We start from the raw sequence: 55,615 nt of genomic DNA, 5'->3' as shown, positions 1-55,615 counted from the left end.
GGTAGCTGGTAATGCACCTCACTACCCGTTGATAATCGGCACTGAATTCATTGTTGCCGAGAGTTTCCCATGCTGTTTTTGCTGACGGGGTGCCTGTCATGAGCACCACCCGCCGCGCGACCGACGCGTTTGCCCTGCAAATCATGCTGGGGTTGTGCCTGATCTGGGGCATGCAGCAGGTCATGATCAAATGGGCAGCGGCCGACATCGTGCCGGTGATGCAGGCCGCCGGTCGCTCCGGTATTGCAGCGGTGCTGGTTGGGTTGCTGATCTGCTGGCGTGGTGGCTGGGAGCATGTCAGCAGTACCTGGCGCGGCGGTCTGTTGGCCGGTGCACTGTTTGGCCTGGAATTTCTGTTTATTGCCGAAGGCCTGCAACTGACTTCGGCAGCGCATATGTCGGTGTTTCTCTATACCGCGCCGGTGTTTACCGCGCTGGGCTTGCATTGGCTTCTGCCCAGCGAGCGCCTGCGGCCATTGCAATGGCTGGGTATTGCGCTGGCCTTTGGCGGTATTGCGGTGGCATTTGCCGGTGGCGTATCGCTGGAGCATCTGGACGGGCGCATGCTGCTCGGGGATGCTTTTGGTGTGCTGGCCGGCATGGCGTGGGGCGCAACGACCGTTGTGGTGCGCGGTTCGCGGTTGTCCGATGCCCCGGCGACACTGACGCTGTTCTACCAGTTGTTGGTGGGGTTTGTCGGGCTGCTGATGATCGCCGCGGTCAGTGGCCAGATCGGCCAGGTTACATTTACCCCGATATCGGTTGGCAGCCTGTTGTTCCAGGGCCTGGTGGTGTCGTTCTTCAGTTACTTGACCTGGTTCTGGTTGTTGCGCCGTTACCTGGCATCGAACCTGGCAGTGTTTTCCTTCATCACCCCGTTGTTCGGGGTGACGTTTGGGGTACTGCTGCTTGGCGAGCCGCTCAGTCTGAACTTCATTCTTGGGGCCGTCTGCGTGCTGCTCGGGGTCACGATGGTCAGCGCAGAGCAGTGGGTACGTCGACGTTTGCGCAGCCTGCTCGGCCAGTAACGGGGGCCAGCAACAGGGTGCCCGCCAGCAACAGGCCGGCGCCTGCGACTATCAACGCGGGCTCAAGGCTGGCGGCAAACTGGGTGCTCAGGGCGGCCAGCAAAGGGCCGCTCAGTTGACCAAGGGCAAAACAGGCGGTCAGCAGCCCCGCATTGCGTTGGGTGGCGTGTGGTGCCAGTTCCCGAGAGCGCTGCATCACCAACTGCATACAGGCCAGGAACGGCGTACCGCAGAGCACCACGCCCAGCGCCAGGCCGGGGCCGTTCCCCAGCAGGCAAGCAAATACCCCGGCGGCCTGCAGCCATAGCGTTACCATCAACCAGCGTGACGTGCTGCCTTGTCCGGGGCGACGCCGACTGACCATCACCACACCCAGCGTTGCCGCCAGGCCAAAGCCGGGCCAGAACAGGTCGGCCAGCCACTGGCCGTGGAAGTGTGTATTGGCCATTTGCGACATGAAGGTCGCCGGAATGATGTAGCCGGTGCCGTACAGCGCATAGATAACGCTCAGACGGGCAATTCCTGGTGTGCTGCCGCCCAGGCTGATCGCTGCGTTTGTAGCGGTTGCGGGTTGCGGCAGCAGCGGCAGAATGGCCAGTAGCATCAGCAGGGCGGTGGCGGCATAGATCAACCACAGCGGTGCGGAACCGAGCCCCTGTAGGTTGGAATACAGGGCGAGCAAACCGGTCAGGCAGATGCCCATGCCTGGGCCTGCAAAGACCAAGGCGCCCAACTGCGTGCGGTTGCTTTGCGCGGCCAACTGCTGGCTTAAGCTGGTGATCATCACCAGCACCCAGGCACTGGCCACACCGGTACCAAAGCGCAGCAGCATATGCGCCCAGAAGCCGTTCGCCCAGAACGACGCCAGGGTCAGCAGTACACACAGCCACAGTCCGGCCAGCAAGCGCAGCCGGACCTGCCCGGGCCGGCGCGCAAACATGCCGTCCAGCGCGCCCACGAAGTAACCCAGGTAGTTGGCTGCCGCCACCACCCCGGCAGCACTGAGGCCCAACTGACCTTCGCTGATCAGGTGTGGCAGTTGTGGGGTCAGGGCAAAACGGCCAATGCCCATCGCCATCATCAAGGCGACGAAGCTGGCGAGCAGGCGCAGAGTCGGGGACATGACGGGTCTCCAATGCAAGGTTCGATGACCGTCAGGCTAGTGCGCATTGACTTTCAATAAAATTGAATAATTATGATGAACCTGTTCTTTTTTAGAGAATGACCATGGAGCTTAGTCAGCTGAGAATCTTTCAGGCGGTTGCCGAGACGGGTTCGGTTACCCGGGCTGCCGAGCAGTTGCATCGGGTGCCGTCCAACCTGTCGACGCGCCTGCGCCAACTTGAGGAGCAATTGGGCGTAGAGCTGTTTCGTCGCGAACGACAGCGTCTGCAGTTGTCACCGGCAGGAAAGGTGTTGCTGGATTACGCCGGACGCCTGCTGGCCTTGCACGATGAGGCCTTTGCCGCAGTGCAGGGCGGCCAACCGGCAGGGAATTTTGTGCTCGGCACCATGTACAGCACGGCTGCCATCCATTTACCTGCCTTGCTGGCGCGTTATCATCGGGCCTACCCAGCGGTCAATTTGCAGGTGCAGGCGGCGCCCAGTGGTGAACTGCTTGAGGGCTTGCTCAGTGGGCGCCTGGATGCTGCACTGGTCGATGGTCCGTTGAGCCTGGCGGGCCTGGATGGTGTGCCGCTGTGCGATGAAACCCTGGTGTTGATCACCGAGGCCGATCATCCCCCGGTGCGCAGTGCCCGTGATGTGGCAGGGCGTGCGGTATTCACCTTTCGTCAGGGCTGTTCGTACCGGATGCGTCTTGAAGCCTGGTATGCCCACGACCATGCGGCCATGGGCCGGGTGATGGAAATTGAGTCCTACCCCAGCATGTTGGCTTGCGTTATTGGCGGCGCCGGTGTCGCACTGATGTCGCAATCCATGCTGGAGAGCCTGCCGGGGCGTGAAAGCGTGGCGGTTCACCGTTTGCAGTCACCGTTCGACGAGGCCACCACCTGGTTGATGTGGCGCAAGGGCATGCTGGGGGCGAACCTCAGTGCCTGGGTGGCGTTGCAGCAGGAAGACCGGCTTGAGCCCGTGCAATGCCGTATGGTCAGCGCTTGATCGAGGTCAAGCCGTGTTTTCTTTGTCAGATTCAGCGGTGCGCAGAGAAGGACATCGGGCTATGATCTCTATGAAGCGCCGCAGGACTTCTTTGCCGCACCAGATAGCCCGTAAGGGGGATGTCATGAAAAATGCGCTGTATAACTGGCTACATGACCTGGCTGTTGCGCTTGGCCTGATTCCGCCACCGCTGCAACCGGTTCCGATTCCCAGTGATGAGGAGCAACGCAAACGCCAGCCGCGCAAGTAAACTGGCGCAGTATCGGCCTGAAAACCGTCGCATCATGGCGAATGCGACGGTATGTTCAGGTCAGATTCAGCTCAGGCCAGTTCTGCTGCTTTTACGGGTTGGCGTGACATCAGGCTGACCGCGATGAAGCTGATCAGGCCAATTGCCAGGCTGTAGTAGATGGGCGTATTGGCTTCCAGGCCATCCTTGAACATGAATACCAGTGCGGTGCCGAAACCCAGCACCATGCTGGTGATTGCGCCTGCAGTGGTCGCGCGCTTCCAGTAGATCGCGCCGATCAGCGGAATCAGCATGCCACCGACCAGCAGGTTGTAAGCCAGGGTCAGCGCGCTGATCACGTCGTTCACCACCAGTGCAATGCCCAGCACCACGATACCGGTCAGGCAGGTAAACAGACGGTTCACTCCCAGGCTCGACTGCTTGCCGCCGCGCAGCCGTGGCAGCAGGTCTTCGGTCAGCGTGGTGGAGGCTGCCAGCAGGCCAGCACTGGCGGTGGACATCATGGCAGCCAGGGCAGCAGCCATCAGCAACCCGCGGATACCATCGGGCAGGGTGCCCTTGATTACGGCGGCGAAGGCGTTGTTGGGGTTGCTCAGGTCAGGCATCAGCACATGTGCTGCCATACCGATCAGAGCGCAGGCCAGACCATAGATCACACAGTAGACGCCAGCGGTCGTACCGGCATATTGAGCCACCTTTTCGTCGCGCGCGGTGAACACCCGTTGCCAGATGTCCTGACCGATCAGGATGCCGAAGAAGTAGATCAGGAAGTAGGTGATGATGGTGTCCCAGCCGATGGTTGTGAAGCTGAAACTGGCTTCTGGCAGTTTGTTCACCAACTCATCCCAACCCCCGACCTTGTACAGGCACACCGGTAGCAGGATGAACATCAGGCCGACGGTCTTGATCACGAACTGGACGATGTCTGTCAGGGTCAGTGACCACATGCCACCGATGGTTGAGTAGGTCACGACCACGCCACCGCCGAGCACAATGGCCAGCCAGAACGGCAGGTCGAGCAGCACTTCCAGAACGGTGCCGATGGCCAGGACAGAGGTCACCCCAATCATCAGTGCATAAGCCAGCATGATCGCGGCACTGGCTTGACGTGCCATGGGGTTATAGCGGCGCTCAAGTACCTGGGTGACCGTGAAGATACGCAGGCGCAACAGCGGTTTGGCCAGGAACAGGTTCAGGGCGATGATGCCCATGCCCAAGGCGGCGCAAAGCCAGAAACCCGAGATACCATGGACATAGCCAAGGCGTACAGAGCCAACGGTAGACGCGCCGCCCAATACGGTCGTGGCCATGGTGCCCATGTACAGGGTCGGGCCGAGGTTGCGGCCAGCGACAAGGTAGTCTTCGTGAGTCTTGGCTCGGCGCATTCCATACCAGCCGAGCGTGAGCATGCCGGCGGCATAAATCAGTACAACGAAAATATCCAGGGCCATGGGGTGTCTCCGATTGTCTTTATTATGGCGAGATCGACCTCGCGGGCGGCCATGGCCGCCCGGGGCATTCTTCAGTACAGCGGGCCGGTCAGCGGCCGCACTGTCATGGCTTCCTGCCGTGGCGGTTGTCCTGGAGGTGTTGCTTTAACGGCGTGCCACGCCCGGCAATACGCACAGCATTTCGTAGAGCAGGTTGGCGCCGAGCAACGAGGTATTGCCGGTCGTGTCATAAGGCGGGGACACTTCCACCAGGTCGCAGCCGATCAGGTCCAGGCCCTGGCAGCCACGAATGATCTCCATGGCCTGTATGGTGGTCAGGCCACCGATTTCTGGCGTGCCGGTACCAGGCGCCCAGGCCGGGTCGATACCGTCGATGTCAAAGCTAAGGTAGACCGGGCCGCCACCGACTTTCTCGCGCACTTCAGCCATCAGTGGCTCTAGCGACTTGTGCCAGCACTCCTCGGCTTGAACCACCCTGAAGCCCTGCTTGCGGCTCCAGTTGAAGTCCTCTGCGGTGTAGCCTTGGGCGCGCAAACCAATCTGTACCACCCGGTCGCAGTCCAGCAGGCCTTCCTCGACTGCGCGGCGGAAGGTGGTGCCGTGGGCGATTTTTTCGCCGAACATGTGGTCATTGACGTCGGCGTGGGCATCGATATGCACCAGTCCGACCTTGCCGTGCTTTTTATGGAGGGCACGCAGGATCGGCAGGGTCACGGTGTGGTCGCCGCCCATGGTCAGTGGAATCACATCGTGTGCCAGGATCTGATCGTAGGCCTCTTCAATGATCCGCACCGCGTCGAGCAGATTGAACGTGTTGATTGCCACATCACCGATGTCGGCCACCGACAGTGAGTCGAAGGGGGCGGCACCGGTTGCCATGTTGTAAGGGCGGATCATCACCGACTCGGCGCGTATCTCCCGCGGGCCGAAGCGAGTACCTGAGCGTAGCGAGGTGCCGATGTCCAGCGGAATACCGACAAACGCGGCATCCAGGCCGGCTGCGCTTTGCAGGTGGGGGAGACGGAGCATGGTGGCGATACCGCCGAAGCGCGGCATTTCGTTGCCGCCCAGCGGTTGATGAAGAATCTTGTCCACGGTCTGGCCTCATCGATTCGATAGTTTTAGTGGTTGAAACCTGTCGGGCTGAAGCGGGAAAGCAACTGAAACACCGCGCACAGGCCGGGTTGTGGCGGAGTCTGCAAAACGTAGTGGTTGAAAAGAATCGCTACAGCTAAATACTTACTTCAGATTTTTATGAACTATGCGCCCGGTGCTGGTTAGACTTTGCAGACCATCCCCCACGGATCAACCGAACATGGCCAACGCATTGCCTGACCTGAAACTGCTGCGCATCTTCGTCAGCGTCGTGCGTCATCAAGGGTTCGCCAATGCCCAGCAAGAGTTGAACCTGTCGACCTCGGCCATCAGCACCTACATGAGCCAGTTGGAATCTGCGTTAGGGATCGTGCTGTGCCATCGGGGGCGCGGTGGCTTCAGCCTGACCAGCAAGGGCGAACTGTTTCATCAGGAAACGTTGCGCTTGCTGGCGGAAATGGAAGGTTTCGAGCAGTACGCTGCAGCGCTCAAAGGCGAGTTGCGTGGCACGCTTAATCTGGGCGTGATCGATTCAACGGTTGGTGACCGGGCCTTGCCGCTGGCCGAGGCCATTGGTGCATACAGTCAGGAGCACCCGGCGGTGCATTTGCACTTGTCGGTGTCCAGCCCTTACGAGTTGCAGTTGGGCGTGCAGGACAACCGCCTGGACCTGGCGATTGGCGCGTTTTCCACACGCATGAGTGGCTTGCTGTATCAGCCGCTGTACCGCGAGCAACATTGGTTGTACTGCAGCAATCGCCATCCGCTCTACCTGCAACGGCGTATTCCCGAGCAAGTGATTACCCAGCAGCGCATGGTCGGGCGCGGTTACTGGAGCCAGGCGGAACTTGCTCGGCATGGTTTCAAGCACAGCGCGGCAACGGTGGAGAGCATGGAGGCACAGCTGATCCTGGTGTTGTCCGGTGCCTACATTGGTTATTTGCCCGAGCACTATGCACAGGCTTGGGTGGACAAGGGCGATTTGCGGGTGCTGTCCCCGGCGACTTTCGGTTACCAAGCGCCATTTTCCATGATCATCCGCCGCGGGCGCAGCCGCGAACCGTTGATCCAGACCTTTCGTGATTTGCTCAAGGCACAGCTCATGCCGGCCTGAACGGTATGTCTGGAAAATATTTTTCGAAAATCGGGAAATTTCTGGGTTTTTTCGCCATCACGCCCGTAAAGGCTCTGCTAAACCTTCCTTTGCTTGATGATTTTCTATCATCTTCCTCCAAGCAGGGAACGCCCAGATGCGCATGAATTTGCCCGTAACTGAGCATGAAAGAACCTTTCCCAATGAACAGCGGCTTATCTCCACCACCGACCTGAATAGCCGCATTACCTACTGCAACGATGCCTTTATCTCGATCAGTGGTTTTACCAATGAGGAACTGGTAGGCCAGACGCACAACCTGGTACGTCATCCCGATATGCCGCCTGCGGTGTTTGCCCATATGTGGGAGACCATCAAGCAGGGAAAGCCCTGGATGGGCGTGGTCAAGAACAGGGCCAAGAACGGCGATTTTTACTGGGTAAGTGCCTACGTTACGGCGATTTATGAAAATGGCCGGATCAGCGGTTATGAGTCGGTACGTTCAGTGCCGAGCCGTGAGCAGATTCGCCGGGCTTCTGCATTGTATGCGCGCTTGCGCCAAGGGCGTTCGGCGCTACCGGTCGCTGCACGGCTGGGCACTCAGCTGGCTCATGGCTGGCCATTGCTGGTTGCAGGAGGCGTGTCGGCCGCAGGGTACCTGTGGTTGCCGCAATACGCGGCGCTGGGGGTGTTGGCGGCGAGCCTGCTTGCTGCCTGGTACCTGACCGAATCGCGACAGAACCGCGCCATCAAGCGCACTTTGGCGGAGCACCCCAAAGCCTTCACCAGCCCGCTGGTTGCACTGACCTACAGTGACAATGCGGGGTTGCTGGGGCAGTTGGAGCTGGCCATTATCAGTGAGGAGGCCCGGCTGCAGACCGCACTGACCCGGTTGGTTGACGCGGGCGTCGGGGTCAAGGCGCGGGCGGCGCAATCTTCCGATTTGTCGGGCTCCCAGGCGCAGATGCTCGATCGTCAACGCAATGAGACCGACCAGTCCGCCACGGCCATCGCGCAAATGGCCGCGACGATTCAGGAGGTGACCCACAATGTGCAGAACACGGCCATTGCCGCTTCCGATGCTGACAAGCTGACTCAGCAGGGCAGTGATCTGGCTCAGCAGAGTTTGCAAGCGATGAGCAGTATGAGCGAAGCGGTCAACAACATTGGCGTGGCAGTGCATGCCTTGGCTGACCAGACCCAGTCGATTGGCAGTGTCGTGGATGTGATCACCTCGATTGCCGAGCAGACCAACCTGCTGGCGCTGAACGCGGCCATTGAGGCCGCCAGGGCGGGGGAGCAGGGGCGGGGCTTTGCGGTCGTGGCCGATGAGGTTCGCTCGCTGGCCCAGCGTACCCGTACGTCCACCGAGGAAATCCACCAGATCATTGCCTCGCTGCGTTCCGGTGCCGAGCGCGCCGTGAGCACCGCGACCAAGGGCGAGCAGATTTCCCGTGACAGTGTGCAGCGCGTTGAGGCCGTGCAATCAGCATTGGTCGGTATTAGCCAGGCCGTGAGCCGCATTACGGGCATGAGCCAACAAATGGCCACGGCTTCCGAGCAACAAAGCCATGTGGCCGAGGACATCAATCAGCAGATTACCCGTATCGCCCAGCTCTGCGACCACAGCGCCGATCAGGCCAAGCAAGGCGCAGAGATCAGTCGGGACCTCGAACACATGGCTGATTACCTGTACAGCCTGGCAGAACGCTTCAACCGCTAGCCCCGGCTACCCACAGGGATGTGGGTAAGCTTTTCGAGCCTGTTGTGGCACACTTGTGCACTCAGGAGAAATCGATGTCCAGAATCAACTGCGAGCGCTGCCTGCGACCGCAAAACCACTGCCTTTGCCCCTTGATCCCCAGCCTTGAGAGCCGTACACGCGTCGTGCTTTTGCAGCACCCAAGTGAAGTCCGCCATGCGCTGAACACTGCTCGCCTGGCTGGCTTGGGCCTGCGCAATGCCGAGTTGCGGGTGGGCGAAGTGTTTGATGACCTGCCCGATCTGATCGCGACCCCCGGTTACCGGGTTGCCGTGCTGTTTCCTGGAGATGAAGCGCAAGCGCTTGGTCCCTACAGTAACGACCAGGACTCGCGTCCCTGGCTGCTGGTGGTGCCTGACGGAACCTGGCGCAAGGCACGCAAGTTGTTGCACCTGAACCCGTTGCTGGAGGGCTTGCCGAGGGTCAGCCTGGCAACCGTTCAGCCGTCGCGTTACCGGTTGCGCAAGGCGCCGGAACCAGGCGCTTTATCGACGCTGGAGGCGGTGGTGCAGGCATTGAACGTGCTCGAGGCGCCGGACGTGTTTGACGGGTTGCTAAAGCCATTCGACGCACTGATCGAAGGGCAGATTGCGGCGATGGGCAGTGAGACCTACGCGCGTAACCATGTGCGCTGAGTGTTTGTGCAAAGCGCGGCGGCTCCCGCCAACGGCATAGGCTGTCAACGTTTAACCAGGGTTTTCTGACGCAAGATGTAGACGCTGACCAACACCGCACTGGTCAGCATGAAACCACGCGCCCACGGCAAGGGTACTAAGTAGCAGGACAGGCTGATGCTTGCCCACATCAGGCCGATGGCGTAGACCTTGCCTTTGAGGGGAATGCCTTTGCCGTTGAGGTAGTCACGAATCCACGGGCCCAGTTGGGCGTGGTTGATCAGCCAGTCGTGAAAACGGGGCGAGCTGCGCGCAAAGCAGGCTGCTGCCAGCAGCAGAAACGGGGTGGTCGGCAGTACCGGCAGGAAGATGCCGATCACCCCCAGCGCAACGCTGAGCCAGCCGATGGCCAGCAGCAGGTAACGCATCGGTAAAAACTCAGTGGTGGCGGGGTTTGAGCAGCGCTGGCTTCTCGTCTGGCGCATGGCAGAGCAGATACAGCGCAGTCAGCGCCTCGGGGATCTGCACGATCATGTCGTCCATCAGGTTGGCATCGCTGGCGATGTCGGCAAATTCAGGCTGCTCGTCGAACAGGCCGGAACCGACCATGATCGGCAGCAGCATTTCGCTGACTTCTTCTTCCGCGGTCTCGAACCAGGCTTCTTCACGCAGGAATACGCCTTCCATGAAACCGATGCACCAGCCGCGCAACTCGGAGTCGTCCGGCTCGTCGCCAAGGTCCAGGTCGCATGGCAGCTCGAACTCCTCGTCGCTGGCCAGTTGGCGCGCGATGTGTTCCTTGAGCTTGATCAGCGTCGTTTCGATCTCGGTGCGCTGTGCGTCGTCCTTGTAATGCGGCTCTTCGGAGAACAGGGCGTCGATCCATTCACGCTCGGGCACGGCTTCGGCGCAGATCGACAGCGCGGTCAGGTAGCCATGAGCGGCAACGTAGTCCAGCGCTTCCTCATGCAACTCGTCGGCGTCGAGGAAGGCTTGCAGGCGGTTCAATTGCTCAGCGAAGGACATTACAGGGCTACCTTGGGAATAAACGATAATGAATTCTAGCACCTTGCGGTGCAAACGATGCAAAGGAAGACGCTCTATCGTAGAGGCACCTGCGCGGGCAGGTGCTCGGGTATAATGCCCGGCTTTTGTGTCGGGAGCCCTGCGTGGCGGTCCCGGGGTAAAAGCCGCTTACGCATTTTCGGATGAGGCGGATCGGTTTTTCATCCAGCCTGTGGCGAGGATGGTTCTGCGATTTTTGGAGTTTCTATGCTCGAACAGGCTCAGCGCGTCCTCAAGGATATCTTCGGCTACGACAGTTTCCGTGGTCGCCAGGGTGCGATCATCGAATGTGTGGCCAAGGGCGGGGACGCCTTGGTGCTGATGCCTACCGGTGGTGGCAAGTCGCTCTGCTATCAGGTGCCGGGGTTGTTGCGCAATGGTCTGGCGGTGATTGTCTCGCCCCTGATTGCCCTGATGGAAGACCAGGTTGCAACCCTCGATGAGCTGGGGGTGGCGGCTGCCTCGCTGAACTCGACCCTGAGTGCCGAGCAGCAGCGCGAGCTGGCCGGGAAGATCCGGCGCGGCGAAATCAAGATGCTCTACCTGGCGCCTGAGCGTCTGGTTCAGCCGCGTATGCTGGATTTCCTGCGCGACCTGGAGATTGCGCTGTTCGCGATTGACGAGGCGCACTGCGTATCGCAATGGGGCCACGATTTCCGTCCGGAGTACCTGCAACTGGGGCAGTTGGCCGAACTGTTTCCGCACGTGCCGCGTATTGCCCTGACGGCCACGGCCGACATGCGTACCCGCGAGGAAATCGTTACCCGTCTGCATTTGCAGAATGCCGAGCGCTTTCTGTCGAGTTTCGATCGGCCGAACATTTTCTATCGCATAGTGCCCAAGGAGCAGCCACGCAAGCAGTTGATGGCGTTCCTTGGCGAGCGCCGTGGCAACGCCGGTATTGTCTACTGCCTGTCGCGAAAGAAAGTCGACGATGTTGCAGCCTTCCTCTGTGATCAGGGCTTCCCGGCCTTGCCCTACCATGCCGGTCTTCCCGCTGAAACCCGTGCCAGCAACCAGCGGCGCTTCCTCAACGAGGAGGGCCTGATCATGGTCGCGACCATTGCGTTCGGCATGGGTATCGACAAGCCCAACGTGCGTTTTGTCGCTCACCTCGACTTGCCCAAGTCACTGGAGGCCTACTATCAGGAAACCGGTCGCGCCGGCCGTGACGGGCTGCCCGCCGATGCCTGGATGGCCTACGGCCTGCAGGACATGGTGATGCTCAAGCAGATGCTGCAAAACTCCGAGGGTGATGAGCGCCACAAGCGCATCGAGCAGCACAAGCTCGACGCCATGCTGGCCTTGTGCGAGGAAACCCGCTGTCGGCGTCAGATATTGCTGAACTACTTCGACGAAGAACTTCAGCAGCCGTGTGGTCATTGTGACAACTGCGTTGACAGCGTACAGACCTGGGACGCGACCGAGCCGGCACGCCAGGCCCTTTCGGCCATCTACCGTACGGGGCAGCGCTATGGTGTTGGCCATTTGATCGACGTATTGCTCGGTCGTGATAACGAAAAAGTGCGTAGTTTTGGCCATCAACAGTTGTCGGTGTTTGGCGTCGGCAAGGCGCGCCAGGAAGGGGAGTGGCGCTCGCTGTTCCGTCAACTGGTTGCCCGAGGCCTGGCTGATATCGACCTTGAAGGGTATGGCGGCCTGCGCCTTTCCGACAGTTGCCGCCCGTTACTGCGTGGCGAGGTCAACCTGGAGCTGCGTCGAGATCTCAAACCGCAGACCAGCAAAGGCACTGGCAGCTCCGGCAGCCCGGCGAGCCAGTTGGTGCGTGGTGAAGAGCGCGAGCAATGGGAGGCCCTTCGTGCGCTGCGGCGCAAGTTGGCCGAGGAGCATGGCGTGCCGCCTTACGTGATCTTCCCCGACTCGACGTTGCTCGAAATGCTGCGCAGCCAACCGAGCAGCCTGAGCGAAATGGCCCGGGTCAGTGGTGTCGGTGCGCGTAAGCTGGAGCGCTATGGTCAGGCCTTCCTTGAGGTGCTCGGTGGCGAGGCTGAAACGCCCAAGGTTGTGGTCGATCTGCGTCACGAGTTGGTGACCCTGGCCCGTGCCGGCATGACACCGATCCAGATCGCCGGCCAACTGCAATGCAGCGAAAAAAACGTCTACAGCCTGCTGGCCGAAGCCATTGGTCGTCAGGAGTTGTCATTGGAGCAGGCGCTGGATTTGCCGGAAGACCTGTTGCTCGAGCTTCAGGACGCGTTCCTTGATGGCGAGGGTGAGTTGCCGCCAGTTTCGGCGATTGCCGGGCAGTTCGGGGCACGAGTACCAGAAGGGGTGTTGTACTGCGTTCGGGCTGCCCTGGCCGCTGAATTTGAGATGTAAAACACCGCTAATGTCATCATTTATAACGATTGTTGGACAAAATGCCTGGTGTCAGAGCCTTGCCTAAGGGGCTCGGTCATGGTTAGCTGACTAATAATTGTTTTTGATGATGAGTGTGTTATGCCGTTGACCGATCACCACCGCTTTGGGATGCAACTGGCGCAGATGTCCCGTGGCTGGCGCGCCGAACTGGATCGCCGCCTGGCCGGATTGAACCTTTCGCAAGCGCGTTGGCTGGTGCTGCTGCACCTGGCCCGTTTCGAAGAGGCACCAACTCAACGCGAACTTGCGCAGAGTGTTGGCGTCGAGGGACCGACCCTGGCCCGTTTGCTCGATAGCCTGGAGGCCCAGGGCCTGGTGCGTCGTCAGGCAGTCCTGGAGGATCGCCGGGCGAAGAAAATTTTGCTCTGCCCTCCCGCCAAACCTCTGATCGAACAGATCGAAACCATCGCCAATGCCTTGCGTGCCGAGCTGTTCACGGGGGTCGATGAAGAGGAGTTGAGCATCTGCATGCGTGTGCATGCACGCATTCTGGCAAACCTGGAGAAGTCCTAGTCACCGGTCAGGAGACAGTACCCGCATGACCCTGCACAAGCCTGAAATCGTCATCACCTATTGCACTCAGTGCCAGTGGCTGCTTCGTGCTGCCTGGCTGGCTCAGGAACTGCTCAGTACCTTTAGCGATGACCTGTCGCGGGTGGCGCTTGAGCCGGCCACGGGAGGCGCCTTTCGTATTACCTGCGACGGTGTGCAGATCTGGGAGCGCAAGGCCGATGGCGGTTTCCCTGAGGCCAAAGTGCTCAAGCAGCGTGTACGCGACCAGATCGATCCGCTGCGCGACCTGGGGCACAACGACCGGCCTTGATCAGGCGAGCTCGGCGGCCTTGAGCTTCTTGCCTTGGCGGCCTGTGGCCATGCGACTGGATACGACAATAGCGAGAATGATCAGCACACCGCCCATGAGCATGCGCGGTGTGGGCGTCTCTGCGAAAATCATCCAGGCCATGGCAATGCCGTAGACCGGCTCCATGGCAAAGACCACCGCCGCAGTGCGAGCCTTGATGACCGCGAGGCTGGCGACGAATAGGCTGTGGGCAACGCCTGTGCAGAACACCCCGAGCAGACCAATCCACAACCAGTCCAGTGCAGGTACCGCGCTGATCTCCGGCGCCGCCAGGGGCAGCAGGCACAGGGCGACCACGGCGTTTTGGCAGAGGGCAGCCTGGACTGCAGGGACGCGTCCGGAGTTGGCGCGGTTGATCAGCGACAGCAATGAAAACAGCAGCCCGGAAAGTAACGCCCACAGCAGGCCGCCGGTGGCTTCGCTGGCAAGGTTGAAGTCGGGGGTGACCAGAATCAGGCCAAGGCTGACCAGCGCTACCAAAAGTACCTCGTTGCCACGGATGCGTTCGCGAAACAGCAGGCCTTCAAGGATGATGGTGAAGGCCGGAAAGCTGGCAAAGCCCAGGGTGGCGATCGCGACGCCGGCGACCTTTACGGCAATGAAGAAGCTGACCCAGTGCCCCGCCAGCAGTACTCCGCCGAGTGTGAGCCGTTGCCAGTCCTGATACCGCAGGCGTATCCAGCCTTGCCCGGCGAGGGCTGCGAACGCAGCCAGTGCCGCTACCGCGAACACCGCTCGGCCAAAGACGATGATCGACGGTGCGGCGCTGGCAAGCTTGCCAAACACGCCAGTCAGGCCGAAAAACAGCGCGCCAATATGCAAGGCGCCCAGGGCGGTGCGGTGATTCATGGAGCTCCTTGTTGTTTGAGTGAGGCAGCCTGCTCAGTGTAAAAGTCGGTTGTGCTGCCTGTCTGTCGCGATCCTCGCGTCCTTCGGCTTTGAAGTCCAGGCGGCCGCGCAGATCGAACACCCGTTGTGGGTGCTCATGGCTGTGGGTAATCAGGTCATGATTGTAGTGACGCGGCGTAAATATCGAGTCTGCCGTGAACACCGGGCTAGAAGGTGATCTTGCCACGCAGCATGTCGCGGTACATCGCGAAATCGCCAATCAAGCTGTAGAGCGGGTGGCTGAACGTGGCTGGACGGTTTTTTTCAAAAAAGAAATGCCCGACCCAGGCGAATCCGTAGCCTGCAACAGGTAGCGTCAGCAGCAGCGCCCAGTTGCCAGTGGCCACCGTGTAGGCAGCCAGCGCGATGACCAGGCTGGTGCCGACAAAGTGCAGGCGGCGACAGACGGTGTTGCTATGCTCCCCCAGATAGTAGGGGTAGAACTCGGCAAAACTGCTGAAATGCTGAGGGCTGTTCACGATAACGCTTCCTTGGTTTATCGGATATGGCCACGATACACGACGTGGAGCCTGAATTGAGTCTAGAGTCATTAGCTACATCAGCCAGTGACAATGGGCGCCGTTTTAGTATCCTTCTGGTTCACCGCATCGCGGTATGTGAACTTAAAAGAAGCCAGCCATGAGCGTAAGAACCACTTCAGCAAGCTGGGCAACGGGAATCGTCAAGGCACTTGAGTTGGAAGGGCTCGATTGTCGTGCCATGTTTGCCCAGCTCGGGCTGGATTTTGCGGCATTGGATGACCCCGATGCACGCTTTCCACAGGACTCCATGACCCGCCTTTGGCAGTTGGCAGTGGAGCTGTCCGGCAATCAGGCGATTGGCCTGAACCTGGCCCGTGTGGTGCGCCCGGCTTCCTTTCACGTCGTCGGCTATGCGTTGATGTCCAGTCGAACCCTGGCGGAAGGATTCGAGCGTCTGGTGCGTTATCAACGAATCATTGCTGAAAGCTCCGATCTGGCGTTTCGCCTGGAGCCTGAGGGTTATGCATTGGTGCTGACGGTGCATGGCGATCACCTGCCGCCGACCCGGCATAGCGCCGAAGCCTCGTTGGCGTGTGCCTTGTCGCTGTCCAGTTGGCTCAGCGGTCGTCCTATCCAGTTGCGGCGGGTGTTGATCCATGGGCCGGAGCCTGTCGATCAGGAGCCCTATCGCCAGGCCTTCCAAGCCCCGCTGGTGTTTGGTGCCGAGCACAATGCGTTGATTTTCGAGCGCAAAGACATGGAAGCGCCATTGCCCACCGCCAACGAGGCCATGGCTGCCTTGCATGATCGTTTCGCGGGTGAGTACCTGGCGCGGTTTTCCGAGAGCCGCGTAACGCATCGGGCCCGTCAGGTGCTATGCCGGATGTTGCCTCAGGGCGAGCCGAAACGGGAGATGGTTGCCCAGGCGCTTCACCTGTCTCAGCGCACCTTGCAGCGACGATTGCAGGAAGAAGGCACCAGCTTCCAGGCCTTGCTCGATGACACCCGCCGTGAGTTGGCTGAGCAGTACCTCGCCCAGCCGGGCATGACGTTGCTAGAGGCGGCCTATCTGCTGGGGTTTGCTGACCCGAGCAACTTTTTTCGGGCTTTCCGCCGCTGGTTTGATGAGACGCCCGGAGAATACCGGGCCCGCCTGAGTGGGTGTGTGCCGAGCGCTTAGCGGGTCAATGACGCCAGAACGCTGGCATGCACAGCACCAGCACCGTGATGATTTCCAGACGGCCGAGCAGCATGCCGCCCGCCAGAATCCATTTCGCAGCATCCGGAAGGCTGGAGAAGTTGCCGGAAGGGCCGATGGTCTCGCCCAGTCCCGGCCCAACGCCTGAAACGGTGGCTGCTGCACCGGTCAGAGCGGTCATCCACTCTACGCCCAGCAACGACAAGGCCAAGGCAATGACACAGATCGTGGTGGCGAAGAAGAACGAAAAGGTCAGAATCGAGCGCACGATCTCTTCGTCGAGACGATGCCCGTTGTACTTCTGTTTGATCACCGCGCGGGGGTGGATCAGTTGATTCAGGTTGGCCTTGAGCAGGGTATAGGCGACCTGAAAGCGGAAGATCTTGATCCCGCCAGCGGTCGAACCTGAGCAGCCGCCGATAAAGCCGAGGTAGAAAAACAGCATTAGCGAGAAGTTGCCCCAGAGGCTGTAGTCGCCCAAGGCAAAACCGGTGGTGGTCACCACGGATGTCACGTTCAGCGCTACATGGCGCAGGGCTTCGAGCCAGTGGAGACTGGTCGTGGCCCAGTACCAGGTGCCCAGTACCGCCCAGGTGACCAGCAACAAGCCGAGCAACCCGCGAACCTGATGATCTCTGAACAGTGCCTTGCGGTTACCGCGCAGCGTTGCGACATACAGGGTGAAGGGCAGGCTGCCGAGTATCATCACCACCACGGCAACCCAATGCACGGCGGGCATGTCCCACTTGGCAAGAGACTGGTCGGAGGTGGAGAAACCCCCGGTGGAAATGGCCGACATGGCGTGGTTGATGGCGTCGAACGGGTTCATGCCAGCGAGCCAGAACGCCAGAGCGCCGAGGGTGGTGAAACCGACGTAAACCATGACAATCGACTTGGCGACCATGTGTGAGCGCGGCATGACCTTTTCCGAGCGGTCCGAAGACTCGGTCTGGAACAGGCGCATACCACCGATACGCAGCAACGGGAGAATCGCCACAGCCATTGCGATGAAGCCGATACCGCCAAGCCAGTGCAACAGCGAGCGCCAGATCAAAATGCCTGGCGACATGGTGTCCAGGCCGCTGAGTACGGTGGCTCCGGTGGCAGTGATACCCGACATGCTTTCGAAAAATGCGTCGGTGTAGCTGATGTGCTGGGTCAGCAGAAAGGGCAATGCAGCAAAGATACACACCACCAGCCAACTGCTGACGGTGAGCAGGTACATGTCCCGTGGGCGCAGGTGCACGTGCTCCGGGCGTCCGGGAACGACCAGTGCCAGGCCGGCCAGAAAGGTGATCAGGCTGGACCAGAGGAATGAGGTCAGGTCGCCAGTGCGGTCGAAAACCACCAGGGTGGCCATGGGCACGACCATGCTGATTGCCAGGGTAATCAGGAAGATGCCGATAATGAAACCAATGATCCTTAAGGTCGGCAACGCCATGTGATCTGCTCTGACTCGATGCGGAAAGGCGCCATTCTACCTATGGACCTTTTTATGTAAACGCTAGAATAGCCTCACATTTAATTACAGGGGGTAGCCGATGGAGGCTCTCGACGCATTGCTCAACCGTGTTTCCGTTCCACGCCTGGTGGAGCCGGCACCGAATGCTGCACAGCGTGAGGCGCTGTTTCAGGCAGCCTTGCGGGCACCTGATCACGGTCAGCTGCGGCCATGGCGATTTCTCACCGTTGAAGGCGCAGCACGCGAACAACTGGGGCAGTTGCTGGTCGAGGCGACCGAGCTCAAGGGGGATGCGACCCAGGCGACGCTGGACAAAGCCCGTGCCATGCCGTTGCGGGCGCCACTGTTGATCGTGGTCATTGCCCGTTTGCAGGACCACTTCAAGGTGCCCAAGTCGGAGCAACGCCTGGCCGCAGGATGCGCGGCGCACGGTATTCTGTTGGCGGCTTATGCCCAGGGGATCGGCGCGGTGTGGCGTACCGGTGATCTGTCCTACAGCGCCCATGTGGCCAAGGGGCTGGGTTTGGCCGAGGGCGAGGAGGTTATTGGCTTTCTGTACCTGGGCACGCCTCAGAACGAACCTCGTACAGCGCCGATACTGGCCACCGAGGACTTTGTCAGCGCCTGGTCGATGCCGAGCTAAGTCGTTCTGTGCTGCCAGTAACCCGATGAGGTTACTGTGCAGCACCTTGCGACGGTAACGTCAGGGTTGCTACAAAGCCGCCTTGCGGATGATTGCCCAGTGTGAGGCTGCCGCCATGACGTTCCACTGCTCGCCGTGCAATGGCCAGCCCCAGGCCGTGACCTGCTGCGCTTTGCCCGGGGGCTCGGAAGAATGGTTTACCCAGTCGCTCGAGATGTTCGCCGGCTACACCAGGGCCATGGTCACGCACGCTGATGACGATCCGTTCACTGTCACCAGTGGCCTTGAGCTCAATAGGCTGCCCTGGCGGGTTGAAGCGTTGGGCATTGCGCAACAGATTGTCCAGCGCACGCTCCAGCAGTGTCGGCCAGCCTTGAAGGGCCATCCCGGGCTCACTGTCCAAGTGTATGTCCTGCTCTGGTGCATTGAGCAGTGCATCCTTCTGTACGTTCAGCAGCAGCGCCGAGAGGTCAATCGGCTCGGCTTTGGCCTGTTCGGCATCGACACGGGCCAATGCCAGGATTTCACTGATCAGGGCTTCCAGTCGGTCGCATTCACGGGTCAGTCGCGGCCATAGCGCTTCGCGTTGTTCCGGCCCGGCGCGCTCTGCAAGGGCCAGAGCGATGCGCAGGCGTGCCAGTGGCGAGCGCAGCTCGTGCGACACATCACGCAGCAGTTGGCGCTGGCTGCCTATCAGGCTTTGCAGGCGTGCGCCCATGCGGTTGAAGTCGTTGGCCAGTACGCCAAACTCGTCACGTCGGCTGGCCAGCCGAGCCAGGCTGTTCTGTTGGTAGGTGGTTTGCCCCAGGTCATGCACTGCGCCGCGCAGCCTGCCCAGTGGGCGAGTGATCGACAGGGTCACCAACAGGCTGAACAGGGTCAGCACGACCAGTGCGATGCCCAATGCGCTCAATGGCCAGAGCAGGCTTTCGCGGTGCCAGGCGTCGAGTTCCGGGTGTGGGATGCGATAGATCAGCAGGTAGGTGTCGCCCGTGTCGGGGCTGGTGTACTCCTCTGTGAGGCGACGCCAGGGGAGTTGCCGTTCATCATTGTGGCGGCGAGCCTCAAAGGCGGCGGCGCGGCGCGGGAAGGTCCCGGGGACGACAGCATCTCCACCGTCGTTCAGCACCTGGACGTCGATGTGATATTGCCGTTTTCGCTGTTCCAGCAGGTCCTGAGCGACTTCCGGGCCGTCCCGCTCATAGCGTTCGGTCCAGTTTTTGGCCAGTGTGTTCAGCCCAGGATGACGGCTGAGAATCCAGGCGTCCTGGTTCAGCATGTGGCCCAACAGGATCGACAGGCCGGCAACCAGCGTGATGGCTAGCCAAAAACTGGCAAGGATGCGCCAGAACAATGAACGCAAAGGAGGCACCTCTAACGGAAAATGCCCGGTGTGCGGTGGCAGACCGGGCAGTTGTGGCTCAGCTTACTGGGCCTTGGTGGCTTTTTCAGCTTTCCAGGCTTTGAACTCGTTCCACTCGGCGCGGCGCTCAGCCTCTTTCTTCTTCATTTCGTCGAACTGCTTTTGCTGGTCGGGTTTGAGCAGTGCACGAATGTCGGCCTGGGTTTTGTCTTCCTTGGCCTTCAACTCGTCTTTCATGGCTTTCTGATCGGCTGCCGGGAGTTTCTCCAGGTAGCGCTGGGTGATTTCGTGACGCTCTTTCATTTGTTCGCCCATCAGCTTGCGGACCTGTTGGCGTTGCTCGTGGGTCAGGTCCAGTTGGGCAAAGGGCGCGCCGCCGCGGTGGTGTTCGCCTTGGTGCGGGCCGCCCTCGGGCATGGCCATGGCGACCGTTGGCAGGGTCGCAGCGAGCATCAGGGCGATCAGGGTCTTGCGCATGGTGAGTCTCCTTGTCTGAAGCCGGTAGTGGCCGGATGTGCTCAGTGTAGGGAGATCAAGGTCAGCGGCGGTCAGGCAAGCGTAAAGCTTGGGTAAAGAGTCGTTGGCGTCGGCCTGACATTAGAGGCTGTAGTAATAGCCACGGCTACGCAGCGCGACAATTCGCGGGCGGCCATCCGGGTGTGGGCCCAGCTTTTTGCGCAGGTTGCTGACGTGCATGTCCAGGCTGCGGTCGTAGAGCGTAAGTTTTCGTCCGAGGGCGATCTGTGCAAGCTCCTGTTTTTCCAGCGGCTCGCCGGGCTGACGCAGCAGGGCTTCGAGAATGCGGCTTTCGGAGAGGGTCAGGGTTTGCTCATGTTCGTCGATGCTGATGACACCACGGGCCGGGCTGAAGCTCAGGTCACCGATTTCCAGCTGGCTGGGTGGCGCTGCCGGGTGGCTGCGTCGCAGCACGGCGCGCAGGCGCGCAGTCAGTTCTCGAGGGTCACAGGGTTTGGCGAGGTAGTCGTCGGCGCCCAGCTCCAGGCCGAGAATGCGGTCGAGTGGCTCGCCGCGAGCTGACAGCATCACCACAGGCAGCTCGGCATGTTCGCTGCGCAGTTGCTTGAGCACTTCAAGGCCACTGCCGTCGGGCAGCATCACGTCCAGTACCACTGCGGCTGGCGCGTACTCGGCCAAGGCCTTGCGCGCACTCTGGCCATCGTGGCAGGCACGCACCTGAAAGCCTTCCTGGGTCAGCCAACTGCTCAGCAGTTCGCAGAGTTCCTCGTCATCATCGATCAGTAACAGCTCGCTCATGTCTCACTCAATTCAACCATTGCCGGCGCCGTCTGTAGCTGCCGCTGGCAAAGATACCGCAGAGTGCTGCCAAGAGGGCAACTCCACCACCAATCACGAACCATTGCTGTTGATCGGTCAACAGTTTTATCGGGCTGTTGGTTTGCAGCGCCTTGACCTGAGCCTTCAAACGCTGGTTTTCCTGGCGAAGTTCACTCAGCTGTGAGCTTTCGCGTGTGTTGTCGAGCGTTTGCAGTTGTTGGGTCAGCGCCTGGCGCTGTGCTTCGCTTTCCTTCAAACGCTGTTGCAGCTCGGTGATCTGGCTGCCGGCACTGAGTGACAGCGGGGTGCTGGCAGCGGCCTCTTCGGCCTGAGCAAGCGGGCTCAACAGCAACAGGGACAGCAGCAGGGACAACGGACCTTGACGCATCGGAACTCCTGATTCCACTTGAGTGTTCCAGAGGTTGTCGGCCGTTTAACGAGAATGATGAGCGATTGGCGCTAGAAAGGCATGCTGGCAGGCGGTGCGCTGTTGTGCGCACCGCCTCAGGCATTACGGCAGGACTTGCTTGAACGGCTTGACCACAACCTTGTCATAAACCCCGGCGGCAACGTACGGGTCGGCGTCAGCCCAGGCCTGGGCGGCGCTCAGTGACTCGAACTCAGCGACGATCAGGCTGCCGCTGAAGCCCGCTGCACCGGGATCGTTGCTGTCGATGGCCGGGTGCGGGCCGGCCAGTACGACGCGGCCTTCAGCCTTGAGTTGCTGCAGGCGCTCCAGGTGAGCAGGGCGCGCAGCCAGGCGGATTTCCAGCGAGTTGGCAACGTCACTGGCGATGATGGCGTAGAGCATGTCAGTCCTCGGTTTTCGATGTGGTGGTGTCACTGTCGTGCAGGTGGCGGGACAGGTACACGCCCTGGCCGACCAGGAAGAGTACGGTCATGCCCAGGCTGCCAAACACCTTGAAGTCGACCCAGAAGCTCTGGAACGTGAATGCGACGAAGAGGTTGGCGGCGCCACAGAACAGGAAGAAGAAGATCCAGGCGACGTTCAGGCGGTTCCAGATCGGGGGCGGCAGCGTCAGGGCGTGCCCCATGATACGTTTGATCAGCACGCGATCGCCGACGAAGTGGCTACCGGCAAAGGCCAGCGCAAACAGCCAGTTCACCACTGGCGCTTTCCATTTCAGGAAGGTCTCGCTATGGAAGGCCAGTGTCAGGCCGCCAAATACCAGGCAGGCGACCAGGGTCAGCCATTGGCCTTTTTCCAGCTTGCGCTGACGGATGAGCAACGCGCCATAGACCACCAGTGAGCTGATGATCAGCATCGCTGTAGCACTATAGATACCGCCCAGCTCGAAGGCGTGGCCGGCAATTTCGACGGCACGGGGTTCAAGTTTGTAGACGATGAAGAACAGGATCAGCGGGATGAAATCGATGAATTGTTTCACAGTGGCAGCCAGAAGCAGGATGTGGCGGCATAATAACAAACATCAATGACAGCGAAAGCGCCACCTATGAATGTTGATCTGCACTGCCACAGTACGGCCTCCGATGGCGCCTTGTCGCCCACTGCTCTGGTCGCCCGGGCTCATGAACACGGCGTGCGGACATTGGCCCTGACCGACCACGACACCCTTGAAGGGCAAATTGAGGCGCGTACCGCCACGCGTGCGCTGGGCATGCAGTGGGTCAGTGGTGTAGAGCTGTCCTGTACCTGGGGCGGTGCCACCATTCATGTGCTGGGCTATGGGTTTCCACTCGATGCCGCACCGCTGAATGCAGCGGTTGATGCGTTGCATCAGGGGCGCTGGTTGCGTGCCGAGGAAATCGACCGACGGTTGGCGGCGAAAGGCATGACCGGGGCGCTGGACGGTGCACGGGACATTCAGAAGGAGCTCGGCGACAGCGGCAATGCCCCGGCCCGACCGCATTTTGCCGAATTTCTGGTGCGTGCCGGCTACGTCAAGGATCGTGGAGAGGCGTTTCGCAAATGGCTCGGGGCTGGCAAGCTGGGCGACGTCAAGCAGCACTGGCCGAGCCTGGAGGACACCGTTGAAACCTTGCGTCAGTCGGACGCCTGGGTGAGTTTGGCGCACCCGCTGCACTATGAATTTACGCGCAGCAAGCGCCGTCGGCTGATTGCCGACTATATTCAAGCAGGCGGGCAAGCGCTGGAAGTGGTGAATGGGATGATGCCAGCTGAACAGGTCGGCACTATGTCCATCCTGGCCCGTGAATTCGGTCTGCTGGCCAGTGCCGGCAGTGATTTCCATGGTCCGGGCGCCTGGTCGGAGATCGGTGTCTACCGGCCATTGCCCGAGGATCTGCCGCCTCTATGGCGCCGATTCAAGCATGAGCAGCCTAACGACGCGGTCTGAACAGGTAGAAAACGTGAGTCAATTTTTCCAGATTCATCCGGAGAATCCGCAGCCGCGCCTGATCAAGCAGGCGGTGGAGATTATCCGAAAGGGAGGGGTGGTGATCTACCCCACCGATTCGGCCTATGCAATGGGTTGCCAGATCGGCGACAAAAATGCCATTGAACGGGTTCGGCATTTGCGCAAGCTGGACAAAAACCACAACTTCACACTGCTGTGTTGTGACATGTCGCAGTTGGGGCTGTATGCCAAGATCGATACCGGTACCTTTCGCTTGCTCAAGGCCCATGTGCCGGGGCCATACACTTTTATTCTCAATGCTACCCGTGAAGTGCCACGGTTATTGATGCATGAAAAGCGCCGTACCATCGGCCTCAGGGTGCCGGATCATCCGATCATGCTGGCGCTGCTTGAAGAGTTGGGTGAGCCCTTGATGAGCGTGAGTCTGATCTTGCCGGGTGATGACGAACCCATGACTGACCCGTATGAAATGCGCCAGCGCCTGGAGCACCATGTCGACCTGATCATCGACGGTGGTTTTGGCGGCCTCAAGGCGTCCACAGTCATCAATCTGGCTGAAGGCGAGCCGGAAGTGGTGCGCGTGGGCTGCGGTGACCCTGCCCCCTTTCTGGTCGAAGCGTGAGCCAGGCCGTCATCACCGAGTCGCTGGTCGATCCACAGGCAGGGGCGCAGCAAGAGTTGCCGCTGGTGCTGGTCTATGGCCAGGCCCTGACCGAAATGCCGGTGGACCTGTACATCCCGCCGGATGCGCTTGAGGTCTTTCTTGAGGCCTTTGAAGGGCCTCTGGACCTGTTGCTCTATCTGATTCGCAAGCAGAACATCGACATTCTCGACATCCCTGTGGCCGAAATTACACGCCAGTACATGGGTTACGTCGAGTTGATGAAGAGTGTGCGCCTGGAGTTGGCTGCCGAGTACCTGGTCATGGCGGCGATGCTGGCCGAGATCAAGTCGCGCATGCTGCTACCGCGCTCGGCGGAGATCGAGGCCGAGGAAGACGACCCGCGCGCCGAGTTGATTCGCCGCTTGCAGGAGTACGAGCGCTTCAAGGCCGCCGCCGAAGGCATTGACGCGCTCAGTCGCGTGGGGCGTGATGTGATCGTGCCAAGGCTTGAGGCGCCTCAAGCCAAGGTGCGCAAGTTGCTGCCTGATGTCAGCCTTGAAGAGCTGCTGGTCTCCATGGCCGAGGTCCTGCGCCGTGGCGATCTGTTCGAGAGCCACCAGGTCAGTCGCGAGGCGCTGTCCACCCGTGAACGCATGAGCGAGGTGCTTGAACGTCTCAAGGGCGGCGGTTTCGTGCCATTTGTCGAGCTGTTTACGGCAGAAGAAGGCAAGCTGGGCGTTGTAGTGACCTTTATGGCGATCCTTGAGCTGGTCAAGGAATCCTTGATCGAACTGGTGCAAAATGAGCCCTTTGCCGCGATCCATGTCCGGGCGCGTGCCGAGTAACCCCTACAAGCAACGAGCATGGCAATGAACCTGAACGACCCGCGGGACCTGGCGCCCCTGCTTGAGGCCTTTCTGTTGGCGTCGGGCAAGCCGCAATCGCTGGAGCGGCTCTTTGAGCTGTTCGAGGAAGCCGAGCGCCCGGAGCCTGCGGTCTTCAAAAAGGCTTTGGAAGTGCTGCGCAAGTCCTGCAATGGCCGTGCGTTCGAACTCAAGGAGGTGGCCTCCGGCTACCGTCTGCAGATTCGCGAAGACTATGCCCCCTGGGTCGGGCGGCTTTGGGAAGAGCGTCCGCAGCGCTATTCACGTGCGCTGCTGGAGACCATGGCCCTGATCGCCTATCGCCAGCCCATCACCCGTGGCGAGATCGAAGACGTGCGCGGTGTGGCGGTCAACAGCAACATCACCAAGACCCTGTTGGAGCGCGAGTGGATTCGTGTCGTTGGCTACCGGGAAGTGCCGGGTAGGCCCGCAATGTTCGCTACCACCAAGGCCTTTCTCGATCATTTCAACCTCAAGAGCCTCGACCAGCTTCCGCCACTGGCCGAACTGAGGGAAATGGAACCCGAGCCGCTGCTTGATCCGGACGATGCTCCCGTGCCTGCTCATTTGCAGGCGCTGGCGGATGCCAGTGCCGAGCCCGAAGCCGAGCGCGAGGAAACCAGTTTTCACAGCCTGCTGGTTGAGCTCGACTCGATGGAGGAGGGGCTCAAGACCGACTTCGAGGACCTGCTCGATGAACCCTCGCCGCCAGCTGAAGAAGCGGAATCTGTCGAAGATTTGCCTCGCGACTGAGCTCACCTTCGAGCGGAAAATGCCCGTTGGCCGGCGATTTTCAATGCGTCTGTGATGCGCCGCGTCTGCGTTCGGCGTATCATTCGCGCCCGTTTGGGCATCAGTGTGCCCACACCATGATTTTCAGTACACCGGGAGGTGCCCAGATGAGTGAACAAGACCTGCAAGAACCCCAACCCCGTCCAGCCGGCGAGAAACTGCAAAAAGTGCTCGCACGTATTGGCGTGGGCTCGCGTCGTGATGTGGAAGCCTGGATCGGTGAAGGTCGCATCAAGGTCAATGGCGTTGCAGCCACCCTTGGCCAGCGCGTCGACCTGCACGACGCCATCTCGGTCGATGGCCGCCTGATCAAGCGAGAAGAGGCGTCCGAAACCGTGCGCCGCGTGATCATGTACAACAAGCCTGATGGTGAGATCTGCACCCGTGACGACCCGGAAGGCCGTCCGACCGTGTTTGACCGCCTGCCTCGCCCGAAAGAAGGCCGCTGGATCAACATCGGTCGTCTCGACATCAACACCACGGGTCTGTTGATGTTCACCACTGACGGTGAACTGGCCAACCGCCTGATGCACCCGTCGTACGAAATGGACCGCGAGTACGCGGTGCGTGTGCGTGGTGAGGTCGACGAAGACATGCTGACCCGCCTGAAAAACGGCGTCATGCTTGAAGACGGCCCGGCACGTTTCACCGACATCCAGGAAGCACCTGGCGGTGAGGGCTTCAACCATTGGTACCACTGCGTGGTGATGGAAGGGCGCAACCGTGAGGTTCGTCGCCTGTGGGAATCCCAGGGGCTGGTGGTCAGCCGCCTGAAGCGCGTGCGTTTCGGCCCGGTGTTCCTCAACTCCGATCTGCCGATGGGCCGCTGGCGCGAAATGAGCCAGGGCGAAGTGGATATCCTGGCTGCCGAAGTGGGCCTGACCCCAGTCGCCATGCCGGCCATGAAAGCCAAGGTCAAGGACAAGCTTGAGCGGATGCAGCGTAAATCGTCCAAGCCAGTTGGCCGTGGTGAACGTGTGCGTACGCTGCGTCCAGCCAAAGACGGTGCGACCGAGCGTCCAGCACGTCAGCCACGCGAGGAGGCGCCACGCAAGGGGCGTTCTACTGTCGCAGAGCGTCCTAGCGAGATGAACAAGCGCAAGCCTGCGCCGAAGCGTCCAGGCAGCAGCCGTGGCAAGCCGCCACGCGCTGAGTAAGCGTTGCTGACAAACCCCCGCTTTTTAGCGGGGGTTTGTTTTTTAAGGCAAAGGCCTCGCGCACAGGCTTTCACCTCGCTGACTCTGTCGCTGTAGGAGCGGGTCTTGCCCGCGATGCAGGCCCCGCGCACTGGCTGACACCCCGCTGACCAAATCGCAGGCAAGCCTGCCCTCCACAGTGCGGAAAGTTTTTGAACCGTCTTGTAAAAAAATATTTACAAGAATGCCGTTTTTTCCCCGTCAAATCGGCCATCGCCTGCAGCTGTAACAAAACCTTGCCGAAAATCCCCTCTCGTTGCGCTTTCCGTGAGCGTCAATGGCTTGCTCGCGTCTGCCGGGCGCGGTGATATGTGCGCCATTGCCGTGTGCAAAGCCGGGCCGAAGAGCCTGGGCTGCTAATAAGAACAATCGGAGGCGCCATGCACGCCAGACACACTTCCAGGCTTCACCTCTCCCACAGGACCGGTGCGTTTTGTCAGCAGACATTAACGCAACGTGTTGACCCCTGCCCGACTGCAGGGGTATACAATGCGCCGCGTTTTAACTGTGACCCCAATGCGTACCGCGCAATCTTGCTGACACCAGGCTAATTCGTCCGGGCTGCCGCCCGTATGACCGACCCCGTCCAAGAACCCTCAAGGTCTACCACCTTGTTAATTCCGCTGCGCCACGAGTGCGGTGGGTCCGATTCCGTCACAGATAAAAACAAACAGGTGACTCCGTTCATGAGTGGACAAAACTCGCATTCAGGTGAGCTCAAGCGCGGCCTGAAAAATCGCCACATCCAGTTGATCGCCCTGGGCGGTGCAATTGGCACCGGGCTGTTTCTCGGCTCGGCAGGCGTGCTGAAGTCGGCGGGCCCGTCGATGATTCTTGGTTACGCGATCTGTGGCTTCATCGCGTTCATGATCATGCGTCAACTCGGCGAGATGATCGTCGAGGAACCGGTTGCCGGTTCGTTCAGCCATTTCGCCCACAAATACTGGGGCGGTTTCGCCGGTTTCCTCTCTGGCTGGAACTGCTGGGTACTGTACATCCTGGTGGGCATGTCGGAGCTGACGGCAGTCGGCAAGTATGTCCACTACTGGTGGCCGGAGATCCCGACCTGGGTTTCGGCAGCTGTGTTCTTCGTGATGATCAACGCGATCAACCTGGCCAACGTCAAAGTCTTTGGTGAGGCTGAATTCTGGTTCGCGATCATCAAGGTGCTGGCGATCGTTGGCATGATCGCCCTGGGCAGCTACATGCTGGTCAGTGGCAGTGGTGGTCCGCAAGCTTCGGTCAGCAACCTGTGGGATCACGGTGGTTTCTTCCCGAATGGTGTCAGTGGCCTGGTCATGGCGCTGGCGATCATCATGTTCTCCTTTGGCGGCCTGGAAATGCTCGGCTTCACTGCGGCCGAAGCCGACAAGCCGAAAACCGTGATTCCCAAGGCGATCAACCAGGTCATCTACCGTATCCTGATTTTCTACATCGGCGCCTTGGTCGTACTGTTGTCGCTGACTCCATGGGATAGCTTGCTGACCAGTCTGAACAGCTCTGGTGACGCGTACAGTGGCAGCCCATTCGTGCAGGTGTTCTCCCTGCTCGGTAGCAACACCGCCGCGCATATTCTCAACTTCGTGGTACTGACGGCGGCACTGTCGGTCTACAACAGCGGCACCTACTGCAATGCCCGTATGCTCTACGGTATGGCTGAGCAGGGCGATGCTCCTGCAGGCCTGGCGAAAATCGACAAGCGTGGCGTGCCGGTGCGCTCGATTCTGGCCTCGGCCGGTGTGACCTTGGTTGCTGTGCTGCTCAACTATTTCATCCCGCAGCATGCGCTGGAGTTGCTGATGTCGCTGGTGGTTGCAGCCCTGGTGATCAACTGGGCGATGATCAGCTACTCGCACCTCAAGTTCCGCCAGCACATGGATCGTACCGGTCAGACGTCGCTGTTCAAGGCGCTGTGGTACCCCTATGGCAACTATATCTGCCTGGCTTTCGTGCTCTTCATCCTCGGCATCATGCTGCTGATCCCGGGCATCCAGGTATCGGTTTATGCCATCCCTGTGTGGGTGGTGGTGATGTGGGGTTGCTACGTGCTGAAGAACAAGCGTAGCGCCCAGGCATCCCTTGCCGCTGTGAGCGCCACAGCCAAGTAACACGTTGCGACGCTGTTCGAAAGCCCGGCCTTGTGCCGGGCTTTTGGTTTTTATGGGGTATGCTGAAGGCTGTTCTCTTCAAGCCAGACCCATGCTGATCATATCCAATGCTGTTCATATCCCTGATGACGAAATCGAACTGAGCGCGATCCGTGCCCAAGGTGCTGGTGGGCAAAACGTCAACAAGGTGTCCAGTGCCGTGCACCTGCGTTTCGATACGCAGGCCTCGTCATTGCCGGCGTTCTACAAGGAGCGTTTGCTGGCGCTGCGTGATCACCGTATCACCCGCGAGGGCGTGATCATCATCAAGGCTCAGCAGTACCGTACGCAGGAGCAGAACCGCGCCGACGCCTTGGAGCGCCTGCTCGAGTTGATCAAGGCAGCGGTCAAGGTTGAGAAGGTGCGCAGGCCGACGCGCCCAACGCTGGGCTCCAAGACCCGCAGGCTGGAGAGCAAGAGCAAGCGTGGAACGGTAAAGGCTGGGCGAGGCAAGGTGGATTACTGAGGGGGCTTGGTGGTGTGAAAACCGCGGGCTGGGTTGCCCCGATACTGGTTTTCACACCCTCTGTGCGCGGTTATTCCTGGTCGGCGCTCGGGAGTTCTTCGCCGTTGGTGTCAGCAGCATTGGCTGATTCGGCGCTATGAAGAGCAGGTTCCTGCTCGGCGGGGTTCAGGCTTGGGAAGGGAAGATTCGGGATTTCATGCATCTCGTCGTTCCTCGCAAGTGTGAGTGGAAAGGCTGCGCAATACACGCATGGCTTTGCAAAAAGCCTCGGCAGGATACAGGAGTCTGCGTGACAGTATGAGTTTTACTGCCAATCGGCAGCTCATACTTTGGGCGTGGTCGGCGTGGTCGGCGTGGCTGGTGGGTGCTAGTGCGCGGGGTGTTTCGTCAGCGAGGCCGTTCCCTTTTGGAGAACGGCCTGCTTGGGGTTAGCGACAGACGTCGGCAATGGCTGCTGCCAGTGCGTCCAGTCGCGCAGCGTCTGCGCCGGCGATGTTCGCCCGGCCCGTGCTGACCAGATAGACGCTGTGTCGTTCACGCAGTTGCGTGACCTGTTCTGCAGACAAGCCCGTGTAGGAGAACATGCCCCGTTGCTGAGCAATGTGGGCAAAATGCTCCCCCAGGCCGTGTGGTGCCAGTGCCTCGACCAGGCCTGTGCGCAGCTGGGCGATGCGCTGGCGCATGGCGTCCACTTCTTCTACCCACAGGTGTTTCAATGCCGGGTCGCCAAGAATCTGCGCAACCACGGCGGCGCCATGGTCGGGTGGCGTTGACCAGAGGTTGCGGGCCAGCAGGGCCAATTGGCTGCGCACGTCCAGCAGCTTCTGGGCGTCGCTACTGCAGACCAGCAGGGCCCCCGTACGTTCCCGGTACAGGCCGAAGTTCTTCGAGCAGGAGCTGGTGATCAGTAGCTCAGGCAGTTCAGCAGCGAACCGCCGTACCATCCAGGCGTCTTCCTCAAGCCCATCACCAAAGCCTTGGTAGGCAAAGTCGATCAGTGGCAGTAGTTCTCGACGGCGAACGACTTCCAGTACGGCCAGCCAGTCCTGTTGTGACAGGTCAAAACCGGTCGGATTGTGGCAGCAGGCGTGCAGCAGTACCACGTCTCCCTTGGGGGCAGACTCCAGTGCCGCCAACATGGCCGGGACGTTCAGGCGGTTGTCTGCGCCCACATAGGGATAGTGATGAACCGCAAGGCCGGCACTGGCAAAGAGGGTCTCATGGATGGGCCAGGTCGGATCGCTCAGCCAGATGCCGCGGCCCGGCAGGCAGTGCTTGATGAACTCCGCAGACAAGCGCAAAGCACCCGTACCTCCTGGTGTCTGGGTGGCACCGACGCGTTGCGCTGTTAGCAGCGGCGACTCGTCCCCCAGCACCAGTTCACAGATCAGTCGACCGAAAACAGCGTCGCCATGACCTCCGACGTAGCTCTTGCTGGCCTGGTTGTCGAGCAGGCGTTGCTCGGCAACTTTCACCGCAACAGGGACTGGCGTCAGCCCCTGAGCATCCTTGAACACGCCGACGCCAAGGTCGAACTTGTTCGGGTTGCTGTCTTTGGCATAGGCCTCCATCAGCCCCAGGATTGGGTCGCCCGGTACGCGCGCGATGGCGTCGAAGTGCATTACTTGCGACCTTCGGCGGTCTGGGCGACTTCGTCGGTGCGGGCGGCCATGATGAAATCGTTGCGGTGCAGGCCTTTGATCGAGTGGCTCCACCAGGTCACGGTGACTTTGCCCCACTCGGTCAGCAGGCCTGGGTGATGACCTTCGGCTTCGGAGATTGCCCCGACCGCATTGGTGAAGGCCAGTGCGTGGGCGAAGTTCTTGAACAGGAAAACTTTTTCCAGCTGCATGATGCCGTCGCGAACTTCGATGTTCCAATCCGGAATCTGTTTGATCAGTACCGGCAATTCTTCGTCGCTGACCTGTGGGGCATCGGCACGGCAGGCTTCGCAGTGGGCTTGGTTCAAGGCGTTCATAGGTATTTCCGCAAGTGGTTTGTTATGGGTATGAATGGGCAGCTCAGGCGGCTACCTTCGGTGGAAATTTCGGTGCGTGAAGGCCTTGCTGCATAGCAGTCTGGACCATACCCATGATGTCTTCGTGGGCGAGGTCGAACAGGCGCTTCAGGTCCGGCAGCACAAAATACAGGGGCTGCAGGATGTCGATACGGTATGGCGTGCGCATGGCTTCGAGCGGGTCGAAGGCCTGGTGCTCAGGTTCGTTGGACAGGCTGTAGACCGTTTCCTTCGGTGAGGAAAGGATGCCGCCGCCATAGATCTTGCGGCCTTGCGGTGTTTCCACCAGGCCAAACTCAATGGTCATCCAGTACAGGCGAGCCAGGTAGACGCGCTGTTCCTTGGTGGCGTTCAAGCCGAGTTTGCCGTAGGTGTGGGTGAATTCGGCGAACCAGGGGTTGGTCAGCAGCGGGCAGTGGCCGAAAATCTCATGGAAAATGTCCGGTTCTTGCAGGTAGTCGAGTTCTTCACGGGTGCGAATGAAGGTGGCGACCGGGAAGCGCTTACTGGCGAGTAGTTCAAAGAAGGTCTGGAAGGGGATCAGCGCAGGCACGCGGGCAACCTGCCAACCCGTGGTTTCGCCCAGTACCTTGTTGATCTCGCCCAGTTGCGGGATGCGGTCATGAGGCAGGCCCAACTGATCAATGCCATCCAGGTACTCTTGGCACGCACGGCCTTCGATGACCTTCAGTTGGCGGGTAATCAGGGTATTCCACACCGCATGTTCTTCCTGCGGGTAGTCAATGAACCCCTGCGCATCGGGCTCGCGAGCCACGTAGTGCGTCTGTTTCATGCTGCTCTCCTGCTGAGGGCCTTTATTGTTATGGGTCAAGCCATGGCCCTAGAGATAGCCTTTCGCGGATGCGTTTGCACCTGGGGTAGGGCGGAGCATTCACTTGAAAGGACGGGTTTTCTGTAACGATAATTTTACGATTCTCCGCTGCTTCGGTAATCAAAGGCTCGTATGCCATTGAGGTTGGGTTGATTTGTCACGTATTCTTTACAGTAATTCTAGCGCTTGTGTGAATAGTTACCGAGCGAAGCCTTACTTGTAGGACATTTCATGCGTATCAAAGTGCATTGCCAAAACCGCATTGGCATCCTGCGTGACATCCTCAACCTGCTGGTGGATTACGGTATCAACGTTGCTCGTGGCGAGGTGGGTGGGGAGCATGGCAATGCGATCTACCTGCATTGCCCGAACCTGATCAATCTGCAGTTCCAGGCCTTGCGGCCAAAATTCGAATCGATTGCCGGTGTGTTCGGTGTGAAGCGCGTCGGGCTCATGCCCAGTGAGCGTCGTCACATGGAGCTCAATGCGCTGCTGGGTGCCCTGGATTTCCCGGTGCTGTCCATTGACATGGGCGGCTCGATCGTTGCCGCCAACCGTGCCGCGGCGCAATTACTGGGGGTGCGGGTCGATGAGGTGCCGGGTATTCCCTTGTCCCGTTATGCCGAGGACTTCGACTTGCCGGAGTTGGTGCGGGCGAACAAGTCACGCATCAATGGCTTGCGGGTCAAGGTCAAAGGCGATGTCTTTTTGGCAGACATCGCGCCCTTGCAGTCTGAGCATGATGACAGTGAAGCGCTGGCAGGTGCGGTACTGACCCTGCACCGTGCCGATCGCATTGGTGAGCGGATCTACAATGTACGCAAACAGGAGTTGCGAGGCTTCGACAGCATTTTCCAAAGCTCGAAAGTCATGGCTGCCGTGGTGCGTGAGGCGCGCAGGATGGCACCTCTGGATGCGCCCTTGCTGATCGAGGGTGAGACCGGTACAGGCAAAGAGCTGCTGGCACGCGCTTGCCATTTGGCCAGTCCGCGCGGGCAGGCGCCGCTTATGGCGCTTAACTGTGCCGGGCTGCCTGAGTCGATGGCTGAGACCGAGTTGTTCGGCTATGGCCCGGGCGCCTTTGAGGGCGCGCGCGCCGAGGGCAAATTGGGGCTGCTGGAGTTGACGGCGGGAGGGACGCTGTTTCTCGATGGTGTTGGCGAGATGAGCCCGCGCTTGCAGGTCAAATTGCTGCGCTTCCTGCAGGATGGCTGTTTCCGTCGTGTGGGCAGTGATGAGGAGGTGTACCTGGATGTGCGGGTCATCTGCGCTACTCAGGTTGACCTGTCCGAGTTGTGCGCACGCGGTGAGTTTCGCCAGGATCTCTATCACCGCCTGAATGTGCTCTCGCTGCATATTCCGCCACTGCGCGAATGCCTCGATGGATTGCCGCCACTGGTCGAGCATTTTCTGGATCAGGCCAGTCGGCAGATTGGTTGTGCGTTACCGAAGTTGGCGCCTGCGGCGATGGAACGCCTGAGTCAGTACCAGTGGCCTGGTAATGTCCGTCAATTGGAGAATGTTTTATTTCAGGCGGTTTCACTGTGTGATGGAGGCATTGTGAAACCTGAACATATTCGCTTGCCGGACTACGGTGCGCGTCAACCCTTGGGTGAGTTTTCCCTGGAGGGCGATCTGGCACAAATAGTGGGGCGTTTTGAAAAAGCGGTATTGGAGCGCTTGTTGGATGAGTATCCAAGCAGTCGTGCCTTGGGAAAACGGCTGGGTGTTTCACATACCACGATTGCCAACAAGTTGCGTGAGCACGCGGTTGGAAAGTCAGGGGCGGGTGGCGCTGAGTAAAGTGTGCCAGCAGTTGCTCGTGTTTCAGGAGGGGCGCAGCGCGCCTCGTTCTTCGGGAAGCGAGGCGCTGCGGTCAGTGGCTCCGGCGATCAGCCGTTGGAGCAACCGTTACCCATTACTCGGTATTCGAGAATGTGTTTTTTGCCCTGCGAGTCTTCATAGGTCATGCGTGCTGGGACGACTTCACACACGTTTGGAATTTCGCTCATGGAAATAACTTTGGCGATGTCCAAGTGTTGCGAGTAACTGTACTGTTCAACCGGAATTTGCTCGGCCGCATTATTTGCAACTTCATCAGCCATGGCGGATGCGCAAACAGTGCCGAGTGCCAATACCAGTAAAGCTTTCATGTTCATTTTACCTGTCTAGGTCTTAAGGGGGCACGTAGCCCTTGTGGAGCTACGTGTGCAACAACAGAGTTAATGCTCAAAATTAATGCGTGATTAACGGGCCTTCGTGGGGGCTGTAACAAGTTGTTAATCGCGTTGCCGTTGCTGGCGAGGTGAATTTTAGGGCGGGGTCGTGGTGGTAAACAGATGCACTTTTGATAAACACTATTGACGGAAACTGTAACAATCGACTGGTAATCTTGGACGTTGCCTGCAAATCTAAGTGGTACACCTCTCTGTAAGGCTTGATTTAGAGCCATTTCTGTCAAATATTGACTGAAAAGACTGCTTTGTTACTACCAATGTCGAATGGTCTGTGCGGCTCTGGTACAGTTACATCGGGGTCATACAAAAACAACTATTACACCGAGGTAACAAAGATGAGTGCGGCTTCCCTGTATCCCGTTCGTCCCGAGGTTGCAGCCACCACGTTGACCGACGAGGCAACCTACAAGGCCATGTACCAACAGTCGGTGATCAACCCGGACGGCTTCTGGCGCGAGCAGGCTCAACGCATCGACTGGATCAGGCCCTTCACCAAGGTCAAGCAGACCTCTTTCGACGATCACCATGTCGATATCAAATGGTTCGCCGACGGCACTCTGAACGTTTCCTACAATTGCCTGGACCGCCACCTGGCGGAGCGCGGAGATCAGGTCGCCATTATCTGGGAAGGTGATGACCCTTCTGAAAGCCGCAACATCACCTACCGCGAGCTGCATGAGCAGGTCTGCAAGTTTGCCAACGCCCTGCGCGGTCAGGATGTTCACCGTGGTGATGTCGTCACTATCTATATGCCCATGATTCCCGAGGCTGTGGTTGCCATGCTGGCGTGTGCCCGCATCGGTGCCATTCATTCGGTCGTATTCGGTGGTTTCTCGCCCGAGGCGTTGGCCGGTCGTATCATTGACTGTAAATCCAAGATCGTAATCACGGCGGATGAGGGGTTGCGTGGTGGGCGTCGTACGCCGCTGAAGGGCAATGTCGACCTGGCACTGACCAACCCCGAAACCAGCAGCGTGCAGAAAATCATCGTCTGCAAGCGTACTGGGGGAGAGATCGCTTGGCACCAGCATCGTGACATCTGGTACGAAGACCTGATGAAGGTTGCCTCCAGCCATTGCGCGCCGAAGGAAATGGGTGCGGAAGAGTCGCTGTTCATTCTCTATACCTCGGGCTCCACTGGCAAGCCAAAGGGTGTCATGCATACCACCGGGGGCTATCTGGTGTATGCCGCGCTGACCCATGAGCGGGTTTTTGACTACCGTCCGGGCGAGGTCTACTGGTGCACTGCTGACGTGGGCTGGATCACCGGCCACAGCTACATCGTTTATGGCCCGCTGGCCAATGGTGCGACTACCTTGCTGTTTGAAGGCGTGCCGAACTATCCGGACATCACGCGTGTGTCGAAGATTATCGACAAGCACAAAGTGAATATTCTTTACACAGCGCCGACGGCAATTCGCGCGATGATGGCTGAGGGGCAGGCCGCAGTTGCTGGCGCCGACGGTTCCAGCTTGCGTCTTCTGGGTTCTGTGGGTGAGCCGATCAACCCCGAAGCCTGGAACTGGTACTACCAGACCGTCGGTAAAGCGCGCTGCCCAATCGTCGATACGTGGTGGCAGACCGAGACCGGTGGCGTGCTGATCAGCCCGCTGCCAGGTGCTACCGCGCTCAAGCCCGGCTCGGCAACGCGTCCGTTCTTCGGTGTGGTGCCTGCGTTGGTGGACAACCTTGGCAACCTGATCGATGGTCCTGCTGAGGGTAACCTGGTGATTCTCGATTCCTGGCCAGGCCAGGCGCGTTCGCTGTTTGGTGATCACGATCGCTTCGTCGACACCTACTTCAAGACGTTCCGGGGTATGTACTTCACGGGTGACGGCGCCCGTCGCGACGAGGACGGCTACTACTGGATCACCGGGCGTGTGGATGACGTGCTCAACGTTTCCGGCCACCGTATGGGGACTGCCGAGATCGAAAGCGCCATGGTTGCCCATCCTAAAGTCGCCGAAGCGGCTGTTGTGGGCGTGCCGCACGACATCAAGGGCCAAGGCATTTATGTCTATGTCACCCTTAATGGAGGGGTGGAGCCTACCGATGCGTTGCGTCAGGAATTGAAAAACTGGGTGCGCAAAGAGATTGGTCCGATCGCTTCGCCGGACGTTATCCAGTGGGCGCCGGGCTTGCCGAAGACGCGTTCGGGCAAGATCATGCGGCGCATCCTGCGCAAGATCGCGACGGCTGAGTACGATGGCCTGGGTGATATCTCGACCCTTGCCGATCCAGGCGTCGTGCAACATCTGATCGATACCCACAAGGCCATGACCGCCGCCTGACGGTTACGGTTTTGCACGAGCCCCGCCCGGCACACGTCAGGCGGGGCTTTCTTGTTTTGGGGTGGTCATAAGCTGTTACTTCGACATTCATCGGTAACCAATTCTGTCACCGGCTCTGCGCAGAAGCGGGGCAAAGAGAAACGTGAGTGCCTGTTTTGGGGGCTTTTCTTTGGGGTGAAACAGTATGTCGTCACGCTGCGCTTGCCGGATTAGAAGGCTTTGCCAATAATGGGCCCGGTTATTGCTTGGTTGATAGGTTATTTGTCTTTCGCTTTTGCATACTATGTGAAGGCTGTCAATATCTCGGGTCGGTGCTTCTGGTGCTTCTGTAACTAGTTGTCGCATTGAAGAAATATCGGCTTCGGGGCTGTCGCTAAAATGCCAATCACTTGCTCGTGTTGCTTCGACTGTCTGTCGAGCACCGCGCAGCTTCTGCGTTGTACCCATTCGCATATTGGGCAGTCGTTCCCCCTGCCTCATATTGCCCTGTACCGATGGAGTTCTCAGATGAAGAAACTCGCACTGCTTGGCGCACTGGCGCTGTCTGTGTTTTCCCTGGCATCGCTGGCTGATGAGAAGCCGTTGAAAATTGGTATCGAGGCCGCCTACCCACCCTTCGCCTCGAAAGCGCCGGACGGCAAAATCGTTGGCTTTGACTACGACATCGGCAACGCCTTGTGCGAAGAGATGAAGGTCAAGTGTGTATGGGTCGAACAGGAGTTCGATGGTCTGATCCCAGCGTTGAAAGTGCGCAAGATCGACGCGATTCTGTCGTCCATGTCGATTACTGAAGATCGCAAGAAGTCGGTTGATTTCAGCGACAAGTACTACTTGACGCCAGCGCGCCTGGTGATGAAGTCGGGTGCTCAGGTCAGTGAAAGCCTGGATGAGTTGAAGGGCAAGAAGATTGGCGTTCAGCGTGGCTCGATTCACGACCGCTTTGCCAAGGAAGTCTTTGCACCGAAAGGCGCAGAAATTGTCCCTTACGGTACCCAGAACGAAATCTACCTGGACGTCGCTGCCGGTCGTCTCGATGGCACCGTGGCCGATGCTACGCTGTTGGAAGACGGTTTCCTGAAGACTGATGCAGGCAAGGGCTACAGCTTTGTCGGCCCGGCCTTCACGGATGCGAAGTACTTTGGCGACGGTATTGGTATTGCCGTGCGCAAAGGCGACAAGGCTAACCTGGATCGCATCAATGCGGCCATCACGGCCATTCGTGCCAACGGCACGTACAAGCAGATCCAGGACAAGTACTTCAACTTCGACATCTACGGTCCTGAGGCCGCGAAGTAAATCGTCGAAGTTTCACCTGTGTAATGGTGCAAGCAGCAGAAGCTCTGAGGTTTGCACCATTTTTTCATCCCTAAGGTCGAGGACCTCATCATGTTGAAAGGCTACGGGGCAGTCATACTCGACGGAGCATGGCTGACGCTACAGCTTGCCCTGTCGTCAATGGCCCTGGCCATTGTACTCGGCCTGATTGGCGTGGCATTGCGGCTATCGCCGGTACGCTGGTTGGCGTGGTTGGGTGATCTGTATGCCACGGTGATCCGCGGTATCCCCGATCTGGTGCTGATCCTGCTGATTTTTTACGGTGGCCAGGACCTGCTCAATCGGATCGCGCCACTGCTGGGTTACGACGATTACATTGACCTGAATCCGCTGGTTGCGGGTGTGGGTACCCTGGGCTTCATTTTTGGCGCCTACCTCTCGGAAACGTTCCGGGGTGCGTTCATGGCGATTCCCAAGGGGCAGGCTGAGGCTGGCATGGCCTATGGCATGAGCAGTGTGCAGATTTTCTTCCGGGTGATGGTGCCGCAGATGATTCGGCTGGCCATTCCGGGCTTCACCAACAACTGGTTGGTACTGACCAAGGCTACGGCGTTGATTTCCGTAGTCGGTTTGCAGGACATGATGTTCAAGGCCAAGCAGGCGGCCGACGCCACCCGTGAACCCTTCACCTTCTTCCTGGCGGTGGCAGCGCTGTACCTGGTGATTACCAGTGTCTCGCTGTTGGCGCTGCGTTATCTGGAAAAACGCTACTCGGTTGGCGTAAAGGCGGCTGAACTATGATCTTCGACTACAACGTCATTTGGGATGCTTTGCCACTGTACATGAGCGGTTTGCTGACCACGCTCAAGTTGCTCGCCTTGTCGCTGTTTTTTGGTCTGCTGGTGTCTATCCCGTTGGGGTTGATGCGGGTCTCGAAGCAGCCTGTGGTCAACCTGCTGGCCTGGCTGTACACCTATGTGATTCGTGGCACGCCGATGCTGGTGCAGCTGTTCCTGATTTACTACGGCTTGGCCCAGTTTGAGGCGGTGCGTGAAAGCTTCCTCTGGCCGTGGCTGTCCAGTGCAACGTTCTGTGCGTGTCTGGCCTTTGCCATCAACACCAGTGCCTACACTGCGGAGATCATTGCAGGCAGCTTGAAGGCTACCCCTCATGGGGAGATCGAGGCGGCCAAGGCTGTTGGTATGTCGCGGGTCAAGATGTACCGGCGGATCCTCCTGCCGTCGGCGCTGCGTCGTGCACTGCCGCAATACAGTAACGAGGTGATCATGATGCTGCAGACCACCAGTCTTGCATCCATTGTCACGTTGATTGATATCACCGGCGCCGCCCGGACTGTCAATGCCCAGTTTTACCTGCCGTTCGAAGCCTATATCACCGCCGGCGTGTTCTACCTGTGCATGACCTTCATCCTGGTCCGCCTGTTCAAGATGGCCGAACGCCGCTGGCTTGGCTACCTGGCGCCGCGCAAGGGCTGAGGCCTGCGGCATTTTTTTCGCCCTGGGCATTTGCTCATGACAGACCGTTTTTTGAGAACCGACAGCATGTACAAACTCGAAGTCCAAGATCTGCATAAACGTTACGGCAGTCACGAAGTGCTCAAGGGCGTATCGCTTGCTGCCAAGGCAGGCGATGTAATCAGTATCATTGGTTCCAGTGGCTCGGGCAAAAGTACGTTCCTGCGCTGCATCAACCTGCTGGAGCAGCCGCACGCCGGTAAAATCCTGCTGAACAATGAAGAGCTCAAGCTGGTGCCGAACAAGGAGGGTGCGCTAAAGGCCGCCGATCCCAAGCAGTTGCAGCGCATGCGTTCTCGCCTGTCGATGGTGTTTCAGCACTTCAACCTGTGGTCGCACATGACGGCGCTGGAGAACATCATCGAGGCGCCCGTCCATGTATTGGGCATGTCCAAGAAGGATGCGCTGGAGAAGGCAGAGCATTACCTGGCCAAGGTGGGTGTTGCGCATCGCAAGGACGCCTATCCTGGGCATATGTCCGGTGGCGAGCAGCAGCGCGTGGCCATTGCCCGTGCGCTGGCGATGGAGCCAGAGGTGATGCTGTTCGACGAGCCTACCTCGGCGCTTGACCCGGAGCTGGTGGGTGATGTGTTGAAGGTGATGCAGTCGTTGGCTCAGGAAGGCCGGACCATGGTCGTGGTGACGCATGAAATGGGCTTTGCCCGTGAGGTGTCCAATCAGTTGGTGTTCCTGCACAAGGGATTGGTGGAGGAATGTGGTAATCCGCGTGAGGTGCTGGTCAAGCCGCAATCCGAGCGTTTGCAGCAGTTCCTGGCAGGTAGCCTGAAATAATCTGCCATTGAGGCTCAGCAAGGCTGCCGCTTTGCACCAAAACAGGTCATGCTGCGTGTCGGTTGCAGTTTGACCTTTGTCTCATCCACGGTTTCGGATTGTCCTTTATGACCACCCAGCGCATTGCTTTTCTCATTTGGCCCAGCACCAAGGCCCTGACCCTGGCGCTGGCCGAGGAGGTCTTGCAAGTTGCCCAGAAAGTGCATCCTGAGGTGGTTTATGAGTTGCGTTTTCTGCAGGCGGAGGCGCCTGTCGAAGGCGCTTGGCGTTTGCCGGGCGAGCCTTGGGCGGGGCGTCTGGAGGGCTGTCACAAGCTCTTTCTGCTGGCGGATGAGCCGCCTCAGGCCATCAACTCGGCGCTGGGCAGCGCGCTCAAGCAGCTGGTGCGCGCAGGTTGTGTGATTGGTGGCTTGTCTGCCGGTATCTACCCCTTGGCCATGCTGGGCTTGCTCGATGGTTACCGCGCGGCCGTCCATTGGCGTTGGCAGGATGATTTCAACGAGCGCTTCCCCAAGGTCATTGCGACCAGTCATCTGTTCGACTGGGACCGTGACCGTCTGACGGCCTGCGGCGGCATGTCTGTCGTGGATCTGCTGCTGGCGGTGCTTGCGCGTGATCATGGTGCGGAGTTGGCCGGCGCAGTCTCTGAAGAGCTGGTGGTTGAGCGTATCCGTGAGGGTGGTGAGCGCCAGCGTATCCCGCTGCAGAATCGTTTGGGTTCAAGCCATCCCAAGCTGACCCAGGCGGTGCTGTTGATGGAGGCCAACATTGAAGAGCCGCTGACCACTGACGAAATTGCTCAGCATGTATGCGTATCTCGTCGGCAGCTGGAGCGTATCTTTAAGCAGTACCTGAACCGTGTTCCTAGCCAGTACTACCTGGAGTTGCGGCTGAACAAGGCGCGGCAGATGCTCATGCAGACCAGCAAATCGATCATTCAGATTGGTCTGTCGTGCGGCTTCTCCTCTGGGCCGCATTTCTCCAGCGCCTATCGCAACTTTTTCGGCGCAACGCCGCGTGAAGATCGCAACCAGCGTCGCAGCAGCAGCCCCTTCGAGCTCTCTTCTGTGCCCGCCGAACGCGGTTGATTCCGCAGTGTTGCCTCGGCAGTAAGCCACTCCCTTTATAGCCACCTATCGGTAAATGTGCGGCGACAGCATCGGTTCGGTTGTCGCCGGATCGAGTGCGCGTAGCGCCTGGACCGTTGGCGTGGGGCCGCCCCCGTGAAACAGGTTGTCGCGCTGATGCGCACGCCCGGAAATTTCTCCATCTGCCCTTGAAGCGGAATCTCCCCGTCGACAGCTCGCACCGTTTAAACTGCGCCTTTGCGACCCTATTTGTCGCATTGCCGAAAGCCTTGTTAAAACAGGGTTTGGCGCTATAAGAAGTTGTCGCTTGGCGGCAAGGACAGGCGCCAATCTCTCCTTACAATCCCCCCATCGCTCGCCAGTTTCAGGCAGGCGTTCCTCTTCAGGAGACTCCGATGTCCGTTGAGCAAGCTCCGGTGCAACGCGCCGATTTCGACCAGGTAATGGTTCCCAACTACGCACCGGCGGGTTTCATTCCCGTGCGCGGCGCGGGCTCCCGAGTCTGGGACCAGGCGGGCCGCGAGCTGATCGACTTCGCGGGTGGTATTGCCGTGAACGTCCTGGGGCATGCCCACCCCGCACTGGTTGCTGCGTTGACCGAGCAAGCACAAAAGCTGTGGCACGTGTCCAACGTCTTCACCAACGAGCCGGCGCTGCGCCTGGCGCGCAAGCTGGTCGATGCTACCTTTGCTGACCGTGCGTTCTTCTGCAACTCTGGCGCTGAAGCCAACGAAGCAGCCTTCAAGCTGGCGCGCCGCGTTGCCCATGATCGTTTCGGCCCTGAAAAGAACGAAATCATCGCGACCGTGAACAGCTTCCATGGCCGTACCCTGTTCACCGTGAGTGTGGGCGGCCAACCGAAGTATTCCGATGGTTTCGGGCCGAAGATCACGGGTATCAGCCATGTGCCATACAACGATCTGGAAGCACTGAAAGCGCAAATTTCCGACAAGACCTGCGCTGTCGTCATCGAGCCCGTGCAGGGCGAGGGCGGTGTGTTGCCGGCCGACAAGGCGTACCTGCAAGGTGCTCGTGAGCTGTGCGACAAGTACAACGCACTGCTGGTATTCGATGAAGTGCAGACCGGCATGGGCCGCTCCGGCGAGCTGTTTGCCTATATGCACTACGGCGTCACCCCGGACATCCTTTCCAGCGCCAAGAGCCTGGGCGGTGGTTTCCCGATCGGTGCCATGCTGACCACCGAAGAACTGGCCAAGCACCTGGCCGTCGGTACCCATGGCACTACCTACGGCGGTAACCCGCTGGCCTGTGCGGTCGGTAATGCCGTCATCGATATCATCAACACCCCTGAAGTGCTGGGCGGCGTGAAAGCCAAGTCTGATCGCTTCAAGACGCGCCTGGAGAAGATCGGCCAGCAGTACGGCATCTTCACTGAAGTCCGTGGGCTGGGCCTGCTGCTCGGTTGCGTGTTGTCCGATGCCTGGAAAGGCAAGGCCAAGGACGTGTTCAACGCGGCCGAAAAAGAAGACCTGATGATTCTGCAAGCCGGTCCCGATGTGGTGCGCTTCGCGCCAAGCCTGGTGATCGAGGATGCTGACATCGATGCTGGCCTCGACCGCTTCGAGCGTGCTGTTGCCAAGCTGACCCAGGGCTGATTGCTCTCTGTTCGCTGGCCCTTGCGGGCCAGCGAAACTGATTTCCGCGGCCTGTGCACCTCGCACGCGCTGCTTTTTTCGTGCCGACGGCTGTCGGCCTGTTTTCCCCGAAAAGGAGTGACACCATGCTGGTGATGCGCCCCGCGCAAATGGCTGATCTAGGCGAAGTACAGCGTCTGGCTGCCGACAGTCCCATTGGTGTCACGTCCCTGCCGGACGATGCCGCACGTTTGAGCGACAAGATTGCCGCCTCTGAGACCTCCTTTGCCGCTGAAGTCAGCTTCAATGGCGAAGAGAGCTACTTTTTTGTGCTGGAGGACACCGCCACCGGCAAGTTGGCCGGTTGTTCGGCGATTGTGGCGTCGGCGGGCTATTCAGAGCCGTTCTACAGCTTTCGTAACGAGACCTTTGTCCACGCCTCGCGTGAACTGAAGATCCACAACAAGATTCACGTGCTATCGCAGTGTCATGACCTGACCGGCAACAGCCTGCTGACCAGTTTTTATGTGCTGCCGGAGTTGGTGGGAACGGGATGGTCCGAGCTGAACTCTCGCGGACGCCTGTTGTTCATGGCTTCTCACCCTGAGCGTTTTGCTGATTCGGTGGTTACCGAGATCGTCGGCTACAGCGATGAACAGGGCGACTCACCGTTCTGGGATGCCATTGGACGTAACTTCTTTGACCTCAATTATGCCGAGGCCGAGCGCCTGTGCGGCTTGAAGAGCCGGACGTTCCTGGCCGAGCTTATGCCGCATTACCCGATCTATGTGCCGCTGTTGCCGGATGCCGCGCAAGAGGCCATGGGCCAGGTTCACCCGCGTGCGCAAATCACCTTCGACATCCTGATGCGCGAAGGTTTTGAAACGGATCACTACATCGACATTTTCGACGGTGGCCCAACCTTGCATGCGCGGGTTTCGGGTATCCGTTCGATCGCCCAAAGCCGCGTGGTGCCTGTGCGTATCGAGGAACAGGTGGCCAAGGGTGGGCGCCCGTATCTGGTTTCCAACGGCCAGTTGCAGGACTACCGCGCCGTATTGCTGGAGCTGGACTGGGTGCCTGGCAAGCCAGTCAGCCTGACGTTTGAAGCGGCCGATGCCCTGGGTGTTGGCGAGGGCGCCAGCGTGCGCCTGGTTGCGGTTTGATGCCTGCGGTTTGATAACCGAGTATCCAGGTCGAGTTTTGCGGCGGGCCATAGGCCGCCGCCCGAGGAGATAGCATGATCGTTCGTCCCGTACGCAGCAGCGATTTACCTGCGCTGATTGAACTTGCGCGCAGCACCGGTACCACTGGCCTGACGACCTTGCCGGCCAATGAAGAGCGATTGTCACACCGGGTAGGTTGGGCTGAAAAAACCTTCCGTGGTGAAGCCGAGCGGGGCGACGCGGACTACCTGTTCGTGTTGGAGAACGATGCGGGCGAGGTGGTCGGCATTTCGGCTGTCGCCGGCGCAGTTGGCTTGCGCGAACCTTGGTACAACTACCGGGTCGGTCTGACCGTCAGCGCTTCCCAGGAGCTGAACATCTATCGGGAGATTCCGACGTTGTTCCTGGCCAACGACCTGACCGGCAACTCTGAACTGTGCTCGCTGTTTTTGCGCAGCGACTACCGTACTGGTCTGAATGGTCGTCTGCTGTCCAAGGCGCGCATGTTGTTCATCGCCGAGTTCCCAGAGCTGTTTGGTAACAAGATCATTGCCGAAATGCGTGGGATGTCCGACGCCAATGGCCGCTCGCCATTCTGGGAGAGCCTGGGTCGACATTTCTTCAAAATGGAGTTCAGTCAGGCGGATTACCTGACCGGCGTAGGCAACAAGGCGTTCATCGCCGAGCTGATGCCCAAGTTTCCGCTCTACACCTGCTTCCTTTCGGAGGCAGCGCGCAACGTCATCGGTCGTGTGCACACCGACACCGAGCCGGCGCTGGCCATGCTCAAGAGCGAAGGTTTCAGCTACCAGGGGTATGTCGACATCTTTGACGCGGGCCCGGCCATTGAATGTGAAACCCGCAAGATTCGTGCTGTGCATGACAGCCAGGCGCTGGTGCTGGCAATCGGCACGCCGGGTGACGACGCCACCCCATACATTATCCACAACCGCAAGCGTGAAGACTGTCGCATTGCCGCAGCGCCTGCTCGTCTGGCCGCCGGCACCCTGGTGGTCGATCCACAAACCGCTAAGCGCTTGCGCTTGAACGCTGGCGATCAGGTCCGCGCCGTACCCTTGTCCGCCCGGGAGGCCCAATAAATGACTACCCATTACATTGCTGGCGCGTGGTTGGCAGGTCAGGGCGAGGCCCTGGAGTCGCACAATCCGGTCACCCAACACGTGATCTGGAAGGGGCAGGGCGCTACCGCCGAGCAAGTGGGCGAGGCCGTCAAGGCGGCGCGCCAGGCGTTTCCCGGCTGGGCCCGGCAATCGCTGGACGCCCGTATTGCGGTACTTGAGGCCTTTGCTGCGCGCTTGAAGGCCAATGCCGACGAATTGGCTCGCTGCATCGGCGAGGAAACCGGCAAACCGCTCTGGGAGGCGGCTACCGAAGTGACCAGCATGGTCAACAAGGTCGCCATCTCGGTGCAGAGCTACCGCGAGCGCACGGGCGAAAAAAGTGGCCCGCTGGCCGATGCCACCGCCGTACTGCGACACAAGCCCCATGGCGTGGTGGCGGTATTTGGCCCCTACAACTTCCCGGGCCACCTGCCGAATGGACACATCGTGCCAGCACTGTTGGCGGGCAATACCGTGGTGTTCAAGCCCAGTGAACTAACCCCGAAAGTGGCTGAGCTGACCGTCAAGTGCTGGGTTGAAGCCGGCTTGCCTGTGGGCGTGTTGAACCTGGTTCAAGGCGCTCGGGAAACCGGTGTCGCGCTGGCGGCCAATCCGGGTATCGATGGTTTGTTCTTCACCGGTTCCAGCCGAACCGGCAATCTTCTGCATCAACAGTTTGCCGGTCGCCCGGACAAGATTCTTGCTTTGGAGATGGGCGGGAACAACCCGCTGGTGGTCGATCAGGTACAAGACCTGGACGCCGCGGTTTACACCATTATCCAGTCTGCCTTCATCTCTGCTGGCCAGCGCTGCACCTGTGCCCGGCGCTTGCTGGTGCCGCAAGGTGCGTGGGGTGATGCGCTGCTGACACGCCTGGTGGCGGTTTGCAAAACCATTTCGGTGGGGGCTTTCGACCAGCAACCGGCACCTTTCATGGGCTCGGTGATTTCCCTGGGCGCGGCCAAGGCGCTGCTTGATGCACAAGCCCAACTGCTGGCTAACGGCGCGGTGTCGCTGCTGGAAATGATTCAGCCACAGCCCAATGCGGCCTTGTTGACGCCAGGAATCGTCGATGTGACGTCGGTAGCCAATCGTCCTGACGAGGAGTTCTTTGGTCCGCTGCTGCAAGTGATTCGCTATGCCGATTTCGATGCAGCCATCGCCGAAGCCAACAATACCCAGTATGGGTTGGCTGCCGGCTTGCTGTCGGACTCCGAGGCGCGCTACCAGCAATTCTGGCTGGAAAGCCGTGCGGGTATCGTGAACTGGAACAAGCAGCTGACCGGCGCTGCCAGCAGCGCACCGTTTGGTGGAGTGGGTGCCAGCGGCAACCACCGCGCCAGTGCCTACTACGCGGCCGACTATTGTGCTTACCCGGTGGCTTCGCTGGAGACCGCCAGCCTGAGCCTGCCTGCAACCCTGACGCCCGGCGTCTCCCTATAACAACAGGTCCATGGAGTCTTGCCGATGAAATCCTTTGAAGTGAATTTTGATGGTCTGGTAGGCCCGACGCACAACTATGGCGGTCTGTCTTACGGCAACGTCGCGTCGCAGAGCAACAGCCAGCAGGCCTCCAACCCCCGCGAAGCGGCCCGTCAGGGTTTGGCGAAGATGAAAGCCCTGATGGAAATGGGCTTTACGCAGGGTGTATTGGCACCGCAGGAGCGCCCGGATGTGGCGGCGCTGCGTCAGTTGGGCTTTGTTGGAACCGATGCCCAGGTGATCGCCCGCGCGGCCAAAGAAGCCATGCCGTTGCTGGTGGCATCCTGCTCCGCTTCGAGCATGTGGGTCGCCAACGCCGCAACCGTGAGCCCAAGTGCCGACACCGCCGATGGTCGTGTGCATTTCACCGCAGCGAACCTCAACTGCAAGTATCACCGCAGCATTGAGCACCCCACTACCAGTCGGGTGTTAAGCGCCATGTTTGCGGATCAGCAGCACTTCGCGCATCACGCTGCGTTGCCGGCTGTCAGCCAGTTCGGCGACGAAGGCGCAGCTAACCACACTCGTTTTTGCCGTAGCTACGGTGAGCCTGGCGTCGAGTTCTTCGTGTTCGGTCGCAGTGCCTTTGATACCCGCTACCCCGCACCGCAGAAGTACCCGGCACGTCAAACCCTAGAGGCCTCGCAAGCGGTCGCTCGTCTGCATGGCCTGAGTGAAGAGGGTGTGGTCTACGCTCAGCAGAATCCTGCAGTAATCGATCAGGGTGTGTTCCACAACGACGTGATCGCTGTGGGTAATGGTGAGGTGTTGTTCTACCACGAGGATGCCTTTCTGAGCACCGATGCGATGCTCGCCGAACTGCAAGCTAAACTGGCTAAACGAGGCGGCAACTTCAAAAGTATCTGCGTGCCGCGTGCTCAGGTGTCTGTAGAGGATGCAGTCCGTTCGTACTTGTTCAACAGTCAGTTGTTGTCGCGTGCCGATGGCTCGATGCTGCTGATCGTGCCTGAAGAGTGCCGCAATAACGAGCGCGTTTGGGCGTACCTGTCGGCGCTGACCAGCCAGGGAGGCCCGGTGACAGAGGTCAAGGTATTCGACCTCAAGCAGAGTATGCAGAACGGAGGTGGCCCGGCGTGCCTGCGGTTGCGTGTCGCGCTCAATGAAACGGAACTGGCGGCGGTCAATCCAGGCGTTATCATGACGGCGCCGCTGTATGACACGCTGACCCAGTGGGTTGACAAGCATTACCGCGATCGCTTGAGCGAAAGCGATCTTGCCGATCCGCAGTTGCTGGTGGAGTGCCGTACGGCGTTGGATGAGCTGACCCAGATTCTGAAGCTGGGCTCGGTCTATCCATTCCAACTTGAACCTTGAGAGAGAATTCGACTATGTCCGACGCCCTGCAGCTGATCCTCGAAGACGATGACGGCACTCAGCTGGAAACCTCCTGCACCCGCTTTGCGGTGGTCTGGCAAGGCAAGGAGGTATGGATTCAGCAGGATGGCCGCGGTCAGTTGCTGATCGGCGTCGACGTCGAAGAAGACGACGCCGAGTACGCCAACCTGCTGCTGCGCCCGCTGGCTACCAACCTGGTCAGCCTGCAGCTGGAAATGGAGCCGGCCGATGCCGGTGAAGACGACGATCACGTCCACGGCCCAGACTGCGGACACCATCACTAAGGACACGGCCCATGCTCGCCCTCGGCAAACTGCTTGACCTGACCCTGGCCGGTCGTGAACCGGCGGAGAAGACTCAGACGACTGTCGAGGGCGTGCGTATGCGCTGGCTCGGCGAAGGTGCACTGGAAGTGTGTCCTCCCAAGGCTCGCGACAATGGCATGGACCTGCTGCTTTCAGCGGGTATCCACGGCAATGAAACAGCCCCCATCGAGTTGCTCGATGAGTTGCTGCATGGCATTGCCCGCGGTGATATCAAGCCGCGCGTACGGATGCTGTTTCTGTTTGGTAACCCCGAAGCCATTCGTCGCGGCGAGCGTTATATCGAGCAGGACGTCAATCGCCTGTTCAATGGGCGCCATGAGTTATCCAGTGGTACAGAAGCCCTGCGTGCCGGCGAGCTCGAGCGCTTGGCTGCGACATTCTTTAGCGTGCCGGGACGTATGCGTTTGCATTACGACCTGCATACCGCGATCCGAGGTTCGAAGATCGAGCAGTTTGCGCTGTATCCCTTCAAGGAGGGCCGTCAGCACTCGCGTCGTGAGCTGGCGCGCTTGCGTGCTGCGGGTATGGAGGCGGTATTGTTGCAAAGCAAGGCCTCCGTTACGTTCACGGCCTATACCTACGAGCAACTGGATGCTGAGGCATTTACGTTGGAGCTGGGCAAGGCGCGACCGTTTGGTCAGAACCAGCAGGTGAACCTGCAGCTGTTGGAAAAGCGTCTTAAGCAAATTATCGAAGGTGACGAGCCGAGCGCAGAAGGCGAGCTGCTTGATGGCTTGCAACTGTTCAGCGTTGCTCGCGAAATCATCAAGCACAGCGACAACTTCCACCTGCACCTGCCTGCCGATATCGAAAACTTCTCCGAACTCTCCAAGGGCTACCTGTTGGCCGAGGATCTGGCCGAGACGCGCTGGATTGTGGAGGAAGAGGGGGCTCGTATCATTTTCCCGAATCCCAAGGTCAAGAATGGCCTGCGTGCCGGCATTCTGGTTGTGCCAACCACGCCGGATCAACTGGGCTGACCGGGCGTCGCTGGTATCGGATTCGTATTGTTGCCGGTGGCGCCGGCCCCGCAGAAGGGCGCCGGCGTTCGGGTTGGCGGGTGGATTATACGGCGCGTTTTTGCGGTACTTCGTTGCGGCGAAGCGCGCGCAGCTTCTGCAGGGTGTCGGCACAGGTCTTCGCGGCCTCGGCACCCTTCACCAGGAAGTGCTCGAAGTAGAAGGTCTGGTGTTCGTCGCCCGCGTGGAAGTGGTGCGGCGTCAGTACCACCGAGAACACCGGTACTTCGGTTTCCAGTTGAACCTGCATCAAGCCGCTGATCACCGACTGTGCCACGAATTCATGCCGGTACAGGCCACCATCGACCACCAGGCCTGCAGCCACAATGCCGGCATAGCGGCCTGTGCGTGCCAGCAGCTTGGCGTGCAGCGGGATTTCAAATGCGCCGCCGACTTCGAAGAAATCGATGTCGCCAGGTTGATAGCCGTGATTGCCCATCTCTTCGACAAAGGCCTTGCGTGCCTGGTCGACAATATCCTTGTGCCAGCAGGCCTGAATGAACGCGATACGTTCCTGAGGATGGCTCTTGCTATCGATTGCAGTGGGTTGCATTAAAACGGACTCCTGTTTGTATGAGAAACAGGGCATCTGGATCGAAAGGGATAGTCGGCATGCAGCTAGGCAGCCGTAGGCACGCATGTGCCTATCCCGTTCTCTCTTTATCCGGACTATGACCGTCGGCCCCGGAATCACACCGGGTCTGCTGACCTTGCAGTGGTGCTGCAAGCGCTCGCGGGCTATGCGCATTCAGCGCAATTACCGCCGGTGGGGAATTGCGCCCCGCCCTGAGAACGTCGCCGTCAGCGGCTGACGGCAGCGGATTATTAGCACAGTTTTCCGGGAAACGTATAGCCTGCTAATGATATTGACGCCTATGAAAGACATTTCATCCGAGAACCCTTGCCAATTGGCGGGGCGATCCTCCGTAATGCCTTGTCAGTAGGGGAAATCAGGCTTTAGCATCCCGGGCATGCTTGGCGGAGGTAATTTTGCCGCTTTTGTTTGTCATTGCCGTTACAGGTTGTCCAATTGACGGCTTCTATCGCATAAACACACTGTACCCAGGCCTCAGGCCCGATATAATGCGGCCCTTTGCCGTCGTTTCGTCAATTTGACGCAAGCATTTGCCTCTGGCCGCCGTTTCCGTGGAAGAACCTATGAAAAGCGCAGAAATCCGTGAAGCCTTCCTTCGCTTCTTCGAAGAGCAGGGACATACCCGTGTCGCGTCCAGCTCTTTGATTCCGGGCAACGACCCGACCCTGCTGTTTACCAACGCCGGGATGAACCAGTTCAAGGACTGTTTCCTGGGCCAGGAAAAACGTGCCTATACCCGAGCTGTGAGCAGCCAGAAGTGCGTACGCGCCGGCGGCAAGCACAACGACCTGGAAAACGTCGGCTATACCGCACGCCACCACACGTTCTTTGAAATGCTGGGTAACTTCAGCTTTGGTGACTATTTCAAGCGCGATGCAATCACCTTTGCCTGGAGCTTCCTGACCTCGGAAAAATGGTTGAACCTGCCCAAGGAGAAACTGTGGGTAACGGTCTACGCCAGCGACGACGAAGCGTATGACATCTGGACCAAAGAGGTCGGTGTTCCGGCTGAGCGCATGGTTCGTATCGGTGACAACAAAGGGGCGCCATACGCGTCCGACAACTTCTGGACCATGGGCGATACCGGCCCGTGCGGTCCTTGCACCGAGATCTTCTACGATCACGGCCCGGAGATCTGGGGCGGTCCACCTGGCTCGCCGGAAGAAGATGGTGACCGTTACATCGAGATCTGGAACAACGTGTTCATGCAGTTCAACCGTACTGCTGACGGCGTCCTGCACCCGCTGCCTGCGCCGTCTGTTGATACCGGTATGGGCCTGGAGCGGATCAGTGCGGTCATGCAGCACGTTCACTCCAACTACGAGATCGACCTCTTCCAGAGCCTGCTTGCCGCATCGGCCAAGGCGATCGGTTGCAGCAACGACGCCCAGCCTTCACTCAAGGTTGTGGCCGACCATATTCGCTCCTGCGGGTTCCTGATCGCCGACGGTGTGTTGCCGTCCAACGAAGGTCGTGGCTATGTATTGCGGCGTATCATTCGTCGCGCCTGCCGTCACGGCAACAAGCTGGGCGCCAAGGGCAGTTTCTTCTACCAGATCGTGGCTGCGCTGGTGGCCGAGATGGGCGAGGCCTTCCCTGAGCTGAAGGCGCAGCAGGCGCATATCGAGCGCGTCCTCAAGGCGGAAGAAGAGCAGTTCGCCAAGACGCTCGAGCAGGGCTTGAAAATTCTCGAGCAGGACCTGGCTGAACTCAAAGGCAGCGTGGTACCTGGTGACGTGGTATTCAAACTCTACGACACCTACGGGTTCCCGATGGACCTGACGGGCGATATCGCTCGTGAGCGTAACCTGACCCTGGATGAGGCTGGCTTCGAGCGTGAGATGGATGCTCAGCGTGAGCGTGCGCGTTCTGCAAGCGCCTTTGGTCTGGACTACAACAGCCTGGTCAAGGTTGATGTAGCCACTGAGTTTACCGGCTACACCACCACCGAAGGCAATGCCACTGTCGTAGCCCTCTATAAAGATGGCCAGGCGGTTGAGCAGTTGGCTGAAGGCGAGCAGGGCGTTGTGATTCTGGATACAACCCCGTTCTATGCCGAGTCCGGTGGCCAGGTGGGTGACACCGGTTACCTGCTGGCCGGCGGTGCACGGTTTGATGTGCGTGATACCACCAAGACCGGTGGTGCGTTCCTGCATCATGGTCAGGTTGCCAGCGGCAGCCTGAAGGTCGGGGAGCAGGTTCAGGCTCAGGTCGATGCCGATGTGCAGCATGCCACCTCGTTGAACCACTCCGCGACGCACTTGCTGCATGCGGCGCTGCGTCAGGTGCTCGGCGATCACGTACAACAGAAAGGCTCGCTGGTTGATAGCCAGCGCCTGCGTTTCGACTTCAGCCACTTCGAGGCGCTCAAACCTGAGCAGCTCAAGGCGTTGGAAGACATCGTCAACCGCGAAGTGCGCAACAACTCCGAGGTGCAAACCGAAGAGACCGATATCGACACCGCCAAGAAGAAGGGCGCCATGGCGCTGTTCGGCGAGAAGTATGGCGACAGCGTGCGGGTGCTGAGCATGGGCGGCGATTTCTCCGTCGAACTGTGCGGCGGTATCCACGCCAAGCGTACCGGCGATATCGGCCTGCTCAAGATCATTAGCGAAGGTGGCGTAGCCTCCGGTGTGCGTCGTATCGAGGCGGTCACCGGTGCTGCTGCGCTGGCTTACCTGAACGCCGCCGAAGAGCAGCTCAAGGAAGCCGCGCAACTGGTCAAGGGCAGTCGTGACAACCTGATCGACAAGCTCTCGGCTGTGCTTGAGCGAAACCGTCAGCTGGAAAAGCAACTGGAGCAGTTGCAGGCCAAGGCCGCCAGTGCTGCGGGCGACGACCTGTCGAGCGCAGCCGTCGACGTCAAGGGCGTCAAGGTGCTGGCTGCGCGTCTTGATGGCCAGGATGGCAAGGCGCTGCTGGCGCTGGTCGATCAGTTGAAGAACAAACTCGGCCGCGCAGTGATCCTGCTCGGCAGTGTCTATGAGGACAAGGTCGTACTGGTAGCGGGTGTGACCAAGGACCTGACTGGCCAACTCAAAGCCGGTGATTTGATGAAGCAAGCCGCTGCGGCGGTGGGCGGCAAAGGGGGTGGGCGTCCGGACATGGCGCAAGGCGGCGGTGTCGACGCTGCTGCGCTGGACGGCGCACTGGCCCTGACCGTGCCATTCGTAGAGCAGGGCGTCTAAGACGCGAAGCGGCCCGTCGTCTAGTGGCGGGCTGTTGATTGATTGTTTATTGGGTGCCCTTCACGGGCTGAGGCGGCTTTGAAATGGCGTTGATCGTACAGAAATTTGGCGGTACCTCGGTCGGCACAGTCGAGCGAATCGAGCAGGTTGCCGAGAAGGTCAAGAAATTCCGCGAAGCCGGCGATGATCTGGTGGTTGTACTCTCGGCGATGAGCGGCGAAACCAATCGCCTGATCGATCTGGCCAAGCAGATCAGCGATCAGCCGGTTCCGCGTGAACTGGATGTGATCGTCTCCACGGGTGAGCAGGTGACCATTGCCTTGCTGGCCATGGCACTGATGAAGCGCGGCATTCCTGCCGTGTCTTACACCGGTAACCAGGTGCGGATCCTCACTGACAGCGCGCATAACAAGGCGCGCATCCTGCAAATCGATGATCAGAAGATTCGTGCCGACCTCAAGGCTGGCCGTGTCGTTGTGGTTGCTGGTTTCCAGGGTGTCGATGAGCACGGCAACATCACCACCCTCGGGCGTGGTGGTTCCGATACCACTGGCGTGGCCCTGGCGGCTGCACTGAAGGCTGATGAGTGCCAGATCTACACCGACGTCGATGGTGTCTACACCACTGACCCGCGTGTAGTGTCCCAGGCTCAGCGGCTGGACAAGATCACCTTCGAAGAGATGCTGGAAATGGCCAGTCTCGGTTCCAAGGTGCTGCAGATCCGTGCCGTCGAGTTCGCCGGCAAGTACAACGTCCCGCTGCGCGTGCTGCACAGCTTTCAGGAGGGTCCGGGTACCCTCATTACTATTGATGAAGAGGAATCCATGGAACAGCCGATCATTTCCGGCATCGCCTTCAATCGCGATGAAGCCAAGCTGACCATTCGCGGCGTACCTGATACCCCAGGCGTTGCTTTCAAGATCCTCGGTCCTATCAGTGCCGCGAACATTGAAGTCGACATGATCGTGCAGAACGTCTCGCACGATAACACCACCGACTTTACCTTTACCGTGCACCGTAATGACTATGCCAAGGCGCAGCAGGTGCTGGAAAACACGGCCCGTGAAATCGGCGCCCGTGAGGTAGTCGGTGATACCAAGATCGCCAAGGTGTCCATCGTCGGTGTCGGTATGCGTTCGCACGCCGGTGTTGCGAGCCGCATGTTCGAAGCGCTGGCAAAGGAGAGCATCAACATTCAGATGATCTCCACTTCCGAGATCAAGGTCTCTGTAGTTATTGAAGAGAAGTACCTGGAACTGGCTGTGCGTGCACTGCACACGGCCTTCGAGCTGGACGCCCCCGCCCGCCAGGGTGAGTAAGGCTCCTGCCTAAAAAGGGCGCGGCATGGCCGCGCCCTTCGTTTTTTTGACTGGCGTGAGAAATCTGTCCTTTTACTTGCGCTGGTCAATACTGAGGCGTAGGTCGGCAGCCAGTCCCGGTTGTAGGCTGAAGCCCTCTTTTTTGCAGACTGTTATCCCTGAACTGAAATGCGTGAGGAGAAAGGTATGTTGATTCTGACTCGTCGGTGCGCCGAGAGCCTGATCATTGGCGATGGCGAAATCACCGTGACCGTGCTCGGCGTCAAAGGAAATCAAGTGCGAATCGGTGTGAATGCCCCCAAGGAAGTGGCCGTTCACCGTGAGGAAATCTACCTTCGGATCAAGAAAGAGAAGGACGAAGAACCAACCCTTTAATTTTTCTCAGTTTTTTTTCAAAAAAGAGTTTGCAAACGGGGAAGGGTCTGGTTATTATACGCCCCGTGTTGTGGAGAGGTGGCCGAGTGGCCGAAGGCGCTCCCCTGCTAAGGGAGTATACCTCACAAGGGTATCGGGGGTTCGAATCCCCCCTTCTCCGCCATTATTCAAGTAGGGCGCTGTAATCTGGATGAATCGCTAAGTCGTTGAATTTAAACGAAAAAGTGGTTGTCAAAATGATTCTGCGAACTATAATGCGCTGCAAGAATACTGCACTCATAGCTCAGCTGGATAGAGTACTCGGCTACGAACCGAGCGGTCGGAGGTTCGAATCCTCCTGAGTGCACCATGTTCCGAAGTCGCTTTAATTTTTTGAAGTGGTTTCAGAATAAGCCAGTGGTAATCTGGTCTAAAAATACCAACCTGCACTCATAGCTCAGCTGGATAGAGTACTCGGCTACGAACCGAGCGGTCGGAGGTTCGAATCCTCCTGAGTGCACCA

At 59.3% G+C, this 55,615-nt stretch carries 54 protein-coding genes, 3 tRNA genes, 2 pseudogenes and 1 riboswitch; of the genes and pseudogenes, 39 read left to right on the top strand and 20 right to left on the bottom strand.

The window, feature by feature from the left end:
- Positions 1–98: 98 nt before the first annotated feature.
- Positions 99–1,028, top strand: coding sequence for a DMT family transporter (locus CYD26_RS16650; protein WP_102053103.1), 930 nt, complete (start codon positions 99–101; stop codon positions 1,026–1,028).
- Here CYD26_RS16650 and CYD26_RS16645 read toward each other — a convergent pair.
- Complete coding sequence (locus tag CYD26_RS16645) at positions 976–2,151, bottom strand: MFS transporter (RefSeq protein ID WP_102053102.1); 1,176 nt, start codon at positions 2,149–2,151, stop codon at positions 976–978. The two genes, CYD26_RS16650 and CYD26_RS16645, sit on opposite strands and share 53 nt — an antisense overlap.
- 104 nt (positions 2,152–2,255) lie before the next feature.
- Here CYD26_RS16645 and CYD26_RS16640 point away from each other — a divergent pair, with 104 nt between their 5' ends.
- Entirely contained in the window at positions 2,256–3,149 is an 894-nt protein-coding gene (locus CYD26_RS16640; RefSeq protein WP_102053101.1) for a LysR family transcriptional regulator, read from the top strand.
- Positions 3,150–3,273: 124 nt separating this feature from the next.
- Complete coding sequence (locus CYD26_RS25550; RefSeq protein ID WP_256587577.1) at positions 3,274–3,399, top strand: PA1414 family protein; 126 nt, start codon at positions 3,274–3,276, stop codon at positions 3,397–3,399.
- 71 nt (positions 3,400–3,470) lie between these two features.
- Here the strand turns inward: CYD26_RS25550 and CYD26_RS16635 are convergent, their stop codons facing one another.
- Together CYD26_RS16635 and speB are read right to left on the bottom strand one after the other, a co-directional pair.
- A complete protein-coding gene (locus CYD26_RS16635; protein ID WP_065760882.1) occupies positions 3,471–4,850 on the bottom strand; it encodes a sodium:solute symporter in 1,380 nt (459 codons plus the stop codon).
- Between the two features lie 144 nt (positions 4,851–4,994).
- A complete protein-coding gene (gene speB / locus CYD26_RS16630; RefSeq protein WP_065760883.1) occupies positions 4,995–5,945 on the bottom strand; it encodes an agmatinase in 951 nt (316 codons plus the stop codon).
- A gap of 220 nt (positions 5,946–6,165) precedes the next feature.
- Here speB and CYD26_RS16625 point away from each other — a divergent pair, with 220 nt between their 5' ends.
- From CYD26_RS16625 to CYD26_RS16615, 4 genes and pseudogenes are all read left to right on the top strand, one after another.
- A complete protein-coding gene (locus CYD26_RS16625; RefSeq protein WP_065760884.1) occupies positions 6,166–7,059 on the top strand; it encodes a LysR family transcriptional regulator in 894 nt (297 codons plus the stop codon).
- A 136-nt stretch (positions 7,060–7,195) separates the two neighbouring features.
- Positions 7,196–7,507: pseudogene (locus CYD26_RS25975) on the top strand (PAS domain-containing protein); the annotation flags it as partial.
- 279 nt (positions 7,508–7,786) lie between these two features.
- Positions 7,787–8,761: pseudogene (locus CYD26_RS25970) on the top strand (methyl-accepting chemotaxis protein); the annotation flags it as partial.
- A gap of 74 nt (positions 8,762–8,835) precedes the next feature.
- The gene (locus tag CYD26_RS16615; RefSeq protein WP_065760886.1) at positions 8,836–9,435 is read left to right on the top strand and encodes a tRNA-uridine aminocarboxypropyltransferase; all 600 of its coding nucleotides are present in this window, start codon (positions 8,836–8,838) and stop codon (positions 9,433–9,435) included.
- 44 nt (positions 9,436–9,479) lie between these two features.
- Here CYD26_RS16615 and CYD26_RS16610 read toward each other — a convergent pair whose 3' ends face one another.
- Both CYD26_RS16610 and CYD26_RS16605 read right to left on the bottom strand, forming a co-directional pair.
- Positions 9,480–9,842, bottom strand: coding sequence for a YbaN family protein (locus CYD26_RS16610; RefSeq protein ID WP_065760887.1), 363 nt, complete (start codon positions 9,840–9,842; stop codon positions 9,480–9,482).
- 10 nt (positions 9,843–9,852) lie between these two features.
- Complete coding sequence (locus CYD26_RS16605) at positions 9,853–10,440, bottom strand: YecA family protein (RefSeq protein WP_065760888.1); 588 nt, start codon at positions 10,438–10,440, stop codon at positions 9,853–9,855.
- 246 nt (positions 10,441–10,686) lie between these two features.
- On the opposite strand from CYD26_RS16605, the gene recQ reads away from it, so the two are divergent.
- The 3 genes from recQ to CYD26_RS16590 all read left to right on the top strand — a co-directional run bounded on the left by recQ (position 10,687) and on the right by CYD26_RS16590 (position 13,684).
- The gene (gene recQ / locus CYD26_RS16600; protein ID WP_065760889.1) at positions 10,687–12,819 is read left to right on the top strand and encodes a DNA helicase RecQ; all 2,133 of its coding nucleotides are present in this window, start codon (positions 10,687–10,689) and stop codon (positions 12,817–12,819) included.
- Between the two features lie 120 nt (positions 12,820–12,939).
- Positions 12,940–13,374, top strand: a complete 435-nt coding sequence (locus CYD26_RS16595; protein WP_065760890.1) for a MarR family transcriptional regulator — start codon at positions 12,940–12,942, stop codon at positions 13,372–13,374.
- Positions 13,375–13,399: 25 nt separating this feature from the next.
- Entirely contained in the window at positions 13,400–13,684 is a 285-nt protein-coding gene (locus tag CYD26_RS16590) for a SelT/SelW/SelH family protein (RefSeq protein ID WP_065760891.1), read from the top strand.
- On the opposite strand, the gene CYD26_RS16585 is transcribed toward CYD26_RS16590, so the two are convergent.
- On the bottom strand, positions 13,685–14,572 hold the full coding sequence (locus CYD26_RS16585; protein WP_102053099.1) for a DMT family transporter: 888 nt from the start codon (positions 14,570–14,572) through the stop codon (positions 13,685–13,687).
- Positions 14,573–14,778: 206 nt separating this feature from the next.
- Positions 14,779–15,090, bottom strand: a complete 312-nt coding sequence (locus CYD26_RS16575) for a DUF962 domain-containing protein (protein ID WP_065760893.1) — start codon at positions 15,088–15,090, stop codon at positions 14,779–14,781.
- A gap of 160 nt (positions 15,091–15,250) precedes the next feature.
- On the opposite strand from CYD26_RS16575, the gene CYD26_RS16570 reads away from it, so the two are divergent.
- Positions 15,251–16,273 (top strand): AraC family transcriptional regulator, encoded by a 1,023-nt coding sequence (locus CYD26_RS16570; protein WP_099773865.1) that lies wholly within the window; start codon positions 15,251–15,253, stop codon positions 16,271–16,273.
- A gap of 4 nt (positions 16,274–16,277) precedes the next feature.
- Here CYD26_RS16570 and CYD26_RS16565 read toward each other — a convergent pair whose 3' ends face one another.
- Positions 16,278–17,732 carry a TrkH family potassium uptake protein gene (locus CYD26_RS16565; RefSeq protein ID WP_065760895.1) on the bottom strand — a complete coding sequence of 485 codons (1,455 nt, stop codon included), beginning with the start codon at positions 17,730–17,732 and terminating at the stop codon, positions 16,278–16,280.
- 100 nt (positions 17,733–17,832) lie between these two features.
- Between CYD26_RS16565 and CYD26_RS16560 the strand changes: the two genes are divergently transcribed.
- Positions 17,833–18,396 carry a nitroreductase family protein gene (locus CYD26_RS16560; RefSeq protein ID WP_065760896.1) on the top strand — a complete coding sequence of 188 codons (564 nt, stop codon included), beginning with the start codon at positions 17,833–17,835 and terminating at the stop codon, positions 18,394–18,396.
- A gap of 31 nt (positions 18,397–18,427) precedes the next feature.
- Here CYD26_RS16560 and CYD26_RS16555 read toward each other — a convergent pair whose 3' ends face one another.
- From CYD26_RS16555 to CYD26_RS16530, 6 genes are all read right to left on the bottom strand, one after another.
- Positions 18,428–19,759: a HAMP domain-containing sensor histidine kinase gene (locus tag CYD26_RS16555; RefSeq protein WP_065760897.1), complete on the bottom strand. Its 1,332-nt coding sequence runs from the start codon at positions 19,757–19,759 to the stop codon at positions 18,428–18,430.
- 63 nt (positions 19,760–19,822) lie between these two features.
- On the bottom strand, positions 19,823–20,236 hold the full coding sequence (locus CYD26_RS16550; RefSeq protein WP_065760898.1) for a Spy/CpxP family protein refolding chaperone: 414 nt from the start codon (positions 20,234–20,236) through the stop codon (positions 19,823–19,825).
- A gap of 120 nt (positions 20,237–20,356) precedes the next feature.
- Entirely contained in the window at positions 20,357–21,034 is a 678-nt protein-coding gene (locus CYD26_RS16545) for a response regulator transcription factor (protein ID WP_065760899.1), read from the bottom strand.
- A 7-nt stretch (positions 21,035–21,041) separates the two neighbouring features.
- A complete protein-coding gene (locus CYD26_RS16540; RefSeq protein ID WP_102053098.1) occupies positions 21,042–21,443 on the bottom strand; it encodes a translation initiation factor 2 in 402 nt (133 codons plus the stop codon).
- A 123-nt stretch (positions 21,444–21,566) separates the two neighbouring features.
- Entirely contained in the window at positions 21,567–21,866 is a 300-nt protein-coding gene (locus tag CYD26_RS16535) for a YciI family protein (protein ID WP_102053097.1), read from the bottom strand.
- A 1-nt stretch (position 21,867) separates the two neighbouring features.
- A complete protein-coding gene (locus CYD26_RS16530) occupies positions 21,868–22,464 on the bottom strand; it encodes a septation protein A (RefSeq protein WP_102053096.1) in 597 nt (198 codons plus the stop codon).
- Between the two features lie 66 nt (positions 22,465–22,530).
- On the opposite strand from CYD26_RS16530, the gene CYD26_RS16525 reads away from it, so the two are divergent.
- The 7 genes from CYD26_RS16525 (at position 22,531) to arfB (ending at position 29,504) form a co-directional block, all read left to right on the top strand.
- Positions 22,531–23,394, top strand: a complete 864-nt coding sequence (locus CYD26_RS16525; RefSeq protein ID WP_102053095.1) for a PHP domain-containing protein — start codon at positions 22,531–22,533, stop codon at positions 23,392–23,394.
- 13 nt (positions 23,395–23,407) lie between these two features.
- Positions 23,408–24,037 (top strand): L-threonylcarbamoyladenylate synthase, encoded by a 630-nt coding sequence (locus CYD26_RS16520; protein ID WP_099773872.1) that lies wholly within the window; start codon positions 23,408–23,410, stop codon positions 24,035–24,037.
- A 95-nt stretch (positions 24,038–24,132) separates the two neighbouring features.
- A complete protein-coding gene (locus tag CYD26_RS16515; protein WP_176717454.1) occupies positions 24,133–24,864 on the top strand; it encodes a ScpA family protein in 732 nt (243 codons plus the stop codon).
- A gap of 24 nt (positions 24,865–24,888) precedes the next feature.
- Positions 24,889–25,656 (top strand): SMC-Scp complex subunit ScpB, encoded by a 768-nt coding sequence (scpB, locus tag CYD26_RS16510; RefSeq protein ID WP_065760906.1) that lies wholly within the window; start codon positions 24,889–24,891, stop codon positions 25,654–25,656.
- Between the two features lie 146 nt (positions 25,657–25,802).
- Positions 25,803–26,852 carry a 23S rRNA pseudouridine(2605) synthase RluB gene (gene rluB, locus CYD26_RS16505; protein WP_065760907.1) on the top strand — a complete coding sequence of 350 codons (1,050 nt, stop codon included), beginning with the start codon at positions 25,803–25,805 and terminating at the stop codon, positions 26,850–26,852.
- Positions 26,853–27,577: 725 nt separating this feature from the next.
- Positions 27,578–28,999 carry an amino acid permease gene (locus tag CYD26_RS16500; RefSeq protein WP_065760729.1) on the top strand — a complete coding sequence of 474 codons (1,422 nt, stop codon included), beginning with the start codon at positions 27,578–27,580 and terminating at the stop codon, positions 28,997–28,999.
- Between the two features lie 91 nt (positions 29,000–29,090).
- A complete protein-coding gene (arfB, locus tag CYD26_RS16495; RefSeq protein WP_102053094.1) occupies positions 29,091–29,504 on the top strand; it encodes an alternative ribosome rescue aminoacyl-tRNA hydrolase ArfB in 414 nt (137 codons plus the stop codon).
- Between the two features lie 70 nt (positions 29,505–29,574).
- Here arfB and CYD26_RS25540 read toward each other — a convergent pair whose 3' ends face one another.
- From CYD26_RS25540 to phhA, 4 genes are all read right to left on the bottom strand, one after another.
- The gene (locus tag CYD26_RS25540) at positions 29,575–29,706 is read right to left on the bottom strand and encodes a hypothetical protein (protein WP_256587578.1); all 132 of its coding nucleotides are present in this window, start codon (positions 29,704–29,706) and stop codon (positions 29,575–29,577) included.
- 226 nt (positions 29,707–29,932) lie between these two features.
- Positions 29,933–31,126, bottom strand: coding sequence for an amino acid aminotransferase (locus tag CYD26_RS16490; RefSeq protein ID WP_102053093.1), 1,194 nt, complete (start codon positions 31,124–31,126; stop codon positions 29,933–29,935).
- Positions 31,126–31,482, bottom strand: coding sequence for a 4a-hydroxytetrahydrobiopterin dehydratase (locus CYD26_RS16485; protein WP_065760732.1), 357 nt, complete (start codon positions 31,480–31,482; stop codon positions 31,126–31,128). The genes CYD26_RS16490 and CYD26_RS16485 overlap by 1 nt, the downstream gene beginning before the upstream one ends.
- Before the next feature lie 43 nt (positions 31,483–31,525).
- Positions 31,526–32,314 (bottom strand): phenylalanine 4-monooxygenase, encoded by a 789-nt coding sequence (gene phhA, locus CYD26_RS16480; protein ID WP_102053092.1) that lies wholly within the window; start codon positions 32,312–32,314, stop codon positions 31,526–31,528.
- Positions 32,315–32,584: 270 nt separating this feature from the next.
- On the opposite strand from phhA, the gene CYD26_RS16475 reads away from it, so the two are divergent.
- Positions 32,585–34,156, top strand: a complete 1,572-nt coding sequence (locus CYD26_RS16475) for a sigma-54-dependent transcriptional regulator (RefSeq protein ID WP_065760734.1) — start codon at positions 32,585–32,587, stop codon at positions 34,154–34,156.
- Positions 34,157–34,245: 89 nt separating this feature from the next.
- On the opposite strand, the gene CYD26_RS16470 is transcribed toward CYD26_RS16475, so the two are convergent.
- Positions 34,246–34,506, bottom strand: coding sequence for a DUF2790 domain-containing protein (locus CYD26_RS16470; protein ID WP_102053111.1), 261 nt, complete (start codon positions 34,504–34,506; stop codon positions 34,246–34,248).
- 419 nt (positions 34,507–34,925) lie between these two features.
- Between CYD26_RS16470 and acs the strand changes: the two genes are divergently transcribed.
- The 13 genes from acs (at position 34,926) to astE (ending at position 49,597) form a co-directional block, all read left to right on the top strand.
- Positions 34,926–36,881: an acetate--CoA ligase gene (acs, locus tag CYD26_RS16465; protein ID WP_065760736.1), complete on the top strand. Its 1,956-nt coding sequence runs from the start codon at positions 34,926–34,928 to the stop codon at positions 36,879–36,881.
- Positions 36,882–37,388: 507 nt separating this feature from the next.
- Positions 37,389–38,177 (top strand): ABC transporter substrate-binding protein, encoded by a 789-nt coding sequence (locus CYD26_RS16460; RefSeq protein WP_102053091.1) that lies wholly within the window; start codon positions 37,389–37,391, stop codon positions 38,175–38,177.
- Positions 38,178–38,267: 90 nt separating this feature from the next.
- Entirely contained in the window at positions 38,268–38,957 is a 690-nt protein-coding gene (locus CYD26_RS16455) for an ABC transporter permease (protein ID WP_102053090.1), read from the top strand.
- Complete coding sequence (locus tag CYD26_RS16450) at positions 38,954–39,652, top strand: ABC transporter permease (RefSeq protein ID WP_065760739.1); 699 nt, start codon at positions 38,954–38,956, stop codon at positions 39,650–39,652. The genes CYD26_RS16455 and CYD26_RS16450 overlap by 4 nt, the downstream gene beginning before the upstream one ends.
- Before the next feature lie 66 nt (positions 39,653–39,718).
- The gene (locus CYD26_RS16445) at positions 39,719–40,483 is read left to right on the top strand and encodes an ABC transporter ATP-binding protein (protein ID WP_099773877.1); all 765 of its coding nucleotides are present in this window, start codon (positions 39,719–39,721) and stop codon (positions 40,481–40,483) included.
- A 107-nt stretch (positions 40,484–40,590) separates the two neighbouring features.
- Entirely contained in the window at positions 40,591–41,571 is a 981-nt protein-coding gene (argR, locus tag CYD26_RS16440; RefSeq protein ID WP_102053089.1) for a transcriptional regulator ArgR, read from the top strand.
- A gap of 395 nt (positions 41,572–41,966) precedes the next feature.
- Positions 41,967–43,187, top strand: a complete 1,221-nt coding sequence (locus CYD26_RS16435) for an aspartate aminotransferase family protein (RefSeq protein ID WP_102053088.1) — start codon at positions 41,967–41,969, stop codon at positions 43,185–43,187.
- A gap of 125 nt (positions 43,188–43,312) precedes the next feature.
- The gene (gene aruF / locus CYD26_RS16430; protein WP_065760743.1) at positions 43,313–44,332 is read left to right on the top strand and encodes an arginine/ornithine succinyltransferase subunit alpha; all 1,020 of its coding nucleotides are present in this window, start codon (positions 43,313–43,315) and stop codon (positions 44,330–44,332) included.
- A gap of 74 nt (positions 44,333–44,406) precedes the next feature.
- Complete coding sequence (gene astA / locus CYD26_RS16425; protein WP_065760744.1) at positions 44,407–45,432, top strand: arginine N-succinyltransferase; 1,026 nt, start codon at positions 44,407–44,409, stop codon at positions 45,430–45,432.
- On the top strand, positions 45,433–46,896 hold the full coding sequence (gene astD / locus CYD26_RS16420; RefSeq protein WP_102053087.1) for a succinylglutamate-semialdehyde dehydrogenase: 1,464 nt from the start codon (positions 45,433–45,435) through the stop codon (positions 46,894–46,896).
- Positions 46,897–46,920: 24 nt separating this feature from the next.
- On the top strand, positions 46,921–48,270 hold the full coding sequence (gene astB, locus CYD26_RS16415) for an N-succinylarginine dihydrolase (protein ID WP_065760746.1): 1,350 nt from the start codon (positions 46,921–46,923) through the stop codon (positions 48,268–48,270).
- 14 nt (positions 48,271–48,284) lie between these two features.
- Positions 48,285–48,575: a topoisomerase II gene (locus tag CYD26_RS16410; protein ID WP_065760747.1), complete on the top strand. Its 291-nt coding sequence runs from the start codon at positions 48,285–48,287 to the stop codon at positions 48,573–48,575.
- 11 nt (positions 48,576–48,586) lie between these two features.
- Positions 48,587–49,597 (top strand): succinylglutamate desuccinylase, encoded by a 1,011-nt coding sequence (gene astE / locus CYD26_RS16405; protein WP_065760748.1) that lies wholly within the window; start codon positions 48,587–48,589, stop codon positions 49,595–49,597.
- Positions 49,598–49,682: 85 nt separating this feature from the next.
- Here the strand turns inward: astE and CYD26_RS16400 are convergent, their stop codons facing one another.
- Positions 49,683–50,189: a 6,7-dimethyl-8-ribityllumazine synthase gene (locus CYD26_RS16400; protein ID WP_065760749.1), complete on the bottom strand. Its 507-nt coding sequence runs from the start codon at positions 50,187–50,189 to the stop codon at positions 49,683–49,685.
- Positions 50,190–50,283: 94 nt separating this feature from the next.
- Positions 50,284–50,434: riboswitch (FMN riboswitch) on the bottom strand.
- A gap of 360 nt (positions 50,435–50,794) precedes the next feature.
- On the opposite strand from CYD26_RS16400, the gene alaS reads away from it, so the two are divergent.
- The 6 genes from alaS to CYD26_RS16370 all read left to right on the top strand — a co-directional run bounded on the left by alaS (position 50,795) and on the right by CYD26_RS16370 (position 55,615).
- Entirely contained in the window at positions 50,795–53,419 is a 2,625-nt protein-coding gene (alaS, locus tag CYD26_RS16395; RefSeq protein ID WP_102053086.1) for an alanine--tRNA ligase, read from the top strand.
- Between the two features lie 83 nt (positions 53,420–53,502).
- On the top strand, positions 53,503–54,738 hold the full coding sequence (locus CYD26_RS16390) for an aspartate kinase (protein WP_065760751.1): 1,236 nt from the start codon (positions 53,503–53,505) through the stop codon (positions 54,736–54,738).
- A 186-nt stretch (positions 54,739–54,924) separates the two neighbouring features.
- Complete coding sequence (gene csrA, locus CYD26_RS16385) at positions 54,925–55,113, top strand: carbon storage regulator CsrA (protein WP_009399024.1); 189 nt, start codon at positions 54,925–54,927, stop codon at positions 55,111–55,113.
- A gap of 72 nt (positions 55,114–55,185) precedes the next feature.
- Positions 55,186–55,276: transfer RNA gene (locus CYD26_RS16380), tRNA-Ser, on the top strand.
- A 109-nt stretch (positions 55,277–55,385) separates the two neighbouring features.
- A tRNA-Arg gene (locus CYD26_RS16375) sits at positions 55,386–55,462 on the top strand.
- 76 nt (positions 55,463–55,538) lie between these two features.
- Positions 55,539–55,615, top strand: a tRNA-Arg gene (locus tag CYD26_RS16370).

It is taken from the genome of Pseudomonas sp. FFUP_PS_473 (assembly GCF_002858665.1).
GTDB classification, from domain to species: domain Bacteria; phylum Pseudomonadota; class Gammaproteobacteria; order Pseudomonadales; family Pseudomonadaceae; genus Aquipseudomonas; species Aquipseudomonas defluvii.
This window is presented reverse-complemented; position numbering and strand designations above follow the sequence as displayed.

Bases quoted from the DNA above. Each gene is read 5' to 3' on its own strand.
- CYD26_RS16650 (WP_102053103.1), top strand. From the start codon at position 99: ATGAGCACCACCCGCCGCGCGACCGACGCGTTTGCCCTGCAAATCATG.
- CYD26_RS16645 (WP_102053102.1), bottom strand. From the start codon at position 2,151: ATGTCCCCGACTCTGCGCCTGCTCGCCAGCTTCGTCGCCTTGATGATG.
- CYD26_RS16640 (WP_102053101.1), top strand. From the start codon at position 2,256: ATGGAGCTTAGTCAGCTGAGAATCTTTCAGGCGGTTGCCGAGACGGGT.
- CYD26_RS25550 (WP_256587577.1), top strand. From the start codon at position 3,274: ATGAAAAATGCGCTGTATAACTGGCTACATGACCTGGCTGTTGCGCTT.
- CYD26_RS16635 (WP_065760882.1), bottom strand. From the start codon at position 4,850: ATGGCCCTGGATATTTTCGTTGTACTGATTTATGCCGCCGGCATGCTC.
- CYD26_RS16625 (WP_065760884.1), top strand. From the start codon at position 6,166: ATGGCCAACGCATTGCCTGACCTGAAACTGCTGCGCATCTTCGTCAGC.
- CYD26_RS16615 (WP_065760886.1), top strand. From the start codon at position 8,836: ATGTCCAGAATCAACTGCGAGCGCTGCCTGCGACCGCAAAACCACTGC.
- CYD26_RS16610 (WP_065760887.1), bottom strand. From the start codon at position 9,842: ATGCGTTACCTGCTGCTGGCCATCGGCTGGCTCAGCGTTGCGCTGGGG.
- CYD26_RS16605 (WP_065760888.1), bottom strand. From the start codon at position 10,440: ATGTCCTTCGCTGAGCAATTGAACCGCCTGCAAGCCTTCCTCGACGCC.
- recQ (WP_065760889.1), top strand. From the start codon at position 10,687: ATGCTCGAACAGGCTCAGCGCGTCCTCAAGGATATCTTCGGCTACGAC.
- CYD26_RS16595 (WP_065760890.1), top strand. From the start codon at position 12,940: ATGCCGTTGACCGATCACCACCGCTTTGGGATGCAACTGGCGCAGATG.
- CYD26_RS16590 (WP_065760891.1), top strand. From the start codon at position 13,400: ATGACCCTGCACAAGCCTGAAATCGTCATCACCTATTGCACTCAGTGC.
- CYD26_RS16585 (WP_102053099.1), bottom strand. From the start codon at position 14,572: ATGAATCACCGCACCGCCCTGGGCGCCTTGCATATTGGCGCGCTGTTT.
- CYD26_RS16570 (WP_099773865.1), top strand. From the start codon at position 15,251: ATGAGCGTAAGAACCACTTCAGCAAGCTGGGCAACGGGAATCGTCAAG.
- CYD26_RS16565 (WP_065760895.1), bottom strand. From the start codon at position 17,732: ATGGCGTTGCCGACCTTAAGGATCATTGGTTTCATTATCGGCATCTTC.
- CYD26_RS16560 (WP_065760896.1), top strand. From the start codon at position 17,833: ATGGAGGCTCTCGACGCATTGCTCAACCGTGTTTCCGTTCCACGCCTG.
- CYD26_RS16550 (WP_065760898.1), bottom strand. From the start codon at position 20,236: ATGCGCAAGACCCTGATCGCCCTGATGCTCGCTGCGACCCTGCCAACG.
- CYD26_RS16545 (WP_065760899.1), bottom strand. From the start codon at position 21,034: ATGAGCGAGCTGTTACTGATCGATGATGACGAGGAACTCTGCGAACTG.
- CYD26_RS16540 (WP_102053098.1), bottom strand. From the start codon at position 21,443: ATGCGTCAAGGTCCGTTGTCCCTGCTGCTGTCCCTGTTGCTGTTGAGC.
- CYD26_RS16535 (WP_102053097.1), bottom strand. From the start codon at position 21,866: ATGCTCTACGCCATCATCGCCAGTGACGTTGCCAACTCGCTGGAAATC.
- CYD26_RS16525 (WP_102053095.1), top strand. From the start codon at position 22,531: ATGAATGTTGATCTGCACTGCCACAGTACGGCCTCCGATGGCGCCTTG.
- CYD26_RS16515 (WP_176717454.1), top strand. From the start codon at position 24,133: ATGCCGGTGGACCTGTACATCCCGCCGGATGCGCTTGAGGTCTTTCTT.
- scpB (WP_065760906.1), top strand. From the start codon at position 24,889: ATGAACCTGAACGACCCGCGGGACCTGGCGCCCCTGCTTGAGGCCTTT.
- rluB (WP_065760907.1), top strand. From the start codon at position 25,803: ATGAGTGAACAAGACCTGCAAGAACCCCAACCCCGTCCAGCCGGCGAG.
- CYD26_RS16500 (WP_065760729.1), top strand. From the start codon at position 27,578: ATGAGTGGACAAAACTCGCATTCAGGTGAGCTCAAGCGCGGCCTGAAA.
- arfB (WP_102053094.1), top strand. From the start codon at position 29,091: ATGCTGATCATATCCAATGCTGTTCATATCCCTGATGACGAAATCGAA.
- CYD26_RS25540 (WP_256587578.1), bottom strand. From the start codon at position 29,706: ATGCATGAAATCCCGAATCTTCCCTTCCCAAGCCTGAACCCCGCCGAG.
- CYD26_RS16490 (WP_102053093.1), bottom strand. From the start codon at position 31,126: ATGCACTTCGACGCCATCGCGCGCGTACCGGGCGACCCAATCCTGGGG.
- CYD26_RS16485 (WP_065760732.1), bottom strand. From the start codon at position 31,482: ATGAACGCCTTGAACCAAGCCCACTGCGAAGCCTGCCGTGCCGATGCC.
- phhA (WP_102053092.1), bottom strand. From the start codon at position 32,314: ATGAAACAGACGCACTACGTGGCTCGCGAGCCCGATGCGCAGGGGTTC.
- CYD26_RS16475 (WP_065760734.1), top strand. From the start codon at position 32,585: ATGCGTATCAAAGTGCATTGCCAAAACCGCATTGGCATCCTGCGTGAC.
- CYD26_RS16470 (WP_102053111.1), bottom strand. From the start codon at position 34,506: ATGAAAGCTTTACTGGTATTGGCACTCGGCACTGTTTGCGCATCCGCC.
- acs (WP_065760736.1), top strand. From the start codon at position 34,926: ATGAGTGCGGCTTCCCTGTATCCCGTTCGTCCCGAGGTTGCAGCCACC.
- CYD26_RS16460 (WP_102053091.1), top strand. From the start codon at position 37,389: ATGAAGAAACTCGCACTGCTTGGCGCACTGGCGCTGTCTGTGTTTTCC.
- CYD26_RS16455 (WP_102053090.1), top strand. From the start codon at position 38,268: ATGTTGAAAGGCTACGGGGCAGTCATACTCGACGGAGCATGGCTGACG.
- CYD26_RS16450 (WP_065760739.1), top strand. From the start codon at position 38,954: ATGATCTTCGACTACAACGTCATTTGGGATGCTTTGCCACTGTACATG.
- CYD26_RS16445 (WP_099773877.1), top strand. From the start codon at position 39,719: ATGTACAAACTCGAAGTCCAAGATCTGCATAAACGTTACGGCAGTCAC.
- argR (WP_102053089.1), top strand. From the start codon at position 40,591: ATGACCACCCAGCGCATTGCTTTTCTCATTTGGCCCAGCACCAAGGCC.
- CYD26_RS16435 (WP_102053088.1), top strand. From the start codon at position 41,967: ATGTCCGTTGAGCAAGCTCCGGTGCAACGCGCCGATTTCGACCAGGTA.
- aruF (WP_065760743.1), top strand. From the start codon at position 43,313: ATGCTGGTGATGCGCCCCGCGCAAATGGCTGATCTAGGCGAAGTACAG.
- astA (WP_065760744.1), top strand. From the start codon at position 44,407: ATGATCGTTCGTCCCGTACGCAGCAGCGATTTACCTGCGCTGATTGAA.
- astD (WP_102053087.1), top strand. From the start codon at position 45,433: ATGACTACCCATTACATTGCTGGCGCGTGGTTGGCAGGTCAGGGCGAG.
- astB (WP_065760746.1), top strand. From the start codon at position 46,921: ATGAAATCCTTTGAAGTGAATTTTGATGGTCTGGTAGGCCCGACGCAC.
- CYD26_RS16410 (WP_065760747.1), top strand. From the start codon at position 48,285: ATGTCCGACGCCCTGCAGCTGATCCTCGAAGACGATGACGGCACTCAG.
- astE (WP_065760748.1), top strand. From the start codon at position 48,587: ATGCTCGCCCTCGGCAAACTGCTTGACCTGACCCTGGCCGGTCGTGAA.
- CYD26_RS16400 (WP_065760749.1), bottom strand. From the start codon at position 50,189: ATGCAACCCACTGCAATCGATAGCAAGAGCCATCCTCAGGAACGTATC.
- alaS (WP_102053086.1), top strand. From the start codon at position 50,795: ATGAAAAGCGCAGAAATCCGTGAAGCCTTCCTTCGCTTCTTCGAAGAG.
- CYD26_RS16390 (WP_065760751.1), top strand. From the start codon at position 53,503: ATGGCGTTGATCGTACAGAAATTTGGCGGTACCTCGGTCGGCACAGTC.
- csrA (WP_009399024.1), top strand. From the start codon at position 54,925: ATGTTGATTCTGACTCGTCGGTGCGCCGAGAGCCTGATCATTGGCGAT.